The 57,671-nt window shown below is 46.9% G+C and carries 55 protein-coding genes and 5 pseudogenes (1 of these 60 running past the window's edge); 27 read left to right on the forward strand and 33 right to left on the reverse strand.

Going from position 1 to position 57,671, the window contains the following annotated elements:
* The 5 genes and pseudogenes from ACTHR7_RS04645 to ACTHR7_RS04665 form a co-directional block, all read left to right on the forward strand.
* A partial coding sequence (locus ACTHR7_RS04645; protein ID WP_440370404.1) for an HNH/endonuclease VII fold putative polymorphic toxin occupies positions 1-1,094 on the forward strand: 1,094 nt, incomplete at its 5' end.
* Complete coding sequence (locus ACTHR7_RS04650) at positions 1,091-1,531, forward strand: hypothetical protein (protein WP_070461584.1); 441 nt, start codon at positions 1,091-1,093, stop codon at positions 1,529-1,531. The genes ACTHR7_RS04645 and ACTHR7_RS04650, both read left to right, overlap by 4 nt.
* Positions 1,532-2,084: 553 nt before the next feature.
* Positions 2,085-2,848, forward strand: a pseudogene (gene mafB / locus ACTHR7_RS04655) (polymorphic toxin MafB class 2); the annotation flags it as partial.
* A gap of 10 nt (positions 2,849-2,858) precedes the next feature.
* Positions 2,859-3,317, forward strand: a complete 459-nt coding sequence (locus tag ACTHR7_RS04660; protein ID WP_070461583.1) for a hypothetical protein — start codon at positions 2,859-2,861, stop codon at positions 3,315-3,317.
* A 240-nt stretch (positions 3,318-3,557) separates the two neighbouring features.
* A complete protein-coding gene (locus ACTHR7_RS04665; protein ID WP_141743141.1) occupies positions 3,558-3,788 on the forward strand; it encodes a hypothetical protein in 231 nt (76 codons plus the stop codon).
* Positions 3,789-3,801: 13 nt separating this feature from the next.
* On the opposite strand, the gene ACTHR7_RS04670 is transcribed toward ACTHR7_RS04665, so the two are convergent.
* Entirely contained in the window at positions 3,802-4,179 is a 378-nt protein-coding gene (locus ACTHR7_RS04670) for a hypothetical protein (protein ID WP_440370405.1), read from the reverse strand.
* Between ACTHR7_RS04670 and ACTHR7_RS04675 the strand changes: the two are divergent.
* A pseudogene (locus ACTHR7_RS04675) lies at positions 4,156-4,701 on the forward strand (hemagglutinin repeat-containing protein); the annotation flags it as partial. The gene ACTHR7_RS04670 and the pseudogene ACTHR7_RS04675 overlap by 24 nt on opposite strands.
* Positions 4,702-4,872: 171 nt before the next feature.
* Here the strand turns inward: ACTHR7_RS04675 and ACTHR7_RS04680 are convergent.
* Positions 4,873-5,552 (reverse strand): annotated as a pseudogene (locus tag ACTHR7_RS04680) (IS5 family transposase); the annotation flags it as partial.
* Between the two features lie 781 nt (positions 5,553-6,333).
* Here ACTHR7_RS04680 and ACTHR7_RS04685 point away from each other — a divergent pair.
* Both ACTHR7_RS04685 and ACTHR7_RS04690 read left to right on the forward strand, forming a co-directional pair.
* Positions 6,334-6,540: a zinc-binding dehydrogenase gene (locus tag ACTHR7_RS04685; protein WP_049249357.1), complete on the forward strand. Its 207-nt coding sequence runs from the start codon at positions 6,334-6,336 to the stop codon at positions 6,538-6,540.
* Between the two features lie 11 nt (positions 6,541-6,551).
* Positions 6,552-7,592: an LLM class flavin-dependent oxidoreductase gene (locus ACTHR7_RS04690; protein ID WP_049249358.1), complete on the forward strand. Its 1,041-nt coding sequence runs from the start codon at positions 6,552-6,554 to the stop codon at positions 7,590-7,592.
* 31 nt (positions 7,593-7,623) lie between these two features.
* Here the strand turns inward: ACTHR7_RS04690 and ACTHR7_RS04695 are convergent, their stop codons facing one another.
* The 5 genes from ACTHR7_RS04695 to ACTHR7_RS04715 all read right to left on the reverse strand — a co-directional run bounded on the left by ACTHR7_RS04695 (position 7,624) and on the right by ACTHR7_RS04715 (position 12,008).
* The gene (locus ACTHR7_RS04695; protein WP_053088235.1) at positions 7,624-7,950 is read right to left on the reverse strand and encodes a hypothetical protein; all 327 of its coding nucleotides are present in this window, start codon (positions 7,948-7,950) and stop codon (positions 7,624-7,626) included.
* A gap of 30 nt (positions 7,951-7,980) precedes the next feature.
* A complete protein-coding gene (locus ACTHR7_RS04700; RefSeq protein ID WP_293208532.1) occupies positions 7,981-8,667 on the reverse strand; it encodes an alcohol dehydrogenase catalytic domain-containing protein in 687 nt (228 codons plus the stop codon).
* A gap of 47 nt (positions 8,668-8,714) precedes the next feature.
* Positions 8,715-10,232, reverse strand: coding sequence for an ABC transporter permease/substrate-binding protein (locus tag ACTHR7_RS04705; protein ID WP_293208535.1), 1,518 nt, complete (start codon positions 10,230-10,232; stop codon positions 8,715-8,717).
* 101 nt (positions 10,233-10,333) lie between these two features.
* Positions 10,334-11,158: an ABC transporter ATP-binding protein gene (locus tag ACTHR7_RS04710; RefSeq protein WP_440370406.1), complete on the reverse strand. Its 825-nt coding sequence runs from the start codon at positions 11,156-11,158 to the stop codon at positions 10,334-10,336.
* Positions 11,148-12,008 carry an SDR family oxidoreductase gene (locus ACTHR7_RS04715; protein WP_070711769.1) on the reverse strand — a complete coding sequence of 287 codons (861 nt, stop codon included), beginning with the start codon at positions 12,006-12,008 and terminating at the stop codon, positions 11,148-11,150. The genes ACTHR7_RS04710 and ACTHR7_RS04715 overlap by 11 nt, the downstream gene beginning before the upstream one ends.
* A 262-nt stretch (positions 12,009-12,270) precedes the next feature.
* Here ACTHR7_RS04715 and ACTHR7_RS04720 point away from each other — a divergent pair.
* Positions 12,271-12,453, forward strand: a pseudogene (locus ACTHR7_RS04720) (hypothetical protein); the annotation flags it as partial.
* A 219-nt stretch (positions 12,454-12,672) separates the two neighbouring features.
* Here the strand turns inward: ACTHR7_RS04720 and nadC are convergent.
* From nadC to ACTHR7_RS04735, 3 genes are all read right to left on the reverse strand, one after another.
* Entirely contained in the window at positions 12,673-13,554 is an 882-nt protein-coding gene (gene nadC / locus ACTHR7_RS04725) for a carboxylating nicotinate-nucleotide diphosphorylase (RefSeq protein ID WP_440370407.1), read from the reverse strand.
* Between the two features lie 143 nt (positions 13,555-13,697).
* A complete protein-coding gene (locus tag ACTHR7_RS04730; protein WP_440370408.1) occupies positions 13,698-13,937 on the reverse strand; it encodes a hypothetical protein in 240 nt (79 codons plus the stop codon).
* A gap of 58 nt (positions 13,938-13,995) precedes the next feature.
* Positions 13,996-14,934, reverse strand: coding sequence for an NUDIX hydrolase (locus ACTHR7_RS04735; protein ID WP_440370409.1), 939 nt, complete (start codon positions 14,932-14,934; stop codon positions 13,996-13,998).
* 156 nt (positions 14,935-15,090) lie between these two features.
* Here ACTHR7_RS04735 and nadA point away from each other — a divergent pair, with 156 nt between their 5' ends.
* Both nadA and nadB read left to right on the forward strand, forming a co-directional pair.
* Positions 15,091-16,203 (forward strand): quinolinate synthase NadA, encoded by a 1,113-nt coding sequence (nadA, locus tag ACTHR7_RS04740; protein ID WP_440370410.1) that lies wholly within the window; start codon positions 15,091-15,093, stop codon positions 16,201-16,203.
* A gap of 51 nt (positions 16,204-16,254) precedes the next feature.
* Positions 16,255-17,763: an L-aspartate oxidase gene (nadB, locus tag ACTHR7_RS04745; RefSeq protein WP_440370411.1), complete on the forward strand. Its 1,509-nt coding sequence runs from the start codon at positions 16,255-16,257 to the stop codon at positions 17,761-17,763.
* Positions 17,764-18,177: 414 nt separating this feature from the next.
* Here the strand turns inward: nadB and ACTHR7_RS04750 are convergent, their stop codons facing one another.
* The 7 genes and pseudogenes from ACTHR7_RS04750 to ACTHR7_RS04780 form a co-directional block, all read right to left on the reverse strand.
* On the reverse strand, positions 18,178-18,642 hold the full coding sequence (locus ACTHR7_RS04750; protein ID WP_070645406.1) for a hypothetical protein: 465 nt from the start codon (positions 18,640-18,642) through the stop codon (positions 18,178-18,180).
* 255 nt (positions 18,643-18,897) lie between these two features.
* Positions 18,898-19,392 carry a contact-dependent growth inhibition system immunity protein gene (locus tag ACTHR7_RS04755; protein WP_070585279.1) on the reverse strand — a complete coding sequence of 165 codons (495 nt, stop codon included), beginning with the start codon at positions 19,390-19,392 and terminating at the stop codon, positions 18,898-18,900.
* Positions 19,393-19,542: a hypothetical protein gene (locus tag ACTHR7_RS04760; RefSeq protein WP_349267077.1), complete on the reverse strand. Its 150-nt coding sequence runs from the start codon at positions 19,540-19,542 to the stop codon at positions 19,393-19,395.
* Positions 19,543-19,955: 413 nt separating this feature from the next.
* Positions 19,956-20,264 (reverse strand): hypothetical protein, encoded by a 309-nt coding sequence (locus ACTHR7_RS04765; RefSeq protein ID WP_070585507.1) that lies wholly within the window; start codon positions 20,262-20,264, stop codon positions 19,956-19,958.
* Between the two features lie 151 nt (positions 20,265-20,415).
* Complete coding sequence (locus tag ACTHR7_RS04770; RefSeq protein ID WP_168167162.1) at positions 20,416-20,571, reverse strand: hypothetical protein; 156 nt, start codon at positions 20,569-20,571, stop codon at positions 20,416-20,418.
* Between the two features lie 149 nt (positions 20,572-20,720).
* Entirely contained in the window at positions 20,721-21,044 is a 324-nt protein-coding gene (locus tag ACTHR7_RS04775; protein ID WP_070815042.1) for a DUF6572 domain-containing protein, read from the reverse strand.
* Positions 21,044-21,979: pseudogene (locus tag ACTHR7_RS04780) on the reverse strand (hemagglutinin repeat-containing protein); the annotation flags it as partial. The pseudogene ACTHR7_RS04780 and the gene ACTHR7_RS04775, both read right to left, overlap by 1 nt.
* Before the next feature lie 569 nt (positions 21,980-22,548).
* Between ACTHR7_RS04780 and cah the strand changes: the two are divergent.
* The 5 genes from cah to ACTHR7_RS04805 all read left to right on the forward strand — a co-directional run bounded on the left by cah (position 22,549) and on the right by ACTHR7_RS04805 (position 29,589).
* Positions 22,549-23,307 carry a carbonic anhydrase gene (gene cah / locus ACTHR7_RS04785; RefSeq protein WP_107867362.1) on the forward strand — a complete coding sequence of 253 codons (759 nt, stop codon included), beginning with the start codon at positions 22,549-22,551 and terminating at the stop codon, positions 23,305-23,307.
* A gap of 333 nt (positions 23,308-23,640) precedes the next feature.
* On the forward strand, positions 23,641-24,057 hold the full coding sequence (locus ACTHR7_RS04790; RefSeq protein ID WP_234395444.1) for a hypothetical protein: 417 nt from the start codon (positions 23,641-23,643) through the stop codon (positions 24,055-24,057).
* Positions 24,058-24,203: 146 nt separating this feature from the next.
* Complete coding sequence (locus tag ACTHR7_RS04795; RefSeq protein WP_107867364.1) at positions 24,204-26,756, forward strand: DUF4132 domain-containing protein; 2,553 nt, start codon at positions 24,204-24,206, stop codon at positions 26,754-26,756.
* A 165-nt stretch (positions 26,757-26,921) separates the two neighbouring features.
* Entirely contained in the window at positions 26,922-28,865 is a 1,944-nt protein-coding gene (locus tag ACTHR7_RS04800) for a PEP/pyruvate-binding domain-containing protein (RefSeq protein ID WP_107867365.1), read from the forward strand.
* 91 nt (positions 28,866-28,956) lie between these two features.
* Complete coding sequence (locus ACTHR7_RS04805; protein WP_107867366.1) at positions 28,957-29,589, forward strand: histidine phosphatase family protein; 633 nt, start codon at positions 28,957-28,959, stop codon at positions 29,587-29,589.
* A gap of 57 nt (positions 29,590-29,646) precedes the next feature.
* On the opposite strand, the gene ACTHR7_RS04810 is transcribed toward ACTHR7_RS04805, so the two are convergent.
* Together ACTHR7_RS04810 and ACTHR7_RS04815 are read right to left on the reverse strand one after the other, a co-directional pair.
* Positions 29,647-30,225 (reverse strand): NAD(P)H-dependent oxidoreductase, encoded by a 579-nt coding sequence (locus tag ACTHR7_RS04810; RefSeq protein WP_101755434.1) that lies wholly within the window; start codon positions 30,223-30,225, stop codon positions 29,647-29,649.
* Positions 30,226-30,364: 139 nt separating this feature from the next.
* Positions 30,365-30,823: a LysR substrate-binding domain-containing protein gene (locus tag ACTHR7_RS04815; RefSeq protein WP_101755435.1), complete on the reverse strand. Its 459-nt coding sequence runs from the start codon at positions 30,821-30,823 to the stop codon at positions 30,365-30,367.
* 40 nt (positions 30,824-30,863) lie between these two features.
* On the opposite strand from ACTHR7_RS04815, the gene ACTHR7_RS04820 reads away from it, so the two are divergent.
* Positions 30,864-31,028, forward strand: a complete 165-nt coding sequence (locus ACTHR7_RS04820) for a hypothetical protein (RefSeq protein ID WP_199900775.1) — start codon at positions 30,864-30,866, stop codon at positions 31,026-31,028.
* A 96-nt stretch (positions 31,029-31,124) separates the two neighbouring features.
* Here the strand turns inward: ACTHR7_RS04820 and ACTHR7_RS04825 are convergent, their stop codons facing one another.
* Entirely contained in the window at positions 31,125-31,976 is an 852-nt protein-coding gene (locus ACTHR7_RS04825) for an MBL fold metallo-hydrolase (protein ID WP_440370412.1), read from the reverse strand.
* Positions 31,977-32,073: 97 nt separating this feature from the next.
* Here ACTHR7_RS04825 and ACTHR7_RS04830 point away from each other — a divergent pair, with 97 nt between their 5' ends.
* From ACTHR7_RS04830 to ACTHR7_RS04845, 4 genes are all read left to right on the forward strand, one after another.
* Positions 32,074-33,060, forward strand: a complete 987-nt coding sequence (locus ACTHR7_RS04830; protein ID WP_440370413.1) for a GlxA family transcriptional regulator — start codon at positions 32,074-32,076, stop codon at positions 33,058-33,060.
* A 446-nt stretch (positions 33,061-33,506) separates the two neighbouring features.
* A complete protein-coding gene (locus tag ACTHR7_RS04835; protein WP_440370414.1) occupies positions 33,507-36,122 on the forward strand; it encodes a type I restriction-modification system subunit M in 2,616 nt (871 codons plus the stop codon).
* Positions 36,123-36,131: 9 nt separating this feature from the next.
* Positions 36,132-37,358 carry a restriction endonuclease subunit S gene (locus tag ACTHR7_RS04840; RefSeq protein WP_107792014.1) on the forward strand — a complete coding sequence of 409 codons (1,227 nt, stop codon included), beginning with the start codon at positions 36,132-36,134 and terminating at the stop codon, positions 37,356-37,358.
* A gap of 68 nt (positions 37,359-37,426) precedes the next feature.
* Positions 37,427-40,546, forward strand: coding sequence for a type I restriction endonuclease subunit R (locus tag ACTHR7_RS04845; protein ID WP_440370415.1), 3,120 nt, complete (start codon positions 37,427-37,429; stop codon positions 40,544-40,546).
* A gap of 79 nt (positions 40,547-40,625) precedes the next feature.
* Here ACTHR7_RS04845 and mobA read toward each other — a convergent pair whose 3' ends face one another.
* Positions 40,626-41,207 (reverse strand): molybdenum cofactor guanylyltransferase MobA, encoded by a 582-nt coding sequence (gene mobA / locus ACTHR7_RS04850; protein ID WP_049328535.1) that lies wholly within the window; start codon positions 41,205-41,207, stop codon positions 40,626-40,628.
* Between the two features lie 259 nt (positions 41,208-41,466).
* On the opposite strand from mobA, the gene ACTHR7_RS04855 reads away from it, so the two are divergent.
* The 3 genes from ACTHR7_RS04855 to trmB all read left to right on the forward strand — a co-directional run bounded on the left by ACTHR7_RS04855 (position 41,467) and on the right by trmB (position 44,740).
* Positions 41,467-43,227 (forward strand): histidine kinase, encoded by a 1,761-nt coding sequence (locus tag ACTHR7_RS04855; RefSeq protein ID WP_440370416.1) that lies wholly within the window; start codon positions 41,467-41,469, stop codon positions 43,225-43,227.
* Positions 43,224-43,880, forward strand: coding sequence for a response regulator (locus ACTHR7_RS04860; protein WP_003680203.1), 657 nt, complete (start codon positions 43,224-43,226; stop codon positions 43,878-43,880). The genes ACTHR7_RS04855 and ACTHR7_RS04860 overlap by 4 nt, the downstream gene beginning before the upstream one ends.
* 143 nt (positions 43,881-44,023) lie before the next feature.
* Positions 44,024-44,740: a tRNA (guanosine(46)-N7)-methyltransferase TrmB gene (gene trmB / locus ACTHR7_RS04865; RefSeq protein ID WP_296185305.1), complete on the forward strand. Its 717-nt coding sequence runs from the start codon at positions 44,024-44,026 to the stop codon at positions 44,738-44,740.
* Positions 44,741-44,799: 59 nt separating this feature from the next.
* On the opposite strand, the gene ilvA is transcribed toward trmB, so the two are convergent.
* Positions 44,800-46,323, reverse strand: a complete 1,524-nt coding sequence (gene ilvA, locus ACTHR7_RS04870) for a threonine ammonia-lyase, biosynthetic (RefSeq protein WP_440370417.1) — start codon at positions 46,321-46,323, stop codon at positions 44,800-44,802.
* Between the two features lie 208 nt (positions 46,324-46,531).
* On the opposite strand from ilvA, the gene ACTHR7_RS04875 reads away from it, so the two are divergent.
* A complete protein-coding gene (locus tag ACTHR7_RS04875; RefSeq protein WP_070460691.1) occupies positions 46,532-47,749 on the forward strand; it encodes a D-alanyl-D-alanine carboxypeptidase family protein in 1,218 nt (405 codons plus the stop codon).
* A 224-nt stretch (positions 47,750-47,973) separates the two neighbouring features.
* On the opposite strand, the gene ACTHR7_RS04880 is transcribed toward ACTHR7_RS04875, so the two are convergent.
* Complete coding sequence (locus ACTHR7_RS04880) at positions 47,974-49,602, reverse strand: ABC-F family ATPase (protein WP_003683571.1); 1,629 nt, start codon at positions 49,600-49,602, stop codon at positions 47,974-47,976.
* A 170-nt stretch (positions 49,603-49,772) separates the two neighbouring features.
* On the opposite strand from ACTHR7_RS04880, the gene ACTHR7_RS04885 reads away from it, so the two are divergent.
* Together ACTHR7_RS04885 and ACTHR7_RS04890 are read left to right on the forward strand one after the other, a co-directional pair.
* Complete coding sequence (locus tag ACTHR7_RS04885; RefSeq protein WP_440370418.1) at positions 49,773-49,967, forward strand: hypothetical protein; 195 nt, start codon at positions 49,773-49,775, stop codon at positions 49,965-49,967.
* Positions 49,968-49,980: 13 nt separating this feature from the next.
* On the forward strand, positions 49,981-50,430 hold the full coding sequence (locus ACTHR7_RS04890; RefSeq protein WP_107867374.1) for a DUF4124 domain-containing protein: 450 nt from the start codon (positions 49,981-49,983) through the stop codon (positions 50,428-50,430).
* Positions 50,431-50,596: 166 nt separating this feature from the next.
* On the opposite strand, the gene ACTHR7_RS04895 is transcribed toward ACTHR7_RS04890, so the two are convergent.
* The 10 genes from ACTHR7_RS04895 to ACTHR7_RS04940 all read right to left on the reverse strand — a co-directional run.
* Entirely contained in the window at positions 50,597-51,376 is a 780-nt protein-coding gene (locus tag ACTHR7_RS04895) for a DNA adenine methylase (RefSeq protein ID WP_440370419.1), read from the reverse strand.
* Positions 51,377-51,457: 81 nt separating this feature from the next.
* Positions 51,458-51,577, reverse strand: a complete 120-nt coding sequence (locus ACTHR7_RS04900; RefSeq protein WP_311457636.1) for a zinc finger domain-containing protein — start codon at positions 51,575-51,577, stop codon at positions 51,458-51,460.
* Positions 51,578-51,759: 182 nt separating this feature from the next.
* Complete coding sequence (locus ACTHR7_RS04905; protein WP_440370420.1) at positions 51,760-52,476, reverse strand: hypothetical protein; 717 nt, start codon at positions 52,474-52,476, stop codon at positions 51,760-51,762.
* 20 nt (positions 52,477-52,496) lie between these two features.
* Positions 52,497-53,006, reverse strand: a complete 510-nt coding sequence (locus tag ACTHR7_RS04910) for a hypothetical protein (RefSeq protein WP_440370421.1) — start codon at positions 53,004-53,006, stop codon at positions 52,497-52,499.
* 75 nt (positions 53,007-53,081) lie between these two features.
* Positions 53,082-53,312 (reverse strand): hypothetical protein, encoded by a 231-nt coding sequence (locus ACTHR7_RS04915; protein ID WP_070646342.1) that lies wholly within the window; start codon positions 53,310-53,312, stop codon positions 53,082-53,084.
* A gap of 83 nt (positions 53,313-53,395) precedes the next feature.
* Positions 53,396-55,261 (reverse strand): hypothetical protein, encoded by a 1,866-nt coding sequence (locus tag ACTHR7_RS04920; RefSeq protein WP_440370422.1) that lies wholly within the window; start codon positions 55,259-55,261, stop codon positions 53,396-53,398.
* 11 nt (positions 55,262-55,272) lie between these two features.
* The gene (locus ACTHR7_RS04925) at positions 55,273-55,650 is read right to left on the reverse strand and encodes a hypothetical protein (protein WP_440370423.1); all 378 of its coding nucleotides are present in this window, start codon (positions 55,648-55,650) and stop codon (positions 55,273-55,275) included.
* 3 nt (positions 55,651-55,653) lie between these two features.
* Positions 55,654-56,571 (reverse strand): hypothetical protein, encoded by a 918-nt coding sequence (locus tag ACTHR7_RS04930; RefSeq protein WP_440370424.1) that lies wholly within the window; start codon positions 56,569-56,571, stop codon positions 55,654-55,656.
* A gap of 102 nt (positions 56,572-56,673) precedes the next feature.
* Positions 56,674-57,132 carry a hypothetical protein gene (locus ACTHR7_RS04935; protein ID WP_049344596.1) on the reverse strand — a complete coding sequence of 153 codons (459 nt, stop codon included), beginning with the start codon at positions 57,130-57,132 and terminating at the stop codon, positions 56,674-56,676.
* A 130-nt stretch (positions 57,133-57,262) separates the two neighbouring features.
* Positions 57,263-57,671, reverse strand: partial view of a hypothetical protein gene (locus tag ACTHR7_RS04940; RefSeq protein WP_440370425.1) — the end only. 1,280 nt of this gene lie beyond the right edge of the window; 409 of the gene's 1,689 nt are visible here — the last part of the coding sequence; its start codon lies beyond the right edge, outside the window — the gene reads right to left on this strand; its stop codon occupies positions 57,263-57,265.

A 57,671-nucleotide genomic window follows, 5' to 3' on the forward strand; every position in this document is an offset into this window, starting at 1 on the left:
GCGCCGCCGTTGCTGCCGAACGTGCGGCCGGGTATCTGGCCAAACAATACGACGACGGCCATACCGCGATTGACCCGCACACAGGGAAATTCAATCCCAACCTGTTACCCGAGCACATTAAAGAAGAGATTAAAGCGCAGACCGGTGCTATCGCTTCGGTGGTGGGTGCGGCCGGAGGCAGTCTGAACGGTACGAACAGCAGCAACGGAGCGTTGTTTGATGCGCAGGTTGCCGGGACGGTCGGGCAGAATGCGGTGGAGAATAATGCTGCGGGGAATAGTACTTCTGCTGTTACGCGGATGCAGAGTAGAGCCGCAACATTGGAGAATGCCGCATATGCAATGGACCCATTTTTCTTACAAGGTAATGTGCCAGATATATATGCTGAGATTCAAAAATTAAAAAGAATAGATCAAGTAAATCAAGACAAGAAAAATGAAATAGCTAGAAATTTTCTTAGGGAACATGGAATTAATGTACCGTTAATGACTGTAATGGATAGTGTTAATGGTGTGGGAGTAGTTCGCTTAGACACAGAACGAAATTACCGAAACCTAATGAAGGCCATGACAGAATTTAAACAAGCAGCAACTACGAAACATGCTACATTTAGAATGGCTAAGCGACAATTAGGGATTCCTAATTCAATGCAGCCAACAGCAGTTCGTCGTGTGCCAATTGTAGAAAAAAAGCATGATCGAATAGGCATAGTAACTTACAAAAAGGATTCTTTAGGACGCACGTTATTTTCTACGGAGTATCTATTTATTGTTAATGGCAAAGGTTATGTAATCCAAGACCACTCTGTAGGGCATAATTTTGGAGACCTTAATGGAATAGGAAATCAACATGCTCATTTTAATTTAAAAAAATTAAATTTAAACACATATACCACAAATGGAACTATTGATATAGAAACTTGGAAGGCCGAGCAGAACATCCCGCACAATAGGCAAACCTATGGAATCAGTCCGATCACAGGTATTCCAGAGCATTTGTACACAAAACCTTCTCCGCATGCAGATCCTAAAGAGCATTTCTTTGAGAGAATATTTAACATGAAAAATGGAAACAGGGGGAAAACGAAAAAATGAAGCACGCGCACATTGACTTTATTGGGGGAAAATGGAATCTATTAAAGCAAATGTATGGAGCAGATATACTTGAAAAAGGAAATTTTTACGTAGATGATATCTTTTTTACCAAATGGATAATTTCCGAAAATAATCTAAAAGGGTACTGTATCAATATGATTATTTATCTTCATACTCCACCAACCATTTATCCAAAAAAATGGGAAGATGCTCAAGGAGTAAAAATATGGCTTTCATTTGATGGCCAATTTGGCAATGGATTATTTAAATTAAGCAATAGAAAATTAATTAAGGAAATACGTCATAAATATGTGAGATTTTCTTTTTTAAATGAATTTATTAAAGACCACAGAAGAATCTTAATTCATCTACAGAAAGATAACTCATCAATATTTGCCACATCGATACATGTTTTAGGCATTTCCAAACTAATTTAAAAATCTTAGAAATCAACAGTGCTATTTACACTTTTCAGATTTCATACTTAGACTGAACTAACCGATTTTTTAGCGAAAAAACAAAAACTGGACAGCCTGAAAAAGTGTAAACAACATGACATTTTCCAACACATTAAAAAGCCTGGAACAAACTGGAAAAGTTAGCTACCGACCGAAAAGAGCAAAACAAAGTAGTTGGTTCTATCAGGAAGGCAGTCCGACAGGAATGGGATTTGCTCAAACGGCACAACAGCAATTTTAGGCATGCTGTTGTCAATGGCAACATTGATGATATACGTGATGATAGTGAAGTCGTTGCAGCTAATGGCTTAAGTTCCTCTACCCAATTGGTGCAGGACTAATCGGAACGGGAGGAAGTTTTGTTGCTGCCAAAGGTATGGGTAATCCGGCTTACCGCATAAGCTGGGAGGGGCTTCCGGAAACCAATGCTGTAAAAATGAGGCAGACTGGTGCGGTTTCTTTGCCGAAGATTACGAAGATAAATAATTTAACACATGAAGGAATCGAATCACATAATCTAAATAACGTTAATGCTCCGGGTAGAAAAACTGTACCCGTCGGCGAAATCCGTATTCCTTCAAATTCCAAAGCAACAGAGGGAACAACCGTTACCTTGGCACAGGAGCAACGCCTAGCCAACGGAGAGCTGATACCGAGAGGCTCTGTGGTAACGTGGTCGGACAATGCGGTGAAGGTGGTGCGGCCGGATGGGAAAAAGCGGAGATTTAATAGTCGGGATTGGGAACAGAAGGCATTGCCGAAACCACCGAAAGATTACAGAGATGACATCAACATAGGGAGAAACAACCCTAAATATAATCAGCAACGGCATGAAAAAATCGAATCCCACAACCCAAACAGAATAGAGGCGATACGCCAACGTAATGCTATTTCTTCTGCAGAAAGGCAGGCTGATGCATTAAAAAGGTTGCAAACGTCTGGCCACACCCGCCTGCCTGGACAACCGCAAAAAGGAAAGCCTGGTGCTGCTAGAGAAATGTCTCGTTCAGATAATCCGAATCAAACAGCCGAGGCTTTTGCACGTCGATATTTAGGCAGGAAACCTACATTAATGGAACGAGTCGAAGGTGAAAAATTATACGGAGGTAAATGTGTGGCTGTTGGAAAGCGCAAATGCCGGATGGAACCTTTGTGGTGTATAGGCCAGCAGGTAATGCTTCTATGACTAAGGGAACTACAGCGTCTGTTGATATTAATAATCCAACATTAAATAACTTAAATATTAATTTAAAGGGCAAGCCAACAGAGCTGAAATTTAAATTCCCTGCTAGATAAGGATATTTTAATGAATTTAGAGACAGCAGAAAATATTCAATGCGAATTTGAGTATTTAGCATTAGATGGTTATTTTCCAATGCATTTTGCATCGCATGGTCAAGGAAACAAAGATTGGCAATTTGCAGTTGAATTCATATATAGATTATTAATATGTCAATTAGCAATTCTTGAGCCTGTTAATTTGGAAACAGAAAAAGATATTCTAGGTTTTTGTCATAAACTAGCAAAACAAAATCCTTTTGGTAAGGATAATGGAGTGTGGTATTGGGGAGAGATTATATTAACAAAAAAGGGGCTAGATTTAATAATAAAATATATTCCTGAGGCATTTGAGGAGTGGAATGGAAAGAAATTTGAATTAAATACTCCTTTCATAAAAACATTAGAATCCATATTTATTGAGCATGGGGTAGAATGGGATGAGAATAATCCACTATTTCCTATTGCATCCTTAATGCATTCTTAAAAAATGATTAATCTTACTTGTTTTATTAAAATGTTACCTAAAGTATTTAAGATTGCTGGAGAGTTGCGACACTAAACGACACAATTGTTTACCGTCCTGCCGGATATGCTGGCAAAGATACCCTACCCACTACAGCAACGGTAGAAATCCATAAGAACTCGGCCATACGATCGCTAAATAATAACGAAAATTTAAAATTGAAATTTCCAATAAAGTAATATAAATAAAAGGTAATGTATTATGAGAATGAACGAACGACAAGCATCTGCTATTCAGGATGTATTTCGAAAATTAGCTTTTATTGATACAGAACCAGTAGACCTTCCCAATTCAGGGCTTGATTGGCAGGAAACAGTAGAGATTATTTACCGGCTGTTTACCTTGAGATGGATGGAATTTTGGCCGCAGAAAGAGATTACGGATGAAGACATCTGGGATGTATTGCCGGAATCTTGCTTATTACAATCCTAATTATGATCTTGAATCAAAAGGATACGATTTTGATGTTGCCTGGATTTATCATTGGCTTACACATATTAACCTTACCTCCGAGGGAGAGGTGTTCTATTTTAAATACTTTGATCCCGAAGTGGTAAACAGCGCAGAAGACGATAATGCCGTAAATCCCGCCTTTATCGATCGTCTTGAAAGTATCTTTGAAGAAAACGATATGCCGTGGGGTAAGATATTTTTTCCCGTACAGAGTATCGAGTAAGCACAGAATGCAGCTGAGGATTTTGCACGCCAATTGCCGCAACCAGCCGACGACCGCACCCGCGCCCTGCAGACCCTGGCCGCCGGCGCCCAAGCCTACCAGCTGGCCGATTCCGTCGGCAAAGTGGCCGACGCCGTCAAAAACCAAACCGGACAGCAGGGCGCCGTCCTCTTATCCGTTGAAGCCGGCTTCGGCTTTAAATCCGCCGGCAAAGAACAAAACCAAAACTACCGCCAAAGCCAACAAAGCAGCCTGAAAGCCGGTGGCGACATCAATATCCGCAGCCGCGAGGGCGACATTACCGTCCGAGGCAGCAACATTACCGCGGGCGACACCATCCGCCTCGATTCCGCACGCGATATCCGGCTGCAGTCGGCCCAAGACAGCCAACATCAGGACGGCAAAAACCGCAATGCCGGCGTACAAGTCGGCGTCGGGGTTTCCGTCGGTGCGCAAACCGGCGTCTATATCTATGCCGAAGCCGCCTACGGCAAAGGCAAAAACCGCACCGACAGCCAAACCCATCAAAACACCCTGCTGCAGTCCGACAAACTGCAGCTCAGCAGCAAGGGCAATACCGTGCTGAACGGTGCCCAAGCCCATGCCCGACGCATCGACGCCGATGTCGGCGGCACCCTTTTTGAAGACCTCCGCAACGAAAGCAGCTACAGCGCCGGCAGCATGGGTATCGGTGCCGGCTACGGCGGCAGCCTGAAAGGCAGCGACGGCTTCAATCAAAGCGCCTTTGGTCGTGCGTCCCAAACCGCCGGCCAGAACATGAACAAAGGCCTCAACTACAGCCCCACCCTGCCGCAGCATGAAAGCGGCGGCAGCCAAGGCTATCCCTTCCAACAAAGGCGACAGGTGTTTGCACTCATGGGTATTGGCGGGAGTGATGTGCAGTTTCCTGATACAGCCTTCCTCATCGGTGCGGGTATGTTGTTTGTAACCAAGTTTGTAGAGGCCGTTTTTCTTTGTCCGGCGGGCATCTTTATCTTTGCTCGGTGTGGTTTGTCCACTGACTTGTCCTTCCTCGTCGACTTCTATGGCCTGGCGCTGTTTGCTGCCGGCGGTCTGAATAATGGTGGCGTCAATGACGGCGGTGGATGCTTTCTCTATTTTTAGGTTTTTTTCGGTCAGTTGGCAGTTAATCAGTTCCAGCAATTCGGACAGGGTGTTGTCTTGCGCCGCCGGTTGCGGTAGCGGCACAAGGTGCTGTAATCGGGGATGCTCAACTCGTCGAAACGGCAAAACAGGTTAAAGTCGATGCGGGTGATAAGGCTGTGTTCGAGTTTGGGATCGGAGAGACTGTGCCATTGGCCGAGCAGGACGGCTTTGAACATGGACAACAGGGGATAGGCGGGACGGCCGCGGTGGTCTCTAAGGTAACGGGTCCTTTGACGGTTCAGGTATTGTTCGATCGGCTGCCAATCAATCACTTGATCCAACTTCAATAGTGGGAAGCAGTCGATGTGTTTGGCAATCATGGCTTGTGCGGTTTGTTGGAAGAAGGTGCTCATGAGAAATCCCCTAAATGTCTTAGTAGGAATTTAGGGGATTTTTGGGGGATTTTGCAAAGGTTTCAGCCAGTATATCTACCTTTATAAGTTGATAATAATTACAGAATATACAATGCAACCAGGCAATAAGGTATGCGGAAATAAAAAGGCTCAACGAATATACTTCACTTTTAACAGATAAAATAGTTGTATAAGCAATCAAATAAATCATAACAATTTGTTTGATATGATATCTGTGATAATGCTGCTGGTAAAGGGGGAAGGATTGACGGGAAGAAGGCCGTCTGAGAGATTGAATTTGGGCAATTCAAAATCTTTGTCCGTCCTATTCCAGCCTGCTATCAGTGATAGAGTGACAGTCTGTGAGTTGAAGGTACTTGGTATCGTACTAAGACTTCCTGCTCTCTACCCTATTCCACTAACCAATAATTAAGTGGTAGAGGTACAGCCAAATTTCTCTTAAAACCTATTGATTTCATACTAAAAATTGGAGTACTATGAGCACACTCTCTAGAGTATCATTGATTCTCATTTGACATATAGGAACAATAAGCGGAATTTGTAGAAGAATAGGAAAAAGGAAAATAATTTATATTATGTTAAATTCATAATGCTAGCATTTGTTCATTAAGATATCTGTTGCTCGTTTATTTAAACCTACTAAACTAATTCACGTTCCCTCATCTCAATATTCTCTTTTTTCTCACTAAGCTTTTTTTTATCTTAAAATAAAGTATGATTCAGCCAATAGATATCAATATTCATAATCACCGGCTCAACAATGCGCAGTCGCACCAAATTAGAAAAGGCAGAAATCACCCAATCCTTACGCAACGAGCTCTGGGAAAAACTCGGCAACGGTGAAATCGGCAAACCGATTATTCATCAAGTATTTGATTTTAAAGACGTAGCAAGAGCCCATATAGAAATGGACAAAGGCACGCATATTGGGAAAGTGATGTTGGATTTCACTTTGCTCAATCAATAAGGAGAAACACCATGAAACTTTCTATTCTCAATCTTGTCCCCGTTCGTGAAGGGCAAACTTATTTGCAAGCGGTCGATTCGATGGTGAATCTTGCAAAACATGCTGAGAACATTGGCATTGAACGCTATTGGATTGCTGAGCATCATAATATGAAGAATTTGGTGAGTTCAGCGACCGCACTTTTAATTCAACATACGCTAGCCAATACGAAAACTTTGCGTGTGGGGTCAGGTGGTGTGATGTTACCGAATCATTCGCCGTATGTAGTAGCTGAGCAATATGGCACACTGGAGACGCTTTATCCAAACCGTGTTGAACTCGGTTTAGGCCGTGCACCAGGAACGGATATGCAAACGGCTGCAGCACTTCGTCGTGGACGAAATAGTCTGGATTTCCCTGCGGAAATTGCAGAACTTCGCGGTTACTTTAAAGACTGTAACCCAGTTTCTGCTTATCCTTCTGCGGGCTTGAATATACCGTTTTACATTTTAGGATCTAGCACCGAAAGTGCGTATCTTGCGGCAGAGCTTGGCTTGCCTTACGCCTTTGCTTCACACTTTGCGCCACGCATGATGGAAATGGCGGTGGAGATTTACCGCAAAAACTTCAAACCTTCTACCTATCTTGCTGAACCTTATGTCATCTTAGGTGTGAACGCGATTGTTGCTGAAACCGATAAAGAAGCGAAACAACTGGCGACAACACAAACACTATTTTTCTTAAGCGTGGTGACTAACGCACAACAAAATTTACAACCGCCTATGGCTTCAGAAGAAGATGTTTGGAAAGCTCAAATGCACGCCCAAAAGAAACCGCACTTTGGCCCTGTCAATTTCGAGGAAATCCCAATTTACAACCAAGAGCGTGCCGTAGTAGAACAAATGACTGCTTGTTCGCTTATCGGTAGTCCTGAAAGCGTGGATTTTCAACTCAAGCAATTACGTGAGCGGGTACATTTTGATGAAATTATGGCAGTGAGCTATATTTTTGATGAACAAAAACAAACCCAATCTTACACGATGTTGAAAGCGATTGTGGATAAGCTATTGTGAAAAAACATGGCGAGATTATCTCGCCATGTTTTTATGCCTTAACCATTTTCGCTAACAAGATCTCTTTTAGTTTGTTATATACCCATATCACCCGCTCGGCAACAATCGTTTGATATGGTCGATACAAATAAAGCTGCCATTTTTGCTTTTCAATTTCAGGGAAGAGCTCCACCAATTGACCGTTTTCTAAATAGGGATCACAAACACTGTTGATAAGATAAGAGCAAGTGCGTCCAGCCAATGCTGATTGCAGTTCGCTTTGCACATCTGAGGCAAAAAAAATCGCGCGGTTTGGTATAAAGCGTTGTTCAGCATTGATTTGCCACTGCCAAATACGTTTAAGCTTAGGGTCAATCAAACCACTCAGCGGATAATTTTGAGCTAAATCTTACAGATCTTTAGGAAAATCTAATCGCTTGAGCAAAGTTGGCGTCCCGACCAATTCCAGAATTTTGTCGTAGCTTTGGTCGGTTTGTATTTTGTCATCGGCTTCAGTAATCACTTCGTCAAATCCAACCGCCTGCAAACGGGTAGCTTTGGCAGGATTACGCGTTGAACCGTGCAGTACGACATGCGGAAACTGCGCTTTAAGCAACTGTGCAAAGGCTACGCCCACGCCACTGCCGGCACCACGCACCAACACACGATCTTGCGGCGCGATACGAAGCTGCTGCAATGAGCCAAATGCGGTGTAGTAGGTTTCGGGAATTGCGGCAAGGGTTTTCCAATCCAAATCGGTATGAACGGGGTAAATTTGCTCGTTGGGCAGCAACACATATTCGGCGTAGCTGCCGTCAAAGGCGCGCCCCATTTCGCCCATAATAGAGACGACCTTTTGTCCGACCGCCAGCGCGGGTGTGGAACTTTGCGCCACTTCGCCTACACATTCAATGCCCAAGATACGCGGAAACTGGACAGACAGCGATTTGCCTTCACGCGTGAAAATCTCGGAATGGTTGATGCCGAAGCCTTTGATTTTTACCAGTGACCAACTTTCTTTGATATCAGGTGTTGGCACGTCTTGATAAATCAGTTGCTCTGGACCGCCGGCTTGATAGATTTTTACGGCTTTCATAATACCTCCCTAAGAATCTGATGCTTTCAGGTAACCTACTGCCAATTTTACTTTCCTAACAACCCATTTTTCTCCAAATAATCCCGCGCTACGTTTTCCGCGCTTTCGCCTTGCACTTTCACGCGGTAGTTCATCTCGCTCATTTCCTCTTCGCTAATTTTTCCCTCCAGTCGGTTAAGTGCGATCACAATTTGGGGATTTTTTTCGGCAAATTCTGCTTTCATCAATGGTGCCCCCTGGTAAGCAGGAAACAGAGAAATATCGTCTTTCAGCAGGCGCAACTGGTATTGCTTCAATTCTGCATCGGTAGAAAAGGCTTCCACCAAGTCGATTTTGTCATTCAACAATGCGGTATAGCGTAAGGCAGGTTCCAAGCTAACAATATGTTTCAGCGTGATACCTGCTGCCTGCATGCCTTTGTAGCCGTCTGCTCGGTCGGTAAACTCCAGTGAGAAACCTGCTCGGATATCGGGCGCAGCCTGCTTCAAGTCGCTGATGGCATTCAGTTGGTGCTCCGCGCCGTAGCTTTCTTTGACTGCCAACGCATAAGTGTTCTGATAAGACATCGGTGGTAGAAACTCTAACTGATATTGTTCCGCCAATAATTGTTTGCCCCGTTGATAGGTTTCATCTGGCGACAGATGGCGCTTCTTCTGTTCAGTTGGTACTTGTACTAAGGCTTCCAGCACTGTGCCGGTGAATTCAGGATAAATATCGATTTCGCCACTATTCAGTGCGCTAAACAGGAAAGTAGTTTTGCCAAAATTAGGTTTGACTGTGACTTTCACGTTCGAATTCTCACGTTCAATCAATAATTTATACATGTTAATCAGAATATCCGGCTCACTCCCCATTTTGCCGGCAACCACCACGTTTTTTGTAGCAGGTGTAAATGAAATCTGAGACAGACCGAGTGCGCCGAAGCCCACCACCAATGCAAGAATAATCGGCAACTTGCGTCGTGATTTCTGCAACAGCCCGATAATGCCGCTTACACCGACAGCCAATAATGCGGAGAGCAATGCGCCGGTAAACGTCATTGTCATGTTGTTGCGGTCAATGCCGAGCAGAATCAGGTTACCCAAGCCGCCTGCACCAATTAACGCCGCCAGAGTTGCCGTGCCGACAATCAGCACCGCCGCCGTGCGAATGCCCGAAATCATGGCAGGCAAAGCCATCGGTAGCTCAATCCGCCACAATGATTGCCAGCGCGATAGTCCGAATGCAGTGTATGCATCTTGAATCGATTGGTCGATTTGGGTCAGCCCCAAATAGGTATTTTGAAAAATCGGCAACAGCGCGTATAGCGTGAGCGCAATCAAGACGGGCGGCGAACCGATACCAACAAACGGAATCAGCAAACCCAGCAGCGCCAAAGACGGAATGGTTTGCAATATATTGGTGAACTGCAATACCGCTTCCGCTGCCCGCTGTCTGCGCGCAAACAACACGGCCGCAGGCACCGCAATTGCCACTGCCGCGAGCAAAGCCAGTCCGGAAAGCCATAAATGCGTAAGTAGCATTTGCCAGAGTTCTGCTAGGGTAACGTTTAGGGATGAGAGCATAGTTTTAATTGTTATGGTTAGTATGTTGAATAATAGATGTTTATGTTTGCTTTACAGTAAGGTATTAGCGCCTTAAAAGAGGTTTCAGACGGCCTTCACCATCATAACATTGCCCTTCTCACAGCTTCCTGTCCCTGTTTATCCAACCGTAAGAATTGGTGGATGATGCGTTCGGCATCGGGTGCGTCGGCGGTGGAAAACAGCGATTGCACATAATCATTTGCCGGCTGCTTTTTGATTTCTTCAGGTGTGCCGATTTGTACCAGTTTGCCATTATGCATTACACCGATACGGCAAGCGAGTTTGGCGGCTTCCTGCATATCATGGGTAACGAAAACGATAGTGGTGCCAAATTTTTGGTGAATCATAGCAATTTGGTCTTGCAGCACGGTGCGTACCAGCGGGTCAAGTGCGGAAAACGGTTCGTCCATCAGCAGAACTTGGGGCTTGGCTGCAATGGCTCGCAAAATACCGATGCGCTGCTGTTCACCGCCGGAAAGTTCGTGCGGATAGCGGTCCCGGTAGTGCGCAGGGTCAAGTTCCACCAACTCCAATAATTCATTCACACGCGTTTTGCGTTCTGCTTTCGGCCAGCCCAGTACGTCAGGCATGAGTTCGATATTTTCCGCGACGGTCATAGTGGGAAAAAGCGCGATTTGCTGCAATACGTAACCAATTTGGTGGCGGAGCTGGCGGATGTCGTAGTCTTTAATCCGTTTGCCGTGCAGATAAACGTTGCCATCGGTCGGTTCAATTAGCGCGTTAATCATGCGTAAAGTGGTGGATTTGCCGCTGCCCGAGCCACCTACCAACACGAAAAATTCACCCTGATAAATGGTCAAATCCAAATCGCGCATAGCATATTTGCCGTCATAATGCTTGCCTGTGCCACGAAACTCGATAAATGGGACAAGATTATTTTGCATATTGTGCCTTTACTACGTCTTCAAAACTAAGCGGTGCGCGTCCCAACAACTGCGACAGGTCGTCTGAAACGGTAGCAAGCTCGCCTTTGGCAATGGCAGTGTAGGTAGAAACCCAGGCTTCAATCTGCCAATCGGGAGTGTCAGGATACTCAGCTTTGCGGCTGGCGAAGGCTTCTTCCACAGTTTCATTGTGGTAGCAGTGCGGTTTGCCGGTGATTTCGGTTAAGACGGCGGCTATTTCAGCAAAACTTAATGATTGGGAACCGGTCAGTGTGTAGGTCTGATTATCGTGGTGGTGATTGTCGCAAGCGATGTCGGCGATGATGTTTGCCGCTGATTGGGTGACATCGTGCTGCGAAACGCAGGCAACGCGCCCGTCGTCGGCTGGGCCTGCGATGATGCCATCTGCGTTAGCAATTGTTGCCATCATCTCACTGTAAAAATTGTCGCGCAGAAAGGTGTAGCGCATATTTGTTTGCCGGATTGCATTTTCGGTAACCGCATGAGTGCGCGCCAGCGTGAAGGTACTGTCCAACGCCGCTTGAGCAAAAGAGAGATAGACAATATGCTTCACGCCCGCTTCCGAAGCAGCCTGCACCAAAGTCAAATGCTCCTGTTCGCGCAACGGACTTTCGGCGGCGGACACCATAAACAGCACGTCCACCCCGTTTAATGCCTGCTTGGCAAGCTCCAAATCGCCATAGGCAAAACGTCGCGCCTCGCAGTTCGGCAAATCGGTCGCTTTGGCAGGATTGCGCAGCGGCAGAATAAGCGGCAGACCGCGTGTGTTCAGATGACGGGCGACCATACCGCCGATGTTGCCGCTGGAGCCAGTGATGGCTAGATTCATGTTGTTTTCCTTATGCGTTTTCTAAAGAGATAGCTTTGCCGTTTACAGGGTTTCTGTAAAACCATGTGCATGCTGCTTTTTGAGTTTCAGGTAGACTGAATAGATTCAAGGGATGGTTTATTGATGGTTATTATTGTAGCAGTTTTCCTACATACGATAAGCCGCGAAAGACTTACTTGATTATTAAGCTGAATAATACCGCAGGGCGATTTTTCAGGTATATTACGACCAAGCAGGTAATGGAAAACAGGCAGACCCCGACTATATGCGCTGGCAGCCTGTTGCGGTATGGGATGCCTACCTGCGCTATAAAATCGGCAAAAACCTGACTGCCGAACTGGTGGGCAGCAATCTGACCAACCGCTACTACCTCGACCCAATGAGCCGTTCCTATCTGCCTGCGCCAGGTAGAACAATCCGCATTGGGATAACTGGAAAATGGTGATGATCAATTAATCATTTTGAGAGTAAAAAGCCGTCTGAACATTGGGCTTCAGACGGCTTTTTTACATGATGGCTTAGTTATGCCCTACTCTTTTATGTTATATGAAAGTTGAAGCTAACCTGCATAATTTTTATATTTTCTGCTTTGGAATCAAAAAGGCTGCTTGAAAATAAAAGGTCTATATTTCAGACGGCCTTTACTTTATAGCAAACTCGAAATTTAAGCCACGAAATCCAAACCTATATCCAACGAATGGCTGCTGTGGGTCAGATAGCCGAGAGCGATGCCGTCCACGCCGGTTTGTGCCACGCGCTTCAGGCGGTCGAAGCCGATGCCGCCCGATGCTTCGCAATAGACGGTGTGTGGGTGGGCGGTTTGTGTGTGGCAGCGGTTTGCCGCTTCTTTCAAAGTTTCGTCGTCCATGTTATCCAGCAAAATCCGTTCTGCGCCCGCCACGATGGCTTCGTCCAGTTGTGCCAACGTGTCCACTTCAATTTCCACGCAGGTCAACGGTCCGACTGCTTGCTTTGCCTGCCGTACGGCTTGGGCGATGCTGCCGCAATAGGCGAGGTGGTTGTCTTTGATGAGGATGGCATCGTCTAAGCCCATGCGGTGGTTTACGCCGCCACCTGCTCTGACGGCGTATTTTTGCAGGACGCGCAACAGGGGGATGGTTTTGCGGCTGCACACGATGTCCACATTGTAACCGGCAACTTCGGCTACTGCGCGAGCGGTAGCGGTGGCGATGCCGCTCAAATGCGTAAGATAGTTGAGCGCGGTGCGTTCGGCGGCCAACAGCGCGCGGGCGTTTCCTGCGATGGTGGCAAGTGTCTGACCTGCGCAAACGGCTTGCCCGTCTTGGATTTCGGCTTGGAAACGGACGGACGGATCCATCGTCTGAAAGGCAAGACGCGCCAAATCCATGCCGGCGATAACGCCGTCTTTGCGGCTGACGAGGAAAAGTTTGGCGGTTTTGTCGGGAGCGATAACGGCTGCGGACGTAACATCGCCTCGCCTGCCCAAATCTTCGCTCAAGGCTTGTTCCACCATGGGGCGCAACAGGGTGTCGGGCAGGGGGAAGAGGGTGTTTTCAAACGGCATGGGGTTTCCTTTGTTGAAAAAGATGGATGTTGCCCGATGGGGCAAAACTTCAATTGAAAATTTGCGTTAATTACAGATAATGCCAGCTGAAAATGTTTCAAAAAAATTGCATCCATTTTATTAGAATTTATAAGATTGAAATATCACCAATCTATTTTCCCCTGTTTCCTTAGCTCTTCTTCATAACAAGCAAATCCATATCCCAAACTAAAAATATCCTTTACCGAAGCAGTTGTTTTTACTGAGCAAAAAAATAATTCTATTTCTTCATGCACATTTACAATTGTAAAATCAGTATGATACAGTTGATTGTACCGATTAATTTCATCTTCTAATAAATTAGGCGAAATTACATCAATTTCAAAAATTACTTCTTGTGCCATTATTTTTTACTCCATCTATTAATGTTAAAGTTACATTTTGATGCCGTCTGAAAACGGGCTAACGGCTGCCCAGCGGCAGTCCGATATCAGAAATCAGCTGTTCGGGCAGAACGTCATCTCGGAAGCGGTAAAGCTGTGCAGGACGGCCTTTACTACCTGATACGCTGGTATCCGACGGCTCGATAAGGTTCTGCTGCTGAATCTGGCGGCGGAAGTTTTGCTTATGCAACAATCTGCCGCTGATGGCTTCGACGCTGTTTTGCAGTTGCAGCAATGTAAATTCGGGCGGCATCAGTTCAAAAATCACGGGGCGGTATTTGATTTTGGCGCGCAGGCGGGACAAGGCGGTCGCCAGCACGCGGCGGTGGTCGTGGCACATGGGCTGCCCCGTGAGTGCGAAGTTGAAGTTTTCCTGAGGCTCGGCTGCTTCCGCTATCAGGCCGCTTTCGTATAGCATTTCATAGCGTTGCAAAACGTATTCTTCCGACCAATTTTCAGGTTCTACCCCCCAGCACAAATGAATGCGCTTGAGCCGCTTTTGGCGCACTTCCTCCGTATCCGCCGAGTTTGCCCAAATGCGCAGGCGGCTGACGATGGTATCGCGCAGCCCGCCGTCGGTGCGCAAATCTTCCCACGGGAAATAGCCGTAGCAGTCCTGCCATTTCGCGTCAGGATGCAGGATGCTGTCGGCTGCTTCGCGCACCAGTCCCAAATAGCTGACGTACAAGACAGGTAGGCCTTGCTCGTTTTGACGGCGCGTATCTACAAAGGTATAAAGCTGTTCCACATAGCCCATAGGCTGTGATGTCTGTTTGGCAACCCACATCCTGACTCCTGCTTGTAGAGAGTGGCGAAGCGGTGCAAGCAGGCCATTGGGTAATAGCTCTCCTTTGGCAACTGTCAAAACTCTCAAGCTGCCGTTTGTAATGGCGATCAGTACAGGAACCAGCTCGACGATACTTTGCGTATTGGCTGCTGTTTCAGGATAGGCATCCATGCGTGGCTTTCATTCAAGAGAAAACCTTATTGTAAACCAAAGCGGTTTTCAGACGACCTTGCATATTATACTCAAGTTGAGCATAATATAAAACTATTTCAAAATATAAACGGCAAACCTTCATGCCGTCTGAAAAACCAGCTACAAGGAAACATCATGCAAACCGCCGCCCGCCGCTCGTTCGATTACGATATGCCACTCATCCAAACGCCGACTTCCGCCTGCCAAATCCGTCAGGCATGGGCGAAGGTTGCCAACACGCCCGACCGAGAAACAGCAGGCCGTCTGAAAGACGAAATCAAGGCTTTGTTGAAGGAGAAAAATGCGGTCTTGGTGGCGCATTATTACGTCGATCCGCTGATTCAGGATTTGGCTTTGGAGACGGGCGGATGCGTGGGTGATTCGTTGGAGATGGCGCGCTTCGGCGCGGAACATGAAGCCGATACGCTGGTGGTGGCGGGCGTACGCTTCATGGGCGAGAGCGCGAAAATCCTCTGCCCTGAAAAAACAGTGCTGATGCCTGATTTGGAGGCGGAATGTTCTTTGGATTTGGGTTGTCCCGAAGAAGCGTTTTCAGCGTTTTGCGACCAACACCCCGACCGTACGGTCGTAGTGTACGCCAACACTTCCGCTGCCGTAAAAGCGCGTGCCGACTGGGTGGTAACGTCTTCGGTAGCGTTGGAAATAGTGTCGTATCTGAAATCGCGCGGCGAGAAGCTGATTTGGGGGCCCGACCGCCACCTCGGCGACTACATCCGCCGCGAAACGGGCGCGGATATGCTGTTGTGGCAGGGTTCATGCATCGTCCATAACGAATTCAAAGGGCAGGAGCTGGCGGCGTTGAAAGCGGAACATCCCGACGCCGTGGTGCTGGTTCATCCCGAATCGCCGCAAAGCGTCATCGAACTGGGCGATGTGGTCGGCTCGACCAGCAAACTGCTCAAAGCCGCCGTATCTCGTCCCGAAAAAAAATTCATCGTGGCGACCGACTTGGGCATCCTGCACGAAATGCAAAAACAGGCGCCCGACAAAGAATTCATCGCCGCGCCGACGGCGGGCAACGGCGGAAGCTGCAAAAGCTGCGCGTTCTGCCCGTGGATGGCGATGAATTCGCTGGGCGGCATCAAATACGCCCTAACAAGCGGACGCAACGAAATCCTGTTGGACAGAAAGCTGGGCGAAGCCGCCAAACTGCCTTTGCAGCGTATGCTCGACTTCGCGGCAGGGTTGAAGAAAAAAGATGTGTTCAACGGCATGGGCCCCGCCTGATTTGCCATCCATATTGCCGTTTCAGACGACCCCTCAAACAAGGACAACACCATGCAAACCGATTGCGACGTATTGATTGCCGGAAACGGGCTGGCGGCACTGACGCTCGCCCTGTCGCTGCCTGAGTCGTTCCGCATCGTCATTTTGTGCAAAAACCGGCTGGCCGACACTGCCAGCCGTCATGCGCAAGGCGGGATTGCGGCGGCGTGGTCGGGAGAGGACGACATCGAAAAACACGTCGCCGATACTTTGGAAGCGGGTGCAGGTTTGTGCGACGAAGCCGCCGTCCGTACCATCTTATCGCAGGGCAAACCGGCAATCGAATGGCTGCTGGCGCAGGGTGTGGCGTTCGACCGGAATCATAATGACTTGCACCTGACGCGCGAAGGCGGGCACACCTGTCGCCGAATCGCCCACGTCGCCGACTACACTGGCGAAGCCGTCATGCAGAGCCTGATTGCCCAAATACGCCGCTGCCCGAACATCCGCGTTTGCGAGCGGCAGATGGCGTTGGACGTTCAAACCGAATCAGGCGCAGCGTGCGGACTGACCGTCCTCGACTGCCGAACGCAAGAAACCTACCGCATCCGTGCCCGCCACACCGTACTCGCAGGCGGCGGCTTGGGGCAGATTTACGCCGCCACCACCACGCCGCCCGAATGCACGGGCGACGCCATCGCCATGGCGATACGCGCAGGCTGCGCAGTCGAAAACCTCGAATTTATCCAATTCCACCCCACAGGCTTGGCAAGGTCGTCTGAAAACGGACGCACCTTCCTGATTTCCGAAGCCGTGCGCGGCGAAGGCGGCATCCTGACCAACCAAGCGGGCGAACGGTTTATGCCGCATTACGACCGCCGCGCCGAACTCGCGCCGCGCGACATCGTTGCCCGCTCTATCGCCGCCGAAATCGCCAAGCAAACGCAAGACTTCGTCTCACTCGATATCAGCCATCAACCCGCAGAGTTCGTCCGTCAGCATTTCCCGTCCATCCATCGGCACTGCCTGTTCCAATGCGGCTTGGACATCACGCGCCAAGCCATCCCCGTCCGCCCCGTGCAGCACTACACCTGCGGCGGCATCCAAACCGACCCCAGCGGCAGAACCTCCCTGCCGCAGCTCTACGCCTTAGGCGAAACCGCCTGCACAGGGCTGCACGGAGCCAACCGCCTCGCCAGCAACTCCCTGCTCGAATGCGTCGTTACCGCCAGACTTGCCGCCCAAACCATCGCGGACGGACAAGCGCTCCAAACCAAACCATTCCAAAGGCCGTCTAAAAGCCCCTCCGCCGAAACAGACATCTTTTCAGACGGCCTCCAAAACGTATTCAGCCGCCCCACCCTGCAAGCGTTCAACCAACGCCATCTGGGCATCATACGCAACGATACCGACCTACGCCGCGCCATCGCCCAACTGCAGTTTTGGAAGCAAAACCAAGCCGAGCCATACACCGCGTCCGAATACGAAAAACGCAACCTACTCGAATGCAGCCTCGCCCTTGCCCAAGCCGCATACAGGCGGAGAGAGAACATCGGAGCACATTTTAATAGTGATTGTTGAGGCTGATAGAGACCTTTGCAAATGTTTCTAAATATTCTTTTGAATGATATGGGAAAACCACCTATCATCATTTTCTCGTACATGGGATTCAACTATTAACAATGAAATTCCCATTTCTTGCTCTATTTGACTGAAAAAAGATACTGCGATTTTCTTTGCTTCTTGATAATTAATTATCATGGCAATACTCCAAATTGAAAATGTTTGAAGGTAGTAAAATTGACTTCGCCTCCTTTTTGTATTTGCCTATTAATATACCTTTTTGGACAACTGCGCTTTATAGCCCACGCAAGATCGGCACATTAAATAAAGGCCGTCTGAAACGGTTTTTCTGTTTTCAGACGGCCTCTTGGCTCAAACCGTGAGAACCGCATGCGTGCGTTCCGCACACATTCTACTTGTTGAGTTTAGGTTTCATATGGGCCACGGCTTGCTTTCCAAATATGCTTTTATTTCATAAATTAGATTATTTATATTAGGGGAAACTACATTTCCTGTTTTTCCTATTACAAGTAGACAATTATATTTTATTGCCCAATCAATGGTTTTCTGAATAAATTTAGTATAATCAAATCTTAAATCAAGTTCACACTCTATATCATCTGGCCAAACGGTAAGACTATTACCAAAATTATCACAAAACATGATTGCGTCTTTATCCCAAGACTCTTTCAATTTAAGCTGTTTTTTTGCTTCATTTATTATTGATAATAATATAACATCATTATCGATAAAGTAATTTTCAAAACTTTTATTCTCATTAAAATTCTGAAAACCATTAGATCGATACTCATCAAGTATGATATCTTTATTTGCATTAAATTTATTTCTGATAGCGGCTGATGGGATAAGGTAGTACCGATAATTCCAAATTGCCATTTTTATTTACTCCTATAACGAGGTCTATTAACATTACCTGATTCATTCAAGACATCAATAGAATTTTTCCAATTAGTATTAGGAACGGGAAAGTCAACTTTTTTAAATTTTAATTCACGTATCCTTCCAAGCAAGCCGTAGCCCGCATTAAATCTATGCAGGTAAGGTGTGTGCGGTACGCACGCTGGCCTTGAGTGTGATAAAAAAGATCGTCTGAAAAAAGTTTCCAGCTTTCAGACGACCTTTTGTCAAATATTATCGGCAGCGGCTCAATGCCAACTTTAAACCTGCTCCGATTTCTTCAGGACTGTTATCCAATGATAAAATTACATTGTCTGCATCAATGGCATCCCACGCTTCCAGCTTGACATGGCGGCTCGGGCTGATTTTCAGGCAGCCGTTGTGCAGCCAAATATCCACGCTCATCATGTTTTTAAATAGGGCGCGTCTGGTTTTATAGCCCAAGTTCCCGCATAGGTTGGCAACCCAATCCTCATAGCGTTGCCGAAATTTTTCGGTATCAAAAAAATCTTGGTCTTCTGGACTGTCATAAACGAAAGTCCTGCTGTTTGTCAACGCTTGCAAGACCGTCGTGCCTAAAGTTCCATTGTCGGTATCCAATGGCAGGATATGGGGGGGATATAGGTGGTCTGGAGCATATCGCCCAAATCCTGACCATGTTTGAATAATCAAGGCTCTTTCATTTGCCTTATAGCCAGCCCAATAATCTTGTTCTTGATTGAAAGTCATTTATTCGATCTCCGTAATTTTGACTGTAATGTTTTGACTTTTGCCATACTCTATCACACGTTGTAACTGCAATCTTTGCTCTTTATTAGTTTGTGCGGGTATGGCCAGATGGATTTCGCGCTGTTTGATCATGTCGGCCCTTAATGTCATACCCAAAAGGCTATGACGTTCAAAATTTGCCGTTTTAGAGTTGTATCTACACCGCTTCGGATGGTGGTTTTGCCGGCCGGGCTGCCGATATGGGTGTGGCGGCGGGTTGCTTTTGTCTGATTGCTGTGATGGCTTGTTGGAAGAAAGGCCGTCTGAAACGTATTTATTGTTTCAGACGGCCTCTTGGCTCAAACCTTGAGAACTGCATATGTGCGTTCCGCACACATACTACTTATTGAGTTTAAGTTTTATATGGGCTACGGCTTGCTATGCCGTCTTCTTTCCAGGTGTCGTAGCGGCTTTGGTTTTCGGCAAGGTAGGCGTTTACTTGGTCAGATGGCGGATTTTTTGTTCGTCGTAGATGATGGAGACGCTGATACCGGAGTAAGCGTAGATTGGGTCTTGACCTCAACCTACACTTGTTTTACATAAAATTTTGTGTCTCTATTTGAAAAATCTAAATAACAACATTCTACTTTACCTATTGAATTGATTATAGTTGAAACAGGAATATTAAGAAGCCTAATACCCAAATCATCAATTTCAAAATCATTAATTCCACTCTTATAAAGATAGCTTATTATTTCATCATTAATTTTCCCAAGCCAATTAAAAGAAATATCTTCTAAAAAAAACTTATTTGGTTCAAATATCTCTATCGCTTGAAGCTGATTTTTATCATCATAAAAACAATGGATATTCAATTCGGGAAAAACATCCATAGGAATTCGAGAGTATGATGACTTATAAATTTCTTGTACATCAGAATTAAATATTGCACGAACTTGTTTTCGATTCAGATTTGATGAGATAATATTTCCACAATTTTCTATTTTTTTTGAACTAAAATAAAAAAAATTCATAATTTTTTGCCTAAACAATATTACCATTTTCGTAAGATGCATAGAACAAACCATGTCTTATCCATTTTGTTCCATCGGCAGACAGATAACGACTATATCTAAATTTTATTTTTCCAGGCTCATAAAAAATTTCTTCAATATTCAGTGTAATTGCTTTCTCAACCATAGCATAAATTCCTTTGGTTTATATATTTCAGTATAAGTATGACGTAAGAAATATGACGCCGATTGTTACGACTTACTTCTTTTTGATTTTAAGGTTTATATAAGTTATGGCTTTCTCGGGTTCGAAGTGATAAAGAGAGTCTTTACTTTTCAACTATAAAAATATGAGATAGTTCCATGGGAAAACTGTAATTTAAGTTTTAATAAAGCATCTTCTAGGCGATATAAAAATTTTATATAATTTCCATTTGGTTTATATTTATATATAAGTTGTATTTCAATAGTCTCATAGCTACTTTCTCCAAAATCTTCAAAAACTTGACCTGATTCAATATATTGAATATATGAATTTATTTTTTCTTGCAACAAAAACAAATGCTCGTTATCCCATTTTAAATGATCAGAAATAGTTAATATGAGTATTCCATTTTCAATAGAGGCTGAATCAATTACATTCTCTTCCAAAATAGACATTATCTTTTCCTTTCAATGATAACTTTAGTAGGTTCAATTTTGGTCCCCTTTGGATAGCCCGGTTTTCCCTTACCGACCACTGTTGCTCCCGTTCTTTCAATTTCAGGAAAAGCTTTTTTCTGATTTTTGGTAAGTGGCGCAGTTATTGAAGCCTTACATTCTGTACAAACATCAAGACCACCTTCTTTCGAAATAATATCAAGCCTAGTTTTTACACCACTTTTTGTTTTAACTGTAATCTGTCTTTGCGGTTTAAAGCCTTGTTTAACTTTCTTCTGATAAATTTCCATCTCAAAATCCTCACCAGATTTTTTATTTTTTTCCAGTTGATCTTTACGATTTTTATGTTTGATTCCCTTGCTAGCCAATGCCGTATCCGGAATCCTGTCCCCCTTCGCAACATTGCCGTTTGCAGGGATACGGATATTCCCCGCACCCGCCAATAAGGGATCGCTGCCGGTAACGGTCGGCTTGATGTTTTTCAGGTTGCCAACGCCCACAATAATCGGGGCTTTTATCCTCGGATTGGGGTTGACAAAGCTCATCAGCCAGTCGGCAACGTTCAGCGCAAGCTCTTCGTTTTTCCGCTCTTCCTGCCTGATTTTGGTGTCTTTCGTCCCGCTGTGCAACCAGGTCAGGTTGCGGTATTCGGGTTTGTCCTGTCGGCGGTATTCCTCAAACAGCTTCGGATCGTTGTAGGCTTGCGGATTTCTTGCGCCGTAGTTGCGGTAGTCCCAAGTATAACCCAAGGCTTTGTCTTCGCCTTTCATGCCGATTGTGGAAATAACCGTTTGGTCGGTATAGCCGTCTTGGGAACCTTTATCCACCCAGCGCAGTATCTGCCTGCGGATTCTCATTGCCGCTTCTTGACTGCTGATTTTTCTGCCTTCGCGTTTTTCGACTTCGCGCTTGAGATCATTGGCATATTTGTCGAACTGAGTTTGATTGGGCGGTTTCAGTACATAAGGTGATGCAGGCTACTTTTTCTGATTGCTGTGGCAACTTGTCGAAAGAAAGGCCGTCTGAAACCGTATTTATTGTTTCAGACGGCCTCTTAGCTCAAACCTTGAGAACCGCATACGTGCGTTTCTCACACATCCTTGTTGAGTTTAGGTTTCATATGGGCTACGGCTTGCTAGTGGTGGGAAAGCAAGGGCAGCAAAAAATGCGTTCTGCATAAATAACCCTTGGCAGGCAAGGCAAAAAGGTCGTCTGAAAACCTCCTAAATTGACGTTTTCAGACGACCTTTTTCATGAGTCGGCTTCCTTAAATTTTTAAGGTGTGAAAAACGGAAGTTTTCTATTTCAAATTATTATCCATTCCTAAAACGACAATATCGTTTGGAAAAAAATGAATTCGCTTTAACTTCATAGCCTTAAATTAATTACCCAAAGAAGGCTTGACCTGACGATTTAATGTGGCTATGGTTTAATAAAAAATAACAATATCCCACATGCACACCGCAATGCTTTTTTCCCTCCTCCTTATAGAAAGGATATTGCAATGCCCTGCTTGACCCGTACGTTGCCTCGTCTGACTGTCTTCCTGCTGTCCACCTTCGCGGCATTCTCCGCAGCTGCACACGGAAACCACACACATTGGGGTTACACCGGACACGACTCCCCCGAAAGCTGGGGTGAGCTTTCTGAAGAGTTCCGTTTATGCTCTACAGGCAAAAACCAATCCCCCGTCAACATTACCGAAACCGTCTCCGGCAGACTGCCCGCCATCAAAGTCGATTACAAGCCGAGCGCGGTTAACGTGGAAAACAACGGCCACACCATCCAAGTCAACTACCCGGAAGGCGGCAATACCCTCAGCGTGAACGGACGTACCTACACCCTGAAACAATTCCATTTCCACGTACCCAGTGAAAACCAAATCAAAGGCCGCACCTTCCCGATGGAAGCCCACTTCGTCCACTTAGACGAAAACCGCCAGCCTTTGGTATTGGCAGTATTGTACGAACCTGGCAAAACCAACGACCGCCTGGCTCCGATATGGAACGTGATGCCGATGAAGGAAGGAAAGGTAAACCTCGACAAAGCTTTCGACGCCAGCACCCTGCTGCCGAAACGACTGAAATACTACCGCTTTGCCGGTTCGCTGACCACGCCGCCGTGCAGCGAAGGCGTATCATGGCTGCTGTTGAAAACCTACGACCACATCGATCAGGCGCAGGCAGAAAAATTCACCCGCGCCATCGGCTCGCATAACAACCGCCCCATCCAGCCGCTTAACGCGCGCGTTGTCATCGAATAAACAGTAAAGCCGTAAATGAAAAGGTCGTCTGAAAACCTAAATTTGGTTTTTCAGACGACCTTTTTCGCTCTTCATCACAATATTTCTGGAACAAAGTCATCGGCTTGGGTTTCAACTCAAGCCGAGACCTTTGCAAAATCCCCTAAATTCCCATGAAGACATTTAGGGGATTTGGGGAATTTTGCAAAGGTCTCACAAAGTTCCTACAGAACTAAAATGTAAAGAGCAGCCTGCACTCGCATCTATCAATGTGAAGGCTGCTTTGTTTTCAGCCTGTCTGAAACGATCAAAAAACAGTATGATTTGTCTATTTTCTGTTTGGAGGAGTCATCCATGATCGCTGCTACCATCACGATCCAAGACCAAAACCTCGCCGGCAAAGTGCTGCACAAGCTGTTTTTAAAATTTAGAACCAATCACATCAGCGCGGCGGAGTTGATTGCCGAACGCGTGCGACAGGAAGTTGACGCCTACAACAACCGTGCCGCCGATGCCCTGCTGCGCCACAACCTCATTATCCCCACCGATCGCGGCGACATCGTGATTCGGGAAACGCACGGCAAAAAAGGCACGCACCCACAACCTGTGGACGTGGAAAAGCAAATCGCCGTCGCTTTGAAAGCTTTTGAGCAAAATTCGTTTTTCATCCTTGCCGACAATCGCCAACTGGAAACGCTGGACGATATGGTGTGCCTGCATGACGGGCTGGTCGTCAATTTCATCAAACTCACGCCGCTGGTGGGCGGATAAGCAGCCTGAAAACCGCCGCGCAACGCTACCTCACCTTTGTAGAAGATGCTCCATACAGCCTGAATAGTGCGGACAAGAAAACGCTTACCGACGTTATCCACCTTTGCAGCGAAATAACCAACACATTGATACGTAAAGAAAGTCCTATGACCCAAAACCAAACCATACAGATTTCCGACAGCCGCCGTGCCAAGTTCAATCAGCTTCTCAACGCACTGGAAAAGGAATGGCTCCAAAACCGTTCACACGAATACGACACGATAAGCCTGAAACTCTGTCCCAGTTTTGCCGAAGTGGAGAAAGCCGCGCCCGAATACCGTGTCGATTTCCTAATCCACTGCATTGATTTGATACGCGGCTGGGGACGGAATAAAATTTTTAAAAATATGGGCGAGGACAGGATACGCAATTACGGCACCATCCGTGTAGCGGTAGCGATGGCTCTGGCGCGTAAAACGCTGCCGATGACGGAGCAGGATGTGCAGCATATTTTTGCCGCCATGCTGGACGATAACGGGCTGTCCGAGCAGGAGGCAGATTACTATCCGCTCAAATATCTGATAAACCAAATCAAAAAACAGTTTCCCAATCCGAGCAAAACGCTTTCAGACGGCCTGAAAAACGCCTGCGACCGTTACCGCGTCTTTGCGGAAAACCTATGGGACAAGAAAGCCGCTACCGCCAACCTTGCCGCCCTGGCAGAACTGGCAGGCGGTTCCGCCGAAGCCTGTTTTCCCGCCCAAGACGACGAGTTTGCCCGATACGCCAATCCGCAACTTGCCGTGCTGCCACCGGAACAGCAGGACATATGGAGCAAAATCATTGCGCTTGCCCTATCCGCCAATGCAGGCAAGCCAAGCGAAAAATACCTGAAAGAATCCAAAACGCTGATCGACACATTGGGTGCGGACAGGTTCAAAAAAATGCTGCACGGCTGGATAGAATTTGTCCGCGGCAGCGAAGTGCAGATCGAAACCGTTACTCACGGAGCATACAGCTACGACACTCATGTCCTGCCCGTTTGCAGCATCAACCAGACCGCGCTCAAAGGGCTGGTGTGGATGTGCAGCCACTTCCACGACAGCGCCACCCTGTCCGCCCTTACCCAACTTGGGCTGCATTCATACGACAAAATCCCCAATCTCGGCGCGCGCTATGCTTCCGTGGGCAACGCCTGCTTCTATGCGCTGTTCCGCTCCAAAGGGCTGGACGGCATCGCCTGCCTTTCGCGCCTGCGCCTGCGGATTAAGTTCAGCAACGTGCAAAACTCGATTGCTAAATATCTGGACGAAGCCGCTGCGCAGCGAGGCGTATCCCGCAACGAAATCGAAGACATGGCGGTGGACGATTTTGGCTTGCAGGAAGGCTGCTGCGACTACGGCTTCGGCGGCTACACCTGCCGTCTGGCGGTTACGGGCGTAGGAAAATCCGAACTGCGCTGGTTCAAACCCGACGGTTCGCCGCAGAAAACCATGCCCGCCTTCGTGAAAACCGACTACGCCGACAAACTGAAAAAGATTAAAGCCGCACAAAAAAACCTCAACACCACGCTCACCGCCCAACGCGACCGCTTGGACCAGATGATGCGCTCCGAACACCGCGTGCCACGGGAACACGCCGAACAGTATTACTGGCAGCACGGACTGATGTCCTTCCTCACGCGCCCGCTAATATGGCAATTTTTCCGCGACGAAAACGACACACAGGGTCACGCTGCACTGTGGTTGGACGGAACATGGGGGGACGAAACGGGAGCGCAAACCGATGTTTCAGACTGCCTGCAAGTCTGCTTGTGGCATCCCGCGCTTGCCACTCAGCAAAGCATCGCCCGGTGGCGCAAACTGCTGCAGGACAAAGAAATCCGCCAGCCGCTGAAACAGGCATACCGTGAAATCTATCTGCTCACCGAAGCCGAAATCAACACCAAAACATACAGCAACCGTTTTGCCGCCCACATCCTGAAACAACACCAATATATGACGCTTGCCAAAGGACGCGGCTGGAGGGGCTCGCTGGCCGGTGCGTGGGACGGTAGCGACGACGCAACCGTATCGTTGGATTTGCCCGAATACAACCTACGCGCCGAATTTTGGACAAACGCGGTGGATAGCGAAGAAGCATGGACAGAAAGCGGTATCTGGCAGTATGTCGGTACCGACCAAGTGCGCTTTCACCGGTTGGACGACGATTACCATGCCACCGCGCTGGACTTAATTGATATTCCGCCGCGCGTGTTTTCCGAAGTGTTGCGCGACGTGGATTTGTTTGTCGGCGTGGCAAGCGTGGGCAACGACCCGACTTGGGAAGATAACGGCGGAGAGGCACGTTTTTACAGCTACTGGCAGAGCTATTCCTTCGGCGATTTGGGCGAAGTGGCCAAAACCCGCAAAGCCGTACTGGAAACCCTGCTGCCGCGCCTGAAAATCGCCAAGGTTGCCCACATAGACGGCAACTTCCTCATCGTACAGGGCAAGTTGCGTACCTACAAAATCCACATCGGCAGCAGCAACATCCTGATGCTGCCGGACGACCAATACCTCTGCATTGTACCCGACAGCCGCAAAAAAGACGCATCCGACAAACTGTTTATCCCGTTTGAGGGCGACAACACGCTCTCGGTCGTCCTCTCCAAAGCCATGCTGCTGGCGGAAGACGACAAGATTACCGACAGCACGATTACCTCGCAGATTCAGCGGTAAATTGGGACAGCCTGAAAAACGCAAATGCCTCCATCCTTGCGGTTTCAGGCTGTTTGGGAACACAAGACGCGTAGGCAGCACATGTCCTACCTACGGAAAGAACACAATACATATTTTTACCATAAATATATTGCTTTTCATCTGATTTAGATAACCGACAACATCATGAAACCTGCTTTTTACCTCCCAATATTGTTTTTACTTTCAGCGTGCCGTCCTGAAGCTGAAACAGCCGATACGGCTGCACCAACGGCACGTAAGCCTTCTTATTACGAGTCTGAAAAGCGTCAAACTGCAGTCACTCCAGTTAAAACACAAATTCCTGCATTATCTGTAATCAAAAGCCAAGCCGATTTTGACTTGCTTTCGCGTATTTATGAGCAAGGGAGCGAATATGAAATTCCTCACATCCTTTTCCTCATCGATCGCGAAGACGATGGCCGTACCGACTACATCAATACTCCCAAATTTCGGCTACATGAACGCTATTTAGCTACTATCTTGAAATCCATGCTGTCAAAAACTGAATTGAATCAACAATACCGTAGTCCCAACCGGCGTTATCTGTTTGGTACTATTAGTTGGCAGAATAGTACTCAGGAATATGTTTATGAGTTTTGGGAAGGAGACAAAATCACGCCTGAATTATTGAAATTGGCAGCAGGCCGTCTGAAAGACAGTTTCTACGCTCCGTTGCGTTATAAAACCAATTCTTTATGGCAGGAAACCGTTGCCGAGCAAAGTAAAGTTCCTTTTATTACCCAAGAAAGTTTGATTAAAAATTTTCCCTACCTGCCTCTAAACCAAGGTAAAGCGATAGGTACATTACGCGTTATTGCTAAAGAAGATGATCTTTATAATGTCGGCTCCGACGATATTATTATTTTGAAAGAGGTTCCCCTAGAGCTGCCACCTGTGGCGGGGATTATTAGTGAGAAACCATCCACTGCATTGTCCCATGTGAATGTATTGGCACGCGGCTGGGGGATTCCCAATATTTACCTTAAAGACGCAGAAAAAATCCTAGCCCCATATATTGGCCGTCGTATTGAATTTGAAGCGACTGCTAAGCAATACCGAATTGTCCAAACCAACCGGAACACTACCAGCAAAAGCTTTTCAGACGGCCTTACCCTGCCCCAACCTGATGTTTCCAATTACAACCTTCGGGCTTTGGCAAACCTGCGCCGTGATGACAGCTATTACTGCGGCAGTAAGGCTGCCAACCTCGGCCATATCCGCGCCCATATTGCAGGCAGTAATGTACCTGATGGATTCTGCATTCCGTTTGCCTACTATCAAGCCATGATGGATAGGCTGGGTATTAACGCGACAACACTGGCACAAATCGAAACACAAAGTGATGGGGACAACCGCAAGCGACGCACTGCCTTACTCACACTGCAGAAAAAAATTACCGATGCCGAAATCCCGTCAGAATGGAAACACAAATGGGTTGAACAATGGCGCAATCAATTAAACAGCAAAGGCGTGTTTGTCCGCAGCTCCTCTAATTCCGAAGACCTGCCCAATTTCAGCGGCGCAGGACTGTACACCACCGTGCCAAATGTTACCGATGAAAACGCGTTGGCCGAAGCAGTGAAGCAATCTTGGGCCTCCGTTTTCAATTACAGCGCATACGAAGCCCGCCGTATTGCCGGATTGCCTCACGATAGCGTGAAAATGAGTGTCTTTGTGCAACAAAGCATTAATGCAGATCTCTCCGGCGTACTGGTTACCATCAATCCTTATGATATTGCTCAGAAAAACAGCGCCTACATTGCCGCCAAACACGGGTTGGGTATTCGTGTCGTTGAGGGCAAACGGGTAGCCGAACAGGTAGTCTATAACCGTCGCAATGATTCTGTACAACGTCTCAGCTCCTCTAATGAAACCACAGCGCTGCAACTGGATAAAAACGGTGGAGTACGGGAAGTTCCTGTAACCAATGGCAATGTGATGAATCAAGAACAAATCCGTTGCCTTGACCAAACCGGCCAACAAATCAAACAGCTATTTGCTAATGGTGAGCAGGACATCGAATGGGCGTTTGACAATGGTAAGCTTGTTATCCTCCAGGCACGACCGTATCTAAACGGCACACGTTAAAGTAAAAAGGCCGTCTGAAATTATCGTTTCAGACGGCCTTTGCATCATAAGTTAGTTATACCCTATACTTCCAGGTCTCCAAGGAACTATGATGTCAAAACAACTCACTTTTTATTTTATTCGCCATGGCCGTACCCAATGGAACGAACAAGGGCTTTTGCAGGGATCCGGCAATTCACCACTGACCAAACAAGGGATTGCAGGAGCTCAGAAAACCGGGGCGGCGCTACAACAAGTAGAATTTACCGCTGCTTATTCCAGTATTTTACAACGCGCCATTGATACGGCTGGCCATATTATCGGTCAGCGTCCTATTCCTCTTTTTCAGCACTGTGGACTAAATGAGCAATCTTTTGGAAGTTGGGAAGGTATGCAGATCGCTGATCTGCGGAAGCTAACCGAATTCAAACAATTAACCAATGACCCGGCAGCTTATAAAGCATTAAGCAATGGTGGCGAAACCTTTGAACAATTAGCAGTACGTACAATGGCCGCCCTTTACGATATCATTAAAGTACATCAATCGGGAGCCAATATTTTAGTGGTATCGCATGGCCACACCTTGCGTCTCTTATTGTCCTTACTAGGCGGAGCGACTTGGGAAAACCATCGTGATGAGGGTAAATCCGTGTCATTGTTGAATACTTCGATCAGTATTGTGAAATACGATAGTGAAAGCGGTTTCCATATTGAGCAGCTTAACGATGTGGCTCATTTACAATGATCACAACTATTCATCAATAATAAAAAAGGTGGACATTTTTACCCACCTTTTTTGCCATTAACCAAATACTTTTTCCAAGTGTGCTTGGTAGTCTGCTAAGTATCGTGCTACTTGTGGATTTTTAATCACATCGTTACATAAGAATGTCGGCAGACGGGTCAAGCCGATGAATTCGTTGAGTTTGTGGAAGTGCATGTATAAAGCATCCACGCCTTTTCCTTCAAAGAAGTCTCCTTCACGAGTGAACGCTTCAATCGGGGCATTCCAAGTAAGCGAAAGCATGTGTTTTTTGCCTTGCAACAAGCCACCTGTGCCATAGCCTTCGCTTGGATTAACACGATGGCGACCATCACTGTGGTAAAGCTTGCCGTGTCCAGCGGTTAATACTTCGTCTATGTATTTTTTCACTGTCCAAGGTTCGTGCATCCACCAGCCTGGCATCTGCCAAATCACTGTATCCATCCATAAGAATTTTTCGATTTCTGCCTCAACATCATAGCCGGCATCAATCACGGTTTCTTTTACATCATGTCCAAGTGCGGTCAAAACTTCTTTCGCTTTTTTATGAAGCGTGTGGTTCAACTCGCCATGTGAATGTCCGAAATCTTTACCACCGTCTAATAATAAAATATTCATCTTCTGCTCCTACAACAAATAATTCTGAAAAATGAGGGCTTCAATTATGCCTTTTTACTGCATCTTTTAAAAGTGCATTCGCTTATACGCTATTTACAGACCATAAAGGGAAATTTCTCGTACCTATCATTAGCATTCATTATTCCTCTTCAATCAAACAAGCCTTTTCTATCAACTCTCTGATCCATTTATAAGCAGGATCTTTATGTGTCCGTTCGTGCCAAATCAGTGTTTTGGTAAAACCTTGAATTTTAAGAAGGGGTTCAAAGCGTTTGAGATTGGGCAAGTTGCCAATCAAACGTTCAGGCAGGACTGCCAATAAATCGCTTTGTTCTAGTAATTCAGGCAAAACAATAAAGTTTTGTACCGATAGGTTGACATTTCTTTGTAGCCCCATCGATTGCAGCGCTTGGTCGGTAACACCACTGAAGCTGCCGCCATGATAGGAAATTAAGGCTTGCTCTAACTGGCAAAATTGCTCAAGGGTAAGTTCTGTTTGTTGGGCTATTGGGTGATCGTGGCGAACGGCACAAATATAGCGTTCGTCATACAAATTTTTTGCGTGAATATCCTGTGCTTGGAAGTCTAGTGTAACCACCGCAAAGTCAATTTACTGCTGTTCAAGCTGATTTTGTACGATGCTTTCGTTAATCGCCAGCACCACCACTTTAATTTTCGGCGCTTGGATTTTAGAAAGCCTGCCTAACAACCGCGTGCGTGTATTAACCGAAGAAAGCCAAATCGGCAAACTCGCCAAAGGCTTGGCAGAAACTGTGCCAAATCCAATGGTAAACGGCCATTAAGCATGGTTAGACGGTTTAACAAAAGCTGCGAAAAAATAAAACAACCTGCACTTTTGAAAACAAGGTACAGGCTGCTTTAGGGTAATGAGCCGTTTATCAATCTAGCTTCACAATTTCTCCGTCTTCCGGAACGTTCACACGGCTTTCAATGCCTTGACCGCGTATAAATTTACGCATATCGGCGCGGCTGACGGCGGTATGATTCACGGTATCCATGTGTACGGTGATGATTTTGGCTTTAGGCATGACTTGGCTGGCTTTTAATACATCAGCCGTCCCCATAATAATGCCGTCTGAAATGCCTGAAATCAGCGCGTAGCCCGTGTTCATAATCAGATAATCGGGTTTGTAGCGGTTCAATGCTTTGTTTACATCTGCCGTCCACACAGTATCACCCATAATATAAGCGGTTTTATGTCCGCTGCTTTGGAATACCACACCCATTGCATCACCTAAGATTTCGGCTAGCTGAGGGTTGGCATACATGGCTTCTGTACCGTGTACGCCGCCGGTTTTGCTGATGGTTACGCCGTTGAAGACAGCGCTGCCGTTCAACACGCGTACATCAGTAAAACCTTGGCTGCGGATTTTTGCCGCGTCGGCTTGGTGCTGCACATATACGGGCAGTTTTTTCGGAATGGAACGTGCGGCGGTTTCGTCCCAATGGTCTTCGTGGGTATGGGTAACGATGACTGCATCCACACCGTCCAAAATTTTATTCACGCTCATCGGCAGCCCGACCAGCGGCATTTTGGCTTGGTTATTGAAAGTGCCGGCAAAGCCGTTCATGGAATGCTTGGGGGCGAAAAACGGGTCAATCAAAAACGTCTGCCCCGCATATTCAACTTTGGCGGTAGCGTTACGGATATGTTGGTATGAGTCGCCTGCCCAAGAGGAAAAGGCTGTCGCACCCAAAACAGTAGCAAGAATAAATTGCTTGGATTTCATGATGTTGCTCCTTAAAAAATCATGGAGCGTATTTTAAGCTGCAGGTGTATCGGCTAAAATAGGCAATATTGCCAATAAACGTAAGGATAGTGCCAAAATGTCGTCTGAAAACGAGCGTAACGAGTTTCGCCAAAATCAAACTGTTCCCAAAATCGTGCTATATGCTCAATCGGGCATGAATGATTTTGTCTTCAACATTCCCTTTTCTGTTTTTCAGACGACCTATCGGGACAATCCGCTCTTTGACCTGAAAATCTGTTCCGATGACAGCAAAGACGTCATCACGGCACTGGGCGCAAGTATTCCCGTACACGGCGGCTTGGATTTGACGGAAGAAGCCGACATCATCGTCATCGCAGGCTGGCGCAATATCGAAGAGGCCCCGACACCCGAGTTGAGCGCACATTTACAGAAAGCAGTACAACGTGGTGCACATATCACTGCCCTATGTTACGGCACTTACGCCCTTGCCTACACAGGACTTTTAGACGGCAGAACCGCCGCCACCCACTGGCTTGCCGAAGACGACTTTGTCCGCCGTTTCCCTAAAATTCATCTGGATACCAACCGCCTATATGCGGAAGACGGCAACTTTTTAACATCGGCAGGTGCGGCAGGCGGGCTAGATTGCTGCCTGTACCTCATCCGCAAAATCCACGGTGCAACCATTGCCAACGACCTTGCCCGTACCTTGGTTGCGGCACCACACCGCGAAGGCGGGCAGGCACAGTTTATCCACCGACCTGTCGAACGTCGTACCGCCGATGACAAAATCAACCGCTTATTGGACGAACTGCGCCAAAACCTTGCCACCTCATACCGCTTGGACGATTTGGCAAAAAAATTAGCTGTTTCCCGCCGTACCTTTATCCGCCATTTTTCTCAAGCTACAGGCATGAATTTCGGTGAGTGGCTCACCACAGAGCGACTATGGCAAGTACAGGATTTGTTGGAAAATACGGATTTACCGATAGAATGCATCGCCGAACAAAGCGGCTTCGGCAGCGCGGCAAACCTACGTTTGCAGTTCAAAGCCAAGTTTAAAATCAATCCGAATGCCTGGCGGAAAGTATTTGGCAGATAGCTCGCGTTAGTCAATCTAAAATACCTGAGTGCAGGCTGCTTCGGAGATCGTCTGAAAATACAAAAAGCAGCCTGTACTTTTCAGACGGCCTTTTTTCTTTTTCAAAGAGTAGAGAAATTTCAAAGAGTTTTTATAAATCATCTTCAAAACCAAAACGCTTGTTCTATCCTAATCATTTATATTCAAAGATTACAAGCTCAATCTCATCCTCGCCAATAGAGATAGCGGCTCTTATATGGATACAAGATGCCGTCTGAAAGTTGAGTTTCAGACGGCCTTTGTGTAATGTGAGCTTTCCTACCATTTTTCATTGCATCGATGAATCATACTCCCTCTACGATGTAAATTATGTAAACACCTTGTTGATGGTTTATCATAGCTAAGCCTGCACCAAGCAATCATAAATACCGTAATATGTATAAAATCAAAAACCAATAAGAGAAAAAATGAATAAACAACAACTTGCAGCCAAAATTTGGCAATCTGCGAATAAAATGCGTTCCAAAATTGAAGCGAACGAATACAAAGACTACATCTTAGGCTTTATTTTCTACAAATTTTTGTCCGACAAACTGGAGAAATTTGCCCTTGAACAAGGCTTAGAAAAATCAAATTTTGCCGATGAGCTTACCGAAGCTAACGGGGAGCTTGTCAACCATATCAAAAGAAACCTCGGTTATTTCATCAGCTACGAACATCTATTCTCAACTTGGCTAGCCCAAGGCTCGGATTTCAATATTGCCAACGTCCGCACTGCAATGAGCGCTTTCAGCCGCAATATTGCAGAAAACTACATCTCAGTTTTTGACGGCATTTTCAAAACCTTAGAATCCGGTTTGAGCAAATTGGGCGATACCGCTGCCAGCCAAACCAATGCGGTGAAAGACCTTTTCGTGCTGATTGCCGATATTCCGATGGACGGCAAACAGGGCTATGACGTATTGGGCTTTATTTACGAATACCTGATTAGTATGTTTGCTGCCAACGCAGGCAAAAAAGCGGGCGAATTTTATACGCCGCACGAAGTATCTTTGCTGATGTCTGAAATCATTGCCGACCATCTCAAAGACCGTGAAGAAATCAGCATTTACGACCCGACCAGTGGCTCAGGTTCATTACTGATCAACATCGGCCATAGCGTTGCCAAACATCTCAAAAGCGCCGACAGCATCAAATATTACGCACAAGAATTAAAAGAAAACACTTACAACCTCACGCGCATGAATTTGGTCATGCGCGGCATTTTGCCGAGCAATATTTTCACCCGCAATGCCGATACATTAGAAGACGACTGGCCGCTGGAGGGCGAGCCGCTGTATCTGGATGCCGTAGTGTCCAATCCGCCCTATTCCCAGCCGTGGAATCCCAAAGACAAAGAAGGCGACATCCGCTACAAACGTTTTGGCGTCGCCCCGCAGGCAAAAGCCGATTTTGCCTTTCTATTGCACGACCTCTTCCACTTAAAACCCGACGGCATCATGACCATCGTCTTGCCGCATGGCGTGCTTTTTAGAGGTGGCGAAGAAGAGAAAATCCGAAAAAATCTGATTGAATACAATCATATTGATGCCATTATCGGTCTGCCTGCCAATATCTTTTTCGGCACTGGCATTCCCACCATCATTATCGTTTTACGCCAAGAGCGCGAACGTAACGACGTGCTGATGATTGACGCCTCCAAACATTTCATCAAAGTGGGCAAAAACAACCATTTGCAGGCAAGCGACATCAAGCGCATTGTCGATTGCGTGACCCATCGCCGGGAATTGCCTAAATTTTCCCGCATTGTGCCGAAAGCCGAAATTGTGGCAAACGGCTACAACCTCAACATTCCGCGCTATGTCGATTCCGCCGAACCAGCGGAGCAATGGGATATTTTCGCTACCATACACGGCGGCATTCCCAAAGCAGAGTTGGCACAATTTGCAGACTACTGGGCAGCCTTTGACGGCTTGCAGGCTGCTTTGTTCACCGATAACGGCACACCTTATGTGCAGCCCAAAACCGACAATCTCAAAGCCGCCATTCAAAGCCACGCCGGCGTGCTGAATTACCAAGCGCAATTTGCCCAAAACTTTGCCGATTTCACTGCCAGCTTGGAAAGCCTGCTGATTGAGCCGATGGAAACGCTCAATATTTCCCAAACCCAGCAGCAACTTGCCGAACTCATTCGGGAAAAAGTGCAGGCAATGCCCTTATTGGATTTCTATACCGCCTATCAAAAACTTGATGACCTATGGCGTGCTGATGTGGCAGGCATTGCCGCCGATTTGGAGATGATTCAAACCGAAGGCAAACAAGCAATTAAGCAGGTTGATCCTTTTATGGTGTTGAAAAAAGACAGCAAAACCAAAAAAGAAGCCGAAGTACAAGACGGCTGGGTGGGGCATATTCTGCCGTTTGAATTGGTGCAAGCCGTCAAACTGCCGCAGGAATTGGCAAACCTGAAAGCCAAAGAAACCCGCTTGGCGGAAATTGCCGCCGAAATGCAAAGCATTTTGGAAAACCTGAGCGAAGAAGAAAAAGCCTGCCCTGCCGTCAATGAAGAAGGCGACGGCTTTATCAATGCCGAAATTCCCAAAGCCTTGCAACAAGAATTAGAAGCCGACGGCGTAGCGATTGCCAAAAAAGCCGACTTGACCAAAGCCATCGACAAACACATTTTTGCCGAAGAAAGCCTGGGCGCAAAATTGCAGGCTGCCTATAAGCTGCTTGCCGAAGAAAAAACGCTTAAGGCAGAACTCAAAACCCTATCCGCCGAGCTTCACAGCAAAACCAAAGCCGCCATTGAAGCCCTGGATGATGCCGAAGCCCTCGATTTGCTCCGCCAAAAATGGTTTGTTCCGCTCAATGCGGCGATGTGCAGGCTGCCTGAAAACATGCTGGCGCAATTCAGCCAAAAACTGACCGCACTTTGCGACAAATATGCCGACACCTATCAGCACATCAGCGAGCGTAAACAAGAAAGCGCCGCCGCACTGGCGCAAATGATGGACGAACTCACCGGCAGCGAGTTTGACTTGCAGGGCATTGCCGCATGGCAGACGATTTTGAAAGGCTAAGGGGACAAAATGAATAAGCAACAAGAGCCACGTTTGCGGTTTAAAGGTTTTACGGGTGCGTGGAAAGAACAAAAAATTATAGAAATAGCAGAGTATGTTGATTATCGTGGGAAAACGCCAAGAAAAACAGAAGAAGGCATTTTTCTTATTACTGCTAAAAACGTAAAAATGGGAAGTTTAGATTATAAAGTTTCACAAGAGTTTATCGCTATTGAAGATTTTGAAAGTGTAATGAGTCGTGGAAAAGCTGAAATTGGGGATGTGTTAATTACGACCGAAGCTCCTTTAGGAAATGTTGCCCAAATAGATCGGGAAGATGTAGCTCTTGCTCAACGAGTAATCAAATATCGTGGAATAAAGGGTATCTTAAACAATGATTTCTTAACTCAGAAATTTTTAACTAATACGTTTCAGGCTACTTTAGGTTCTCTTTCATCTGGTGGTACAGTTCAAGGCATTAAGGGCAGCTTATTACATCAAATTGAAATTAAATACCCTTCCCTCCCCGAACAAACCCACCTCGGTTTGTTTTTCCGTCGCTTAGACAGCCAAATTGCCGAGAGCCGTGCAGTGTTGGAAAAAAGCCATCAGCTTAAAAAGGCAATGCTGGCAAAAATGTTCCCCGCAAACGGTGAAAAAATACCACAAATCCGCTTTAAAGGGTTTGCGGGGGAATGGGAATCTAGGAAGTTGGGTATAGAGGTTGAAATTATTGGCGGAGGTACGCCTGATACAACGAATTCAGCATATTGGAATGGTGATATTGACTGGTACTCTCCTACTGAAATTGGAGAAGCTGCCTATGCAAATGGGAGTGTAAAAAAAATTACACTACTTGGATTACAAAAAAGTTCAGCCCAAATCCTCCCTGCAAATAGAACGGTACTTTTTACATCGAGAGCAAGTATTGGCGACATGGCAATTCTTACTAGAGACGGAGCTACAAATCAAGGATTTCAATCTTTTGTTGTTGGGGAAAGATTAGATGTTTATTTTCTCTATACCATGGGATTTAAAATTAAAGACTATGCTTTAAAAAATGCGTCTGGCTCAACATTTTTAGAAATATCTAAAAATACATTATCGCAAATGGAATTTTTTGCTCCATCTCTCAAAGAACAAACCGCCATCGGTAATTTCTTCCGCCAACTGGACGAAACCATTGCCTTACAGTCGGCAGAAGTCGAAAAATTAAACCAACTTAAAAAAGGGCTGTTGGCGGCGATGTTGGTATAGGGCGGGCGTTCCTGCCCATGATTGAGGCCGTCTGAAAAATTGTAGTAGCGCCCTTACGGAGAAAAAGAATGTTTAATAAAGAAGCTGATTTTGAAAAAGCACTGATAGCCTTGCTGGCCACCAAAAGCTGGGAAAAGGAAGTGTTGCGCCATCCCACCGAAGAAAAGTTAATTGCCAACTGGCAGGAGCATTTGAATAAAACCAACCAACATATCGACAAGCTTGATGTGCCGTTGATTCGCTCGGAAATGAACCAGATTTTGGAGCAGGTGCAGGCATTGAAAACGCCTTATGCGCTAAACGGCTTTATCAACGGCAAAACGGTGGCCATCAAGCGTGAAAATGAGGAAAGCCGTCATTTCGGCAAGGAAGTATCGTTGGATATTTTCGACCGTGAGGAAATTTCTGCCGGCAAAAGCCGCTATCAAATTGCCCAGCAGCCCCAATTTACTCCTCGTTCGGATTTATACCCTAAGCAGCGAGGCGATTTGATGCTGTTAATCAACGGCATGCCGATGTTTCATATTGAGCTGAAACGCTCTGGCGTGCCGATTAGCCAAGCGACCAATCAAATTGAGCGATACCATAAGGCAGGCGCGTTTTCGGGCATTTTTAGCCTGGTGCAGGTGTTTGTGGCGATGACGCCGGAAGAATGCCGCTATTTTGCCAATACCGGCGGTCAATTAAATCCTGCGTTTTATTTCCGTTGGGCGGATTTCAATAATGTGTATATGAACGAATGGGACAAGGTGGCAACGCATTTCCTCTCGATTCCGATGGCGCACCAGTTTATCGGTGATTACACCATTGCCGATGCGAAAGACGAGCAGCTGAAAGTGTTGCGCAGCTATCAGTATTATGCGGTTAACAAGATTGCTGACACGGTGGCAAAGACAGATTGGACTTCGGGCAATCAGCGCGGCGGCTATATTTGGCATACCACAGGATCGGGCAAAACGATGTCGAGTTTTAAATCAGCGCAGTTAATCAGCCGTCGCAAAGATGCGGATAAGGTGATTTTCTTGCTCGACCGTATTGAGCTGGGCAAGCAATCGCTGGAGGAATATCAGAATTTTGCTGATAGTAAAGATGATGTGCAGGCAACGGAAAACACCGCCATTTTGCTCGCCAAGCTGAAAAGCAAACAAGACCGCGACCGCTTAATCGTTACCTCCATTCAAAAAATGAGTAATATCAAGGCAGAAGAAGGGGTAAATGAGGCTGACATCGAGCAAATCAGTGGCAAACGTTTGGTGTTTATCATTGATGAAGCCCACCGCACTACTTTTGGCGATATGTTGCTCACCATTAAGCACACCTTCCCCAATGCGATTTTCTTCGGCTTTACCGGCACGCCGATTGAAGAAGAAAACGCTAAGAAAAGTTCAACCACTGCCACGGTTTTCGGTAATGAATTGCACCGCTATTCGATTGCAGACGGCATTCGCGATGAAAATGTGCTGGGCTTTCACCCCTTCCATATCCGTACCTTTAAAGACAGCGATTTACGCAGATCTGTCGCTTTGCAAGAAGCCAAAGCAACAGATGAAAGCGAAGTATTTGCCGATGACCAAAAGAAAAAAATCTACAATCAATTTATGAATGATGTGCCGATGGCGGGAGAATATACTTCAGACGGCAAATATCAAAAAGGCATTGAAGATTATGTACCCAATGTGCAATATCAAACGCCGGAACATGTGAATGCAGTGATCGACGACATGCTGGAAAATTGGCGACGCCTCAGCCAAGGCAAAAAATATCATGCCATTTTTGCCACCAGCTCTATTCCCGAAGCGGTCAATTATTATCGCTTAATTAAAGCCAAAATTGCTGAGAAAATCAGAATTGCTGAGGAAGTCGGAAATTCTGAGGAAGCTAAAAATTCCTTGCCGAAACTGACCGCCCTTTTCGATCCGAATATTCTTAACGATGGGCAAGGCAACGATAAGGAAATATGGATTGCCGAAATTTTGGAAGATTACAACGCCCAGTTCCAAACAAGCTTCGACTACGCCACTTATTCCCGATTTAAAACAGATTTGTCGGATAGGTTGTCGCATATCAATGCGTATAAGAGAATCAAACCCAATGAGCAGCTGGATTTGTTGATTGTGGTCGATCAGATGCTGACAGGCTTTGACAGCAAATGGCTCAATACGCTCTATCTAGACAAAATTTTGGATTACGCCAACTTGATTCAGGCGTTTTCCCGCACTAACCGCGTATGCGACAAAACGGATAAGCCTTTTGGTTTAATCCGCTATTACCGCAAGCCGCATACGATGCAACGCAATATTGAGCGAGCCGTAAAACTTTATTCGGGCGACCGTCCTATGGGGCTGTTTGTCGATAATTTAGATAAAGTTATCGACAAAATGAATGTCTGCTTTGCCGATATTGCCGATATTTTCAAATGGGCAGGATTAGAGGATTTTTCAAAAAACCCTGATGATACAACCTCATGCGCAAAGTTTGTCAAACTATTCAATCAGCTCAATGAGCACTTACAAGCTGCTCGGCTCTTGGGCTTTTCTTGGGGAAAATCAAGCTATGACGTGGTACAGGAAGACGACAGCGTAATCACTGCCACACTTAATTTTGATCAAGAAACCTACGATAAACTGCTGGCTCGTTATAAAGATTTGTTTAAAGAAAGTTCAGGCAATGGTGGCGGTAGCGATGATGTGCCATTTGATTTGCGTTCGCACATCAACGAAATCGAAACCGACAAAATTGATCAAAATTATATGAATGCCCGTTTTGAAAAATGGCTTAAAACCATCGGCGGCATAGAAGAAGCTGCGGCACTTGAGGAGTTGCATCACTCTTTTGCTACGCTTTCTAAAGAAGATCAAAAATTTGCTGAGTTGTTTTTACACGATGTGCAATCCGGCGATATCAAGCTTGATCCAAATTTAGCCTTAAGTGATTACATCACCACGTACAAACAAAAAGATGCCAATGATAAGGTGCTAAAAGTAATTAAAGGTTTAGGGCTGGATGGAGATTTGCTACGTGCACTGTTGGCAAGAAAATATACCAGTGAAAATTTGGACTTAGGCAGACTAAATGACCTAAAAGCAACAGTCGATAGGGAAAAAGCCAAAGTTTATTTTAACGAAGAACGTATATTTTATTTAAATATACGGATTGATGAATTTCTAAGAGAACTAATTACAAGATAGTTATTACCTATTGAAAGATACTAAATAATCATCAAGTTAGCATATCCCTACCTGAACATTAGCCCCCTTACTGACCCAACTACAAAGGCTGAGCCAAATCGTTTTCCGTGTTGTAGCTGATAAAATCCTGCTCATGAGGGAAATGGACAACTCGCGCGCGCTGTTGCTGTAGCCAGCCGCGGATGCTGCGCATTCCTGAATAAAGGTATGGCACGGTGCTTTGCAGGATTTGCGGCCGGATAAACATCACGCTGTAATGCGGTCTGGCAGGGGTCTCTACATAAAACGCATTGCACAATGGCGTACGTCGCGCGATAGTTTCAAACTGGGAAACCAAGTTTTCCGGCAAACGCGGCATATCGCAAGATACGATGAGCAACCAGTCGGCAGTGGCAATTTGTAAATCGTTGGCGGCAGTACACAAAGCGGCTAAAGGGCCATAATGCTGCCATTGGCGCGCATCAGAGAAAACATGCGCGCTGCGTTGGGCGTAAGACTCAAGGTTGCGGTTGGCACTGATGGCGATATGGCTGACTTGGGGGCGGATTTTTTCGATAACATGATCTATCAAGGCTTTGTTGTGCCATTGCACCAACCCCTTATCGACACCTCCCATCCGGCTTCCCTGCCCGCCGGCCAATATCAGTGCGAAAATTTTCATTTTGGTAGTCCTTTGCAAAGCAGAGTATGGAGTGTGATTCAAGATGTTGTGTTTATTGGATAAGTTTCAAGGTTTCAGGCCGTCTGAAACCTTATTTTTATGATTAAATTCACTTGAGATGAATTTTATCATAACATGATTTTACATTAAACCCCTGTTTTTTCTTATCATAACCACACAATTATTTTAGACAGGTTGTTTATAGGCCGAAAGAATGATATTTTTATAAGATTATCGGATTAGTTTCCCTGCGTGCATTATGCGTTTATTCTCCGGATCTTCAGACGGCCTGAGCCTGTCTTCGCGTTTAAAACTGCTGACTTTTTTATGGGTCAGTTCGGCGTTTTTGTCGATTGCCTTTACCCTGCTGCTTTCTTGGCGTTTGGAAAGCGCGGCCAAAACAATTGAAGATGCAGGCAGTTTGAAAATGCAGGTGTATCGTTTGGCTTATATGGCAAGCGTCCGCACACCCAATGCGCAAATTGATAACCAAATCAAAGAATTTGAGCGTACGCTGGCCAATGTGACGCAAAGTGATGCCATTCATCCGCTGATTCCATCTCAAACGCCGTTGGCTTATGACTTGATTCAATCGATGCTGTTGATTGATTGGGAATCCAACATCAAGCCGTCTTTGCAACATTACGAGCGTCCGACCCAAATCGGCCTGTACCGTTTTGCCGGCAACATCGAGCTATTTTTACAGGCGATGGAAAATGCCAACGAGCAAAATACCTTGTGGCTGCGCCGCTTCCAAATGGCCATGATGCTGATGATTGTTGTGGCTGCAGGCTTGATGATTGTTTGGCATTATTCATGGATTATCCGGCCCTTGGAAAAACTGCGTGATGGCGTAGAAACCATCAGCAAAGGGCATTTCGGCGTTCAAATCGAGACAGACCAGATCCGTGAGTTTGCCCAAGTAAGCAAGGGTTTCAACCAAATGAGCCGCCGTCTGCATACGCTTTATACAGACTTGGAAGGACAAGTTGCCAAACAAACCCAAGACTTGGCGCGGCAAAACCGTGATTTGACCCTGCTCTACCAAACCACGCGCAATCTGCACCAAACTTTTACGCCGCAACAGGCGGCAGAAGAATTTTTGACTCAGATTCTTCCGGCGTTTTCAGCTTTGGGTGGTACGGTATATCTTTCCGATGAGGAGCGGAAACGTTCTGATTTGGCAGCAAGCGTCGGTGAAATTGAAGAAGGAAATCGTGTAGAATTTCCGATCGTTTATCAAGATGAACAGCTCGGTGTACTGACCCTATATTTTTCAGACGGCCATATGCCTGATGAGCAAGACGAAAAACTGCTGCATACTTTAAGCGGACAGCTGGGCATTTCCATCGCCAGCAACCGCATGGAACAAGAACGCCGCCTGCTTGCCGTCTTGCAGGAACGCAACTTGATTGCACAAGGTTTGCATGACAGCATTGCGCAAGCCCTGACCTTTTTGAATTTGCAGGTGCAAATGTTGGAAAGCGCGTTTGCTTCAAACCAACGCGAGCAGGCTGAAGAAAACATCAGCTTCATTAAAGACGGCGTGCAGGAATGCTATGAAGACGTCCGCGAGCTGCTGATGAATTTCCGCACCAAAATCAGTAATAAAGATTTTCCTGAAGCGGTAGAATCGCTGCTGGCGCGTTTTGAACGGCAAACCGGTATCCCGGTTGATTTAAAATGGCAGGACGACGGCCAGGCATTGAATTATGATGAACACTTGCAAATCATCTTCATCTTGCAGGAAAGCCTGTCCAACATCCGGAAACACGCGCGTGCGCAGCATGTCAGCGTCGAAATTGCCAACCATGGCGATTTTGTCATGAAGATTCAGGACGACGGCGCAGGCTTTAATCAAGAACACTTATCAAACCGGCCTTCAGGCGAACATGTCGGCTTGGGCATTATGCAGGAACGTGCCCAACGGATTAACGCACAATTGGCCATTACATCGCAGATTGGGCAAGGTACGGCAGTGATGCTGACTTTGCCGCAACAAATGAGAACAGCATCATGACGATTAAAATTACCCTTATTGACGACCACACCCTGTTTCGCAGCGGCATCAAAGCCCTGCTCTCCCGCCAGCCCGATTTTGAAGTCGTCGGTGAAGCTTCAGACGGCCTGGCCGGCGTAAAAATGGTTGAGCAGCTCAAGCCTGATGTAGTCTTGCTGGATTTGGATATGCCGGTTATGAACGGCCGCGAAGCATTGGCTCAAATTTTAAGTATCAATCCGCAACTAACCGTCATCATGCTGACCGTTTCTGAAGACAGCGACGATTTGACCGAATGTATGCGTATGGGTGCAAAAGGCTTTTTGCTGAAAAACATCAACGCCGACTTCCTGTTAGAAAGCATCCGCAAAGCTGTCGATGGCGACAACGTCTTTTCTCCAGAAATGACCAGCCGCTTGGTGCAATCGCTGATTTCCCCTTCTCCTTCCCGCTCCGACCATCTGCTGGAGCAACTGACCCCGCGCGAAATGGAAATCTTGGGCTATCTTGCCGCCGGACACAGCAACAAAATCATTGCCCGCCATTTGAATCTGGCAGAGTCAACCGTCAAAGTGCATGTGCAAAACCTGTTGCGCAAGTTGAACCTAAGCAGCCGCGTCCAAGCAGCGGTTTATGCGGTGCAACACAAAGTACCGCAACCGGTATTGTCTTAATCAGGCCGTCTGAACCTGAAACCTTGTTGTTGAAAGGTTTCAGGAAAAGCGTTTATTCGCTATAATCACGCCGATTTATATGCAGGGTTGTCTGATTCTTTCAGACGGCCTTTTTATTTGATTTCTCACTGATTTAAAACAACATGTCCGAAAACATTCCAGAAAATACCCCCGAAAATACTGTTCCTGAAGAACACAAACGCAGCATCCGCAGTTTCGTCTTGCGTCAAGGCCATATGACCGCGGCCCAACAGCGCGCCATCGATACGATGTGGCCGCAATTTGGTGTGGACTTCCAAGAAACTCCTTTGGATTTGAACCGCGCTTTTGGACGGGACAATCCTAAAGTATTGGAAATCGGTTTCGGTATGGGCGTCGCGACAGTGGAAATTGCCAAACGTCTGCCCGATACCGACTTTTTAGCGATTGATGTTCACGGCCCGGGCGTCGGCAATATTTTGAAGCTGATTGAGGAAGAACACATTTCCAATATCCGCGTGATGCGTCATGATGCAGTGGAAGTAGTAGAAAAGATGCTGGAAGACGGTTCTTTAGACGGCATTCATATTTTCTTCCCTGACCCTTGGCACAAAAAGCGCCATAACAAACGCCGCTTGGTACAAGTGCCATTTGTTGAAAAGCTGTTGCCCAAACTCAAAAGTGGCGGCTATGTCCATATGGCGACCGACTGGGAAGAATACGCCGTGCAAATGCTGGAGGTTTTGAGCAGTTTCGACTCTTTGCAAAACACGGCTGCCGATTACGCCCCTACGCCTGATTATCGTCCTGAAACCAAATTTGAAGCCCGAGGCAAACGATTGGGTCATGGCGTTTGGGACTTGGTGTTCCGTAAGAAATAAAGCCAAACATAAAACACAAGGCCGTCTGAAAAATTTCAGACGGCCTTTTATCTTACTGATTAAGCCAAGAAAAGTTTATAAGCCGGATTGTCGGTTTCTTCTTTATAGACATAACCCAAGCTATCCAAGAAGTCGGCAAAAGCCTCATTGTCGCTTTCAGGTACATCGATACCGACTAAAATACGGCCGTAGTCCGCACCATGATTGCGATAATGGAACAAAGTAATATTCCATTCGGCACGCATATGGTTCAAGAAACGGGACAATGCGCCGGGGCGCTCCGGAAATTCAAAGCTGACCAAACGTTCGCTGGATACTTTTTCCGTACGGCCGCCGACCATGTAACGGATATGGATTTTGGCGATTTCGTCATTGGTCAGATCGACATTCGGCAAACCTGCGTCAGCCAGTTGTTTACTGATGACAGCCAAGTCTTGCGCACCGACAGTTTGCAGGCCGACAAAAATATGAGCATTGTTGTCGTTGCCGTAGCGGTAGTTGAACTCGGTAATGTTCCGACTACCCAATACATTGATAAACTTGAGGAAGCTGCCTTTTTCTTCAGGAATGGTGACGGCAAAAATACCTTCGTTACCCTCGCCCAGCTCACTGCGTTCTGAAACATGGCGCAGGCGGTGGAAGTTCATGTTAGCGCCACTGGTGACGGCAACCAGGTTTTGACCTTGAATATTGTTTTTCGCAACGTAAGCCTTCAAGCCGGCAAGGGCCAATGCGCCCGCAGGCTCGGTAATGCTGCGCGTATCGTCAAAAATATCTTTAATCGCGCCGCACAACATATCCGTATTGACCGTAATAATTTCGTCCAACAGCTCTTTACACAGGCGGAAGGTTTCCTCGCCCACCACTTTAACCGCCGTGCCGTCTGAAAACAGGCCGACATCTTTCAAATGTACGATTTCCCCTGCTTCGACCGATTGCTTCATACAGCAAGAATCATCAGTTTGCACGCCAATGACTTTAATTTCAGGACAAACCTGTTTGATAAATGCCGCTACGCCTGCTGCCAAACCGCCGCCGCCAATCGGGACAAAAATCGCATTGATATTGCGATGTTGTCGGAGGATTTCCATGCCGACAGTGCCCTGACCTGCAATCACATCAGGATCATCAAATGGCGCGATATAAGTCAGCTTTTCCTTTTCTGCCAACTCCATCGCATAATCATAGGCGTCGTTGTAAGATACGCCTTTCAATACCACTTCGCCACCTCGGCTCTTGACCGCATCGATTTTGATTTTAGGCGTAGTCTCCGGCATTACAATCACCGCACGGCAACCCAAATACTGCGCCGACAAAGCCACACCCTGCGCATGGTTGCCCGCGCTTGCTGCAATCACGCCGCAATCCAAGGCTTCTTTAGGCAGTTTCGCCATTTTATTGTACGCGCCGCGGATTTTGAACGAAAACACCGGCTGCAAATCTTCACGTTTGAGCAAAATCTGATTGTTCAGACGGCCTGACAAACTGCGTGCCAAATCCAAAGGCGTTTCTACGGCCACATCATAAACGGAAGCGGTCAAAATACGGGTTAGATAATCAGAAAGAGGAAGGGAATGGTTCATGGTATTTTAGTGTTCGGAAATAAATTGCAATTCGGTCAAATCGACCGGAGGAAAAAGTTAAAACCATACCCCTGAGGCCGTCTGAAGGCAAGAAAAATCTTAGCAAAGCCTAAATGAGACGGTATAATGTCCGCTTAATATCTATTTAATATGCCAAACTGTTTACTTTGAAAGAAACAGTGTCCACTCATATTCAAATCCATAAATAATGATGAAAAAAACGCTACTTAGCTTAATTTTTGCTGCCCTCCTGAATACTCCAGCCCTTGCGGCAGACCCGGTTGCATCCGCACCTGCCGTACAAAGCGAGGCTCAAACGCAGCCGCTGCTGCACAGTATCAACAGCCCGACAACGCCGCCGGAAATTGCGGCGACTGCCTATATTGTTACCGACCTGCACAGCAAGCAAACCTTGGCATCCAACAATGCCGACACGCCTATCGAGCCTGCCGCGTTGACGCAAATGATGACCGCCTACCTTGCCTTTAAAGCACTGGAAAACGGTACGCTTCAAGCAGATCAGATGCTGACAGTTTCAAACGTCGGCTGGAAAGTCGAAGGTTCACGCATGTTCCTTGATCCGAAAGTTCCTGTCAGCGTCAGCGATTTGATTAAGGGTACAACCATCCAATCGGCCAACGATGCCGCCATTACCCTTGCCGAAGCCCTTGGCAACGGCTCTATCGACGAATTCGTCAAACAAATGAATGAAGAAGCCAAACGCTTGGGCATGAAGCACACCCATTTCAACAACCCAACCGGTATTTCTTCTAACGGCCATGTTTCAACCGTTGGCGACCTTGCCATCTTGGCCGCCGCGCTTATTAATGACTATCCGAAATATTATCCTCTATTTGCAAACAAATCTTTCAAATACAATAATATCGAGCAGCCCAACCGCAATCTCCTGCTCTATCGCGACAGCAGTATCGATGGTTTAAAAACCGGCTATAGCGAAGGCGCAGGCTATCATCTTGCTGCTTCCAGCAAACGTAACAACCGCCGTATTGTTTCCATCCTTGCCGGTGCCGAATCCACCGAAGCGCGTGCCAGCGAAAGCAGTAAACTGCTCAACTGGTCATTGCAGGCATTTGATACACCTAAACTTTACAACGGCGGAGAAGTGATTTCCCAAGTCAAAGTTTACAAAGGCAGCACCAAAGCCGTAGATATCGGTTTCTTGGACGATGTGTACATTACCATTCCCCATGATACCGGCAAAAACGTCAAACCTATTTTAGAAACGCTTCAGCCCGTCCTCGCTCCGATTGAAAAAGGCCAAGTATTGGGCAAACTGAAAGTCATGAAAGACGGCAAAATCATTGCCGAAAAAGACGTCGTTGCCCTAACCGGTGTTGAAGAAGGCAGCTGGTTGCGCCGTATGTGGGACGCGATTGTGTTGTGGTTTAAAGGTTTATTCAGTTAATCCTCTTGCTATGAAAACATACATAAAGGCCGTCTGAAATATTTCAAACGGCCTTTTGTATATCTGTTTTATGGCTTTAATAAAAATTCCTAACAAGAAATTTATTCATTTTAATCTTAGCAGTTTCAGTGATTGCCAATATGAAACGCTTCAAAAAATGCCGTCTGAAAACACAACGGTTTTCAGACGGCATTTCAATACCTTAATAGCTCATCAGTATGAGCTTAAACTAAGCCTTTTTTCTCCAGATAGCTTTCGTAATCGCCCAAGTAGTGTTCATATCCGCCTTTGCCATCCAATTCGATGATTTGGGTAGCCAATGAAGATACAAACTGACGGTCATGCGATACGAAAATCAGCGTGCCGTTGTATTTTTCCAGCGCCATGTTCAAGGATTCGATACTTTCCATGTCCATGTGGTTGGTCGGTTCGTCCATGACCAAAACATTGGGTTTCAACAGCAACAGTTTGCCGTACAGCATACGGCCTTTTTCGCCACCGGAGAGAACCTTCACTTTTTTCACGACATCGTTGCTGCCGAAGAGCAAGCGGCCCAAAGTGCCGCGGATGACTTGTTCGTCATCGCCTTCCTGACCCCATTGGCGCATCCATTCGCTCAGGTCCATATCGACGTCGAAGTCGTTTTCATGGTCTTGCGGGTAGTAGCCGACACTGGCTTTTTCCGCCCATTTGATGGTGCCTTCGTCCGGCAGCAGGCCGTCTGAATATTCGGGGTTGTATGCGCCTGCCAAGAGTTTCAGCAAAGTAGATTTACCTGCGCCGTTTGGGCCGATGATGGCGAGGCGCTGGCCTGCTTCAAGGATGAAGTTCAGGTTTTTAAACAACTGGGTTTCAAAACGTTTGGCCAGTTTTTCAACTTCCACAGCCTGACGGTGCAACTTGGCTTTTTCGTCGGCTTCAAAACGGATATACGGGTTTTGACGGGTAGAAGGTTTGACTTCGACCATCTCCGATTTGATTTTGTCGGCCTGTTTCAGACGGCTGGTTGCCTGACGGGCTTTGGATTTGTTTGCGGAGAAGCGTGCGACGAACTCCTGTAGCTCTTGCAGTTTCTCTTTTGCTTTGGCGTTGTCTTTCAGGGCGCGCTCACGCGATTGGGCGGAAGCGAGCATGTAGTCGTCGTAGTTGCCCGGATAAATGGTGATGGTGTTGTAGTCCAAATCCGCCATGTGTGTGCAGACTTCGTTCAAAAAGTGACGGTCGTGCGAGATGATAATCATGGTGGAGTCGTATTGGTTCAACACGCCTTCCAGCCAGCGGATAGTATTAATGTCCAAGTTATTGGTCGGTTCGTCCAAAAGCAATACATCTGGCTTGGAGAACAGGGCTTGCGCCAGCAATACGCGCAGTTTGAAGCCCGGGGCAACTTCTGCCATGGTCGCATTGTGCAAATCTTCGGAAATGCCTACGCCGCTCAACAATTCGGCAGCGCGCGCTTCGGCGGTGTAGCCGTCGTATTCGGCGAACTTGGCTTCCAGTTCGGCGGCTTTCATGTAGTCGTCTTCGGTGGCTTCGGGGTTGGCGTAAATCGCATCACGCTCGGTCATCGCCGCCCACATTTCGGTGTGACCCATCATCACCACGTCCAGCACGCGCATGTCTTCGTAGGCAAACTGGTCTTGGCGCAATTTACCCAAACGCACGCCGTTTTCAATCGCTACTTCGCCGGCAGTCTGTTCCAAATCGCCGCCGAGGATTTTCATGAAGGTGGACTTGCCTGAGCCGTTGGCGCCGATCAAGCCGTAACGGTTGCCTTCGCCAAATTTGACGGATACGTTTTCAAACAGCGGCTTTGCGCCGAACTGCATGGTGATGCCGTTGGTAGAAATCATTATTCGTAAAACCTTTATAAATAGAATGTTATAATCGGACGCGATTGTAGCATATTTTTGCAAAGACCTCAGGATTGAGGCCATGGCAAATGTGCCCAATTTCGAGACAACGCTTCACGAAAAAATGCGTTGCAGTCAGCATTTCAGGCCGTCTAAAACGGAGAAACGATATGGAAACGCACAAAATCTATTACGCCGTGATTATTTTGGTATGCGCCGCTTCCATGCTGCTCAGCCCGTTTTTCTATATCCGCCGCACACGATCTGGCTCTGAATTACGACGTGCGCCCAGACAGTGGAAGCCCATCCTCTTCGCCAACATCATCATGATTGCGGCTTTGCTTGTTTGGTGGAAATGGTTTTAAGGAAAAATAAAAAATGAACAAAATCTGGATCAGCACATTACTGCTCACTTTGACAACTGCGGTTTCCGCCGCGCCTATTTTTGAATGTACCGATTCTGCCGGCCGCAAAGTCTATACCCAAGCCGGCGGCAAAAACTGCAAAGCCAGCAATATCGGCAAACCGTCCGTATATACTTCTGCGCCTGTTTCAACACCGGCAACGCCGACTTTCCCAAGTAAAACCGAGCAAGCGGAAGAAGCTGTCGCCCCGGTCAATCCGGCTGACGTCGGCGCAGCCAAGCGTGCTTTGGATACCGCCAAGAAAAATTTGGAAGAAGGCAAAAAAGTGCGTTATGGCAATGAACGCAACTATGCCCGTTATCTCGAACGGATCAACGGTTTGGAAAAAGCCGTCCGCTCGGCTCAGGAAAACTATGACGCAGCGCAGCGCCAGCCCGCATCTCAAGATCCTGTTGCCTATTGATACTACTTACCACACCAGCAAGGCCGTCTGAACTGTAAGCCGCCGCCGACTTTTGCACTTTGTTGCAGTAACTTTTGCACTCTAGGCTTCGCGAAAGTTTCGACAGCTTTTGCACTATATCGGATGATGAGAAATAAGAAAAGCGACGCTACCGTCGCTTTTTATTTTACCAATTACATACGACCAATTCTCCACTGGTTTTACCAGTTTTATTTCTTCCGACCGTATAAGCCAATTCAAGTTGAGTGATACGGAAATCTTTAAACAATTCCCTGATATCAGGGTGGTCATTAATGGATAGTATGACCTTACCCTTACTCTCTGCCATCACCTTGGCCAGTAATTCATACTGCTCCCAGCCAAATGATTGGTCATAGCCTGCGGTCTGCCAATATGGTGGGTCTGCATAGAAGAAGGTGTGCTCACGGTCATATCGCTTGAAGCAACGATCCCATGATTCATTCTCTACATAAACACCTTTTAAACGGTCTTTAGCAGCCTTTAATTTAGCCTCAATCTGAGATGCATCCCACGCTTTTGACGTGGTAGCTGTCCCGAAATGCTGCTGGACGGTTTTGCCGCCGAAGGCGTTGTGCTGAAGGTAGAAGAAGCGAGCGGCGCGTTGAATATCTGTCATGCATTCGGGCGGCGTGTTTTGCAGGCAGGCGAATGTCTCGCGGCTGGTCAGCGTCCACTCGAACTGGCGGACGAACTCGTCGAAATGGTGTTGTACCACACGATAGAGATTGATAAGCTGTCCGTTGATATCGTTGAGCACTTCAACTTTTGCAGGAACCGGGCGCATAAAGAACAATGCTGCGCCACCGGAAAACAACTCGACATAACAAGAATGCTCGGGGAACATAGGCAAAAGATGTTTTGCCAAACGACGTTTGCCCCCCATCCATGGGATAATAGGTAATGTCTGTTGCATTTTTTGCATCATATATACTCCTAAATTATGGCATTCGCGACGCTCTAAATCAGATTAAATATGATGCTCAAAGGCATTCTTTTGATTTATTAATTAGCTGAAAGAATTGATATTTTTACAACGAGCGCATTTTATTTGCACACAGCCGCTGCCTTTTGCCAGCAACTTCCCACAAAACTTACAGCGTAATTCACGATAGATTTGCATTTGCATCCACTCCTGTATCAGATAGAATGCCTCGGTCTCTAGAGACTAAGGCGGCCTTAGAAGTCAATGCAGGCATGATCTGCTTGGCTGGCGTAACAGTGTTGCCGCACTGTTACGTCGCCGTCCCACTTATATTTAAAATCCTCCCGAAGGCCGCCTTATTCAGACGGCCTTTTATTTATATTTGCCTACAAGTAGCGCAACTCTTTGGCTTTTGCGATGATACGTTCGGCGACTTTAGCCTCAACCGCCGGAAGCAGATGAGCACCGCCGTCCTGCGAGAGTGACAACGGCATTACGCCGTCTGTTTGCGCTTTTTTATCCGCCTCATTCGGCGTGAGGCCGCTATCCGTCCAAATCTGGTCAGATAAAATATATTGCTCAATATCAAAGACATTATTGCCATATTTAGATTTGAGCCAATTATTAAATTGATCTTTGAGCTGATGTCGATATGAGTGGTTTTCTTTAGCCCAACCCGGCTTATTATCAGCCCATACAGTCAGGACAATATAACGCGGTGATTCTTTCGGCTGGACTTGTTGAATACATTTTTCAACATAGCCTTTGATACGCTCCAAAACCGTCTGCCAGTTGCCGATATTTGCGCCGTTAATATCATTCTTGGCCGTCGCCAACACGCAAATACCATCGACACTGCCGCTATTTTTCAGGCGTACCGGATATTTTTTACCTGGAACAACACTATGAGCCTGGCTATCGCGCGGAATGACTTTAATATTGGCGGTTTGGCCGGTCATGACCGCCTCGATGTCATCGCCAATAATAACGACGGTAGAGTGCATACTGAAAGGCGTAACGCCTTCACCGTAAACCAACTCGCCATCAACCATCACGCCATTCGCTTTAGCCGGAATAGTATCGACTTTAAAAGTAACTTCCACCGGGCTGCCGTTCATCGACATCAAGGCATACGCAGCCAGGCTGCCTTGTTTACAACAGGCAGATTTTCAGCGGCGGCAACACTCACAGCCTGACCGCCGATACGCGCATTGGTAGAGTCCCCGAAGAAATTGAGGCTACGTTTCAATGCAGAAGGAGGGTAAGGAGGAGCTACCGGGCGTTCCGCCTCTTTCGGAGGAATAACAGGGCCCGACGGCATAACGGTATGACGTCCATGCTCGACCGGTGCGCCAATATATTGAATGCCGAATCGGTCGCCTTGCTGCAAGGTATCAGTAATATTTTCAGGCTTGGCGCAATAACGCAGGTCAATAATACAATTGTGCGGCTGAACAAGAGCGTAGCCGTCTTGCTCATCGGTTAACGCGACTAATTTATTATCACGCAAAGAGAAATTGACCCAATCACCGGCACGCGTACCATCCGGTACTTTTACCTTCACACGCGTCAAGGCAGTGGCTTCAAATTTTAAAATGTCGCCGATACCGACACCCAACACTTCAGTTCGCATAAAACCTCCTCAAAATAATAATAATAATTTTAAGGCTTTATACAAACACAACGCCTGGCTACACTGCACTTAGCCTTACACGCCAAGCTCTAAAACAGTCGTATCGGGAGCCTGGCCAAGGATACGATTGCTCAAGACATCATAAAACACGCGCTGATTTAAAGCGGCTTGCCCGCTTAAAACAAGATTGCCGCCGCTTTGCGTTTGCGCCGCCCATGAGCCGCCGCCCAAATCGCCCGTTATTTTGGCAATGCCGCGCTGTTCGCGCCTGAGCAGTGCCGTCAGGTTTTGATACAGATTGGTCATTTTGTTATCCTTAACAAAAAGATAAAAGGCCGTCTGAACATGGCTTTCAGACGGCCTTTAAAGCATCTTTAAACCAGCTTTAATCACTCGTCAAAATAGCGGTCTATCGTTACATTTTGAGTCACGACAGGCGCGTCGTTTTCGATTTTAACCTCGACCGACACACCAACCACCACACCTTGCCAGTTTCCCGAAGGCTCATTGATTTGCCAAATTTCGCCTAAATTCGCCATAGGAATGGCGTATTTATCCGATACCGGCAAAGACACCGTTTCGCGCTTATGCACACCGGTTTCGCTTAACGCGGCGATACCGGCGGCGAGCAAGACCGGCTGGTCGGTATAAAGCGTATTGGTCAGCGCGGAGGCACGCGGCTCGCGGTTACTGCCGTTGCGGTACACATCCGCGCCTTTGCCCTTGTTATGGCTCGGCCAAACATAAACCCCATTGGCACGCTCCGATACATTGCGCTGGCCGCTGATGCTGAAAATCACGCTGACAGGGACACTGACATCGGCAGGCGCATCGGAAACCTCCCAAGAAGCCTTTTTCCATTTAGGCTTAAAGCGGACAACCGGCCTAGCGCGGTCGCTCTCCACAAATCCCCCGGCGGCTTGAGCCAGCTCTTGCAAAACAGCAATCGGCGTTTTATCGGTCAACGAATACACATCTCCCGGAATCAACCAATCCGCCATAGCCCAACCGTCCAAATCCACACCTGTCGGACGTAAAACCTCCGTTGCGATTTGTTGCGCATAAATCGGATTGCGGTATGTACCGCGGCCTTTAGGCGCATAGTCCGCGCCCAAACGGGCGGTAACGCTGCGGCCGGTTACCGTATAGCTCTTTTGCCCGAAGCGGCGGTTGTCGCTGTAATCCTCGGCGAGGATGACAAAAGTATCCGCATTGATTTGCACCGCGATTTCGGCCTCCCGGCCTTTCGGGCGGACATCAGGATTAATCTTGGCGAAATCATCGGGCGAAACCGTCAAACTGCCTTGCCAACAATAACCGGCAGTATCAGTCGTAAAAGAAGCAGAAAACAGCCCGATCGGCTGGCCGTCAACCGTAGCCTTAATAATATTTTGCATGATATATCCGTCTAAAACAGGAGTGCTTACCGTATCAAAACAAGCAAACGGCAGCGGAATATGGCGCGCATCGTGTGCAATCTTTTTGCGGTAAAAGCGCAGGTGCAGACGGTTTGAAGGCGGGCGGATACCGCAAACATAAGTTTCGGGCACAGGCTCCGGCTCAACCGGAATCTCATAATACTCGCAAGGCACAGCCAAAGCAGGCAGGCTTTGCGGATGCGCACAGCGTGCCAATACCGCCGCCTCGCGCACCTCCGACACCAAACAATCGCCAACCGGCGCATCATCGGAAAACACACTCTCCGAACATGCCGCCAAAGCCTCGCCAAGACCCGCCGACGATTGATCCGCATTACAGCCACTTAAGAACAAATCATCGGGGAAAGCATCATGCAAACAGCCGTCCAGACCATCCATTCCGGCCTGCACCGCCTGCATACACCCGGCAACCCAGTCAGACAAGCCGACCGTTTCATGCAGGCAGCTTTCCAATTCAGGCATATCCGAAAAGGCCGTCTGAAAACAAACCGCCTCCCCGATAGCCTCCGACGTTATCCCCGACACTTGGACAGCCATGTCGCCCAAATCATAACGACCGGCCGCGCACACCGCCTGCCTTGACACCGCCTGCTGCACAAAGCCCCACGCCCCCGAAACAGTCGCATAACCATCCGGAGGGCGGTACGGATTAGGCTTAAGCGGCGTATCGGGGACAATCTCGCCGCCGTCCTCAATATGGCGCAAAGGCCGCCTGAAAGCCAACGGCAAGAGCCTGGACGACGGACGGGAGCCAATCGCCAAGCCGAAAGGCAAAGGGATACGCGCCGAATCAGCATAAATTTTGTCTTCGGACATTTCAGACGGCCTCAACCGCCGCCGTCACGCTCGACATAAGGCTTAATAAAGTCATAAGAAACAGGCTCGTATTGCTTTTTATAATCCGTCGCCACCATCAAATACTCCTCGTCTTCCTTGAGCCGGTCGAAGCGGTAGCTGCCGTCTTCCGCGCTCCAAGTATCGGCGATGCAGTACATAGTAGGCCGGGCAAACAGATAAATACGGCGCGAAGCCGGCTGGCCGCCCACCGTAACAATGCCCGTACCTTCGCCGGCGATATAGCCGTGGCCGCCGTATTTCCAATGCGGCGATTTGACTGCACGGCTTCGCGCAATCCGGTTGACGATTTTGCCGCGCATCTTGCCGCGCTTAACGGCAAGACGGCTGCGGAAAACATAATTCGGCATGGCTTACAGCTCCCAGGCCGTGAGGTTTACCAAAAAAGAGCCCCCGCCAATTGTATTGATATACATAAATCTGTCTTCGCTATCGTCTAAATTGTCGTAAACCGTTCCCATCGAAATAACGTCTCCTGCGGGCATCGTTTCGCCAATTTTCATAAATCCGGGGAACAATCCGCGAATGGCATATTCGTTATCACCAATTAATTCTTTTAGATAAATATCATCCGCTATGAAACCACCTGTAATAGGATTAGGATAGCTACCATAATTACCATCTGCTTTACTTGTAAGACTCAGAGAAGAAGGATTATCTCCCTTATAATCACGCATCGGCACCACAAAAATAACAACTTCATTGCCACTGCCATAAATAAAATTCTCATCCACATCTGACACATATCCAAGCAGGGTATTCGCGGCGTCAGCCACGGCGAGACTGGAGAAGTTTCCAAAAATAAAAAACGAGCAATAATTCTGCCATAAAATAATTAAAGTAAATGCGCGCTCATTTCCAACCACAACCCATTGGATCTTATCCCCACTGTCGTTGTCTTTTTTATAAATGAAATTGTGATACCCACTGCTGTTGTTAACCTTTTGTTTGACTTTCCCCGCCTTTGCTGATGTCGGCTCTAAAAGACCGCATAAATCAACGTATCTTGCACGGCTTCCATATCTTGAGTCATCTACTCCCAGCCACCACTTTGTCGCCTTCGGGTGCGTGCTGCGGAAACAGGCTTCTTGCGTCTTTTCAAACGCCATTTCCCAGCCCAGCCCGTCCTTGCGTTTATTACCTTCTCCGTAACCGGTAACCAAGCAGGCTTTTAAAATCGTTTTAATGCTGCCTGCCGCCGATTCAACTTGCGGCGCACCCTCGTCATCCCAGCGGTAAACCTTTACCGGCACACGTTGCGTATCAAACATTTCAGACGGCCTTTCTTTTTACTTCAATGATTTAAAACCCCATTAAAACAAAAGCCCCGAAAATCGGGGCTTGGCATAGTTGCACTCAGAGCGATGATTCGCTTATTTTTTATTACAGGCCATCTCAAAAACCTCATTGCCAATACTGTCCTCCTGAAGAACCGCATATTTCTCGCCATCAATATAAACAAATCCTTTGTAACCGACATAACCGCCCATTGAATTTTTACTATTGACCATGCCGCACACATGCTTTTTCTTATCCTTGCTGACTTGACCTGCAATCAAATCTTTAAATTTCACAGAATCAGGGTCTTTCATCATATTTCTAACAGCCTCTTTTGCACGCTCCAATAATTCGGCCTCTTCCTTTTCTGATTTCAATCGCAGCATCTCTTTTTTCACCTCCTCTTGCCGCTTCGCTTCATTTTCTGCTGCAATCTTTGCTTCATACTCTTTCTTAATCATCTCTTTTTTCTGATTATTCATATAAGCCCGACTAACAGCGGCTGCCATTAATATTGCCACAACCACCATCAGGATTTTCATGCCTTTCCCCATTTTCTCGCTTCCTTTCACTATTTGAATAAAGATTAAAAGGTTAATTTTACAGATAAAAGGTATAAATGCAAATTAATTAACCATTTTACTTAAAGGCCGTCTGAAAGTCCTATTCAGACGGCCTTATCTTTTATTCGGCCACCGTATTGCCGCGCAAACACGCGGTAAAACCATCGCGGCCGTTTTGCTTGTCCGGCGAGGGCTGGACACTGCGCAAAATCCAAACAGGCAACGGCGTGCCGTAAGTATTGAAGCGGATACAGTTCTGTACCGACCAGCCGCCGCCGAATGCGGCCGCCTTGAGCGTGAAATAAGGCTTGCCGGTTGCCGGATTGGTCGGCGCAAGATCGGTCAAGGTATCGCTTTTTGCGACCAAGCCCAGCCGCTCGCCGTAAAGCTCAAATTGGGTTGCAGTAATAAATTTAATCAGCCAACGCTCGGTAATCGCGCCGTTGCTGGCCAACTTAATTGGGTAGTCTTTGACATTGGTACGCGCCAAAATAGGCTCCCCGCGTTGCGCGTCACTCCACACATTGTCC

The organism is Neisseria sp. P0007.S010 (assembly GCF_051962875.1).
GTDB lineage: Bacteria > Pseudomonadota > Gammaproteobacteria > Burkholderiales > Neisseriaceae > Neisseria > Neisseria subflava_A.

Coding starts and splice junctions, on each gene's coding strand:
- ACTHR7_RS04650 (WP_070461584.1), top strand. CDS start 1,091: ATGAAGCACGCGCACATTGACTTTATTGGGGGAAAATGGAATCTATTA.
- ACTHR7_RS04660 (WP_070461583.1), top strand. CDS start 2,859: ATGAATTTAGAGACAGCAGAAAATATTCAATGCGAATTTGAGTATTTA.
- ACTHR7_RS04665 (WP_141743141.1), top strand. CDS start 3,558: ATGAGAATGAACGAACGACAAGCATCTGCTATTCAGGATGTATTTCGA.
- ACTHR7_RS04685 (WP_049249357.1), top strand. CDS start 6,334: ATGCGCAGTCGCACCAAATTAGAAAAGGCAGAAATCACCCAATCCTTA.
- ACTHR7_RS04690 (WP_049249358.1), top strand. CDS start 6,552: ATGAAACTTTCTATTCTCAATCTTGTCCCCGTTCGTGAAGGGCAAACT.
- ACTHR7_RS04700 (WP_293208532.1), bottom strand. CDS start 8,667: ATGAAAGCCGTAAAAATCTATCAAGCCGGCGGTCCAGAGCAACTGATT.
- ACTHR7_RS04705 (WP_293208535.1), bottom strand. CDS start 10,232: ATGCTCTCATCCCTAAACGTTACCCTAGCAGAACTCTGGCAAATGCTA.
- ACTHR7_RS04710 (WP_440370406.1), bottom strand. CDS start 11,158: ATGCAAAATAATCTTGTCCCATTTATCGAGTTTCGTGGCACAGGCAAG.
- ACTHR7_RS04715 (WP_070711769.1), bottom strand. CDS start 12,008: ATGAATCTAGCCATCACTGGCTCCAGCGGCAACATCGGCGGTATGGTC.
- nadC (WP_440370407.1), bottom strand. CDS start 13,554: ATGCCGTTTGAAAACACCCTCTTCCCCCTGCCCGACACCCTGTTGCGC.
- ACTHR7_RS04730 (WP_440370408.1), bottom strand. CDS start 13,937: ATGGCACAAGAAGTAATTTTTGAAATTGATGTAATTTCGCCTAATTTA.
- ACTHR7_RS04735 (WP_440370409.1), bottom strand. CDS start 14,934: ATGGATGCCTATCCTGAAACAGCAGCCAATACGCAAAGTATCGTCGAG.
- nadA (WP_440370410.1), top strand. CDS start 15,091: ATGCAAACCGCCGCCCGCCGCTCGTTCGATTACGATATGCCACTCATC.
- nadB (WP_440370411.1), top strand. CDS start 16,255: ATGCAAACCGATTGCGACGTATTGATTGCCGGAAACGGGCTGGCGGCA.
- ACTHR7_RS04750 (WP_070645406.1), bottom strand. CDS start 18,642: ATGGCAATTTGGAATTATCGGTACTACCTTATCCCATCAGCCGCTATC.
- ACTHR7_RS04755 (WP_070585279.1), bottom strand. CDS start 19,392: ATGACTTTCAATCAAGAACAAGATTATTGGGCTGGCTATAAGGCAAAT.
- ACTHR7_RS04760 (WP_349267077.1), bottom strand. CDS start 19,542: ATGACATTAAGGGCCGACATGATCAAACAGCGCGAAATCCATCTGGCC.
- ACTHR7_RS04765 (WP_070585507.1), bottom strand. CDS start 20,264: ATGGATGTTTTTCCCGAATTGAATATCCATTGTTTTTATGATGATAAA.
- ACTHR7_RS04770 (WP_168167162.1), bottom strand. CDS start 20,571: ATGGTTGAGAAAGCAATTACACTGAATATTGAAGAAATTTTTTATGAG.
- ACTHR7_RS04775 (WP_070815042.1), bottom strand. CDS start 21,044: ATGTCTATTTTGGAAGAGAATGTAATTGATTCAGCCTCTATTGAAAAT.
- cah (WP_107867362.1), top strand. CDS start 22,549: ATGCCCTGCTTGACCCGTACGTTGCCTCGTCTGACTGTCTTCCTGCTG.
- ACTHR7_RS04790 (WP_234395444.1), top strand. CDS start 23,641: ATGATCGCTGCTACCATCACGATCCAAGACCAAAACCTCGCCGGCAAA.
- ACTHR7_RS04795 (WP_107867364.1), top strand. CDS start 24,204: ATGACCCAAAACCAAACCATACAGATTTCCGACAGCCGCCGTGCCAAG.
- ACTHR7_RS04800 (WP_107867365.1), top strand. CDS start 26,922: ATGAAACCTGCTTTTTACCTCCCAATATTGTTTTTACTTTCAGCGTGC.
- ACTHR7_RS04805 (WP_107867366.1), top strand. CDS start 28,957: ATGTCAAAACAACTCACTTTTTATTTTATTCGCCATGGCCGTACCCAA.
- ACTHR7_RS04810 (WP_101755434.1), bottom strand. CDS start 30,225: ATGAATATTTTATTATTAGACGGTGGTAAAGATTTCGGACATTCACAT.
- ACTHR7_RS04820 (WP_199900775.1), top strand. CDS start 30,864: ATGCTTTCGTTAATCGCCAGCACCACCACTTTAATTTTCGGCGCTTGG.
- ACTHR7_RS04825 (WP_440370412.1), bottom strand. CDS start 31,976: ATGAAATCCAAGCAATTTATTCTTGCTACTGTTTTGGGTGCGACAGCC.
- ACTHR7_RS04830 (WP_440370413.1), top strand. CDS start 32,074: ATGTCGTCTGAAAACGAGCGTAACGAGTTTCGCCAAAATCAAACTGTT.
- ACTHR7_RS04835 (WP_440370414.1), top strand. CDS start 33,507: ATGAATAAACAACAACTTGCAGCCAAAATTTGGCAATCTGCGAATAAA.
- ACTHR7_RS04840 (WP_107792014.1), top strand. CDS start 36,132: ATGAATAAGCAACAAGAGCCACGTTTGCGGTTTAAAGGTTTTACGGGT.
- ACTHR7_RS04845 (WP_440370415.1), top strand. CDS start 37,427: ATGTTTAATAAAGAAGCTGATTTTGAAAAAGCACTGATAGCCTTGCTG.
- mobA (WP_049328535.1), bottom strand. CDS start 41,207: ATGAAAATTTTCGCACTGATATTGGCCGGCGGGCAGGGAAGCCGGATG.
- ACTHR7_RS04855 (WP_440370416.1), top strand. CDS start 41,467: ATGCGTTTATTCTCCGGATCTTCAGACGGCCTGAGCCTGTCTTCGCGT.
- ACTHR7_RS04860 (WP_003680203.1), top strand. CDS start 43,224: ATGACGATTAAAATTACCCTTATTGACGACCACACCCTGTTTCGCAGC.
- trmB (WP_296185305.1), top strand. CDS start 44,024: ATGTCCGAAAACATTCCAGAAAATACCCCCGAAAATACTGTTCCTGAA.
- ilvA (WP_440370417.1), bottom strand. CDS start 46,323: ATGAACCATTCCCTTCCTCTTTCTGATTATCTAACCCGTATTTTGACC.
- ACTHR7_RS04875 (WP_070460691.1), top strand. CDS start 46,532: ATGATGAAAAAAACGCTACTTAGCTTAATTTTTGCTGCCCTCCTGAAT.
- ACTHR7_RS04880 (WP_003683571.1), bottom strand. CDS start 49,602: ATGATTTCTACCAACGGCATCACCATGCAGTTCGGCGCAAAGCCGCTG.
- ACTHR7_RS04885 (WP_440370418.1), top strand. CDS start 49,773: ATGGAAACGCACAAAATCTATTACGCCGTGATTATTTTGGTATGCGCC.
- ACTHR7_RS04890 (WP_107867374.1), top strand. CDS start 49,981: ATGAACAAAATCTGGATCAGCACATTACTGCTCACTTTGACAACTGCG.
- ACTHR7_RS04895 (WP_440370419.1), bottom strand. CDS start 51,376: ATGATGCAAAAAATGCAACAGACATTACCTATTATCCCATGGATGGGG.
- ACTHR7_RS04900 (WP_311457636.1), bottom strand. CDS start 51,577: ATGCAAATGCAAATCTATCGTGAATTACGCTGTAAGTTTTGTGGGAAG.
- ACTHR7_RS04910 (WP_440370421.1), bottom strand. CDS start 53,006: ATGCGAACTGAAGTGTTGGGTGTCGGTATCGGCGACATTTTAAAATTT.
- ACTHR7_RS04915 (WP_070646342.1), bottom strand. CDS start 53,312: ATGACCAATCTGTATCAAAACCTGACGGCACTGCTCAGGCGCGAACAG.
- ACTHR7_RS04920 (WP_440370422.1), bottom strand. CDS start 55,261: ATGTCCGAAGACAAAATTTATGCTGATTCGGCGCGTATCCCTTTGCCT.
- ACTHR7_RS04925 (WP_440370423.1), bottom strand. CDS start 55,650: ATGCCGAATTATGTTTTCCGCAGCCGTCTTGCCGTTAAGCGCGGCAAG.
- ACTHR7_RS04930 (WP_440370424.1), bottom strand. CDS start 56,571: ATGTTTGATACGCAACGTGTGCCGGTAAAGGTTTACCGCTGGGATGAC.
- ACTHR7_RS04935 (WP_049344596.1), bottom strand. CDS start 57,132: ATGGGGAAAGGCATGAAAATCCTGATGGTGGTTGTGGCAATATTAATG.